Here is a 57,137-nt window from a genome sequence, read left to right as displayed (position 1 = left end):
ATTGAATATGAGGGGGCCGAGATGGCGGATGCTGTAAAACTGGCCTGCATGACCTGCGGGCAAATGAACCGGGTGCCTGCCGCGAAACTGGCGGCGGGGCCGAAATGTGGGTCTTGTGGTGATGCTTTGGTGACGGGCAAGGTGGCCGAGCTGGACATGGCCGCCCATGACCGCGCCACCCGCGGCGATGAATTGCCCCTGCTGGTGGATTACTGGGCGCCGTGGTGTGGCCCCTGCCGCATGATGGCCCCCGAATTTGCCAAGGCCGCCAAAGCGCTGGAGGGCCGCGCGCGTCTGGCCAAGATCAACACCCAAGACCACCCCAAAATCTCGGAACGCTTGCGGATTCAAGGGATTCCTTTGCTGATCCTGTATCACAAGGGGCGCGAGATCGCGCGCCTGCCCGGTGCGCGCCCGGCGGCGGATATCGTGGCGTTTGTGGCCGAAAAAGCCCCGGCAGCGGCAGTCTGACCTGCTGCCCCCGCCACTTGCGCGGGGGCGGCCAGTTTCGCCCTGAGGCGCGGAAAAACTTGTTGCCATCCGCGCCAGCCACGCGCTACCGTTCCCCCAGAGGCTATGGTTTCGCGGCGGCAACGCCCGTTTCAATTTTTTAGAATTGCATTGATGGCAGCGGCGTTTGGGCGGCTTTTGTCCCGCTTTACTGCATGCAGGTCTGCCGCGGTCCGGGGGATTTGAGAATGGCGAAGAAAACAGCAAGTGAATTGAAAGCCGAAGGCGCGGATCTGGGCGCGCTGATCGCAACGGCCCGCAAGCGGCCTTTGAACTTTGCGCTGTTGATCGGCAAGGAAGGCATCGTGCTGGAAGCCCACCCGACCAAGGGCGCGGATGTGATGCGGCGGCTGGCCAAGGCCAATGGCGGCGGCACACGCGGCACCCAAGGGGTGATGAATGTCTCGGGCAAGGTGATAGAGCTGACGGCGGAGGAGGATGATTTCCCCACCACTTTGGCCAAGATGGCCAAGCGGCATCTCAAGGAACGCGGGCTTGCCTTCAAGGTGGTCATCGTCCTGCCCTCGGGCGAGCGGTTGGGCGAGGATGATGACGAGGAGGACGGCGAGGAAGAGGTCGGAGAGACCGATGACAGCGCCGAAGCCGCCCCGCCCGCCACGGCGCCAGAGGCCCCCCCGGCAGGTGATGCGCCCCCCGCCCCGGAGGCCGCCCCAGCGACCGAGGACCGCAAAGCCGAGCTGACAGCGCGGATCAAGGCCTTGGTGCCAGAGGTCAAGAAACTGGCCGAGCAAAAGGCCCCCGGTGTTGACCGTTTGGGCAAGGGCTTGCAGGCCGCCGGTGCGGAACTGGCGAAACAGGCCTATGACCGGGTGGCGCAACTGCTCGCCGCGATTGAAAAGGGAATCGCCGAGGCCAAGGCCGCCGTAACGCCAGAGGTGGATAGCGAGGCGCTGCGCAAGCAGCTAAAATCCGAATATGCCGAAATGGCCGATGGCTTGGAGGATCTGAAGCATCGCGCCGCCAAAGGTGTGGCGGGCAAGGCCGACCAGCTTTCCAAGATGTTCGCAGGGCTTGTCGATGGCGATGATCTGAAAAAGGCCGGGGCCGTGCTGTCACTGGTGCGGACCTTTGTGAATTCCGAACTGGCCAAACTGTCGGAAAACACCGGCGGCTTGATGGACCGACTGGGGGCGGCAGTGTCGGAGGCCAAGGACGGCTTGTCCGATCTGGTCGACAAGGGGCTGGAAGCGGCGGATGATTTCAAGGACAGCCTGACCGAGGACGGTCGCAAACGTCTGGAATTGCAGGCACTTGGCTATTCCGACGACGAACAGGATGCGATTGTGGCATCGCTTGCCACCAACCCTGATGCGGTGCTGGAGGCCAAGCAAAAGCGGGTGGATGAGGCAAAGCTTGACCCGAAGCAAGCCGAGGCGCTGAAGAAAATGGCCGCCAGCGACCCCAAGGCTTTCGCGGCGGCGATGGCCTCGCTGAAGGCCATGGATGCGGGCGGGGTGCTCGATACCTCTCCGGCGGCGATGCAACAGTCATTGGAAGCGTTTGAAGCTGCGCGCAAGAAGATGACGGATGCGCTGGCGGCGAAAAAGGCAGCGGATACCAAGATTGCCACGGCCACGGTGGATATCGGCCTGAAAGGCATCGCGCTGGGTGTGCAGCGCGGGCTTGCGGCGGCAGCGGCCAAGGCGGTGGCCGATTTTCAGGCGGGTTTGCCCGACCCTGCAACCATGTCCGAGGCCGACCGCGCGGCGGCGGTGGCCGAAAGCACCCGGCTGATCAACGCCAATGAAGAGGCCAAGAAGGCGCTTGCCGCTGCCGAAAAGGCGCAGGCCGATGCCATCGCCGCGCGGGATGCCGGGATCGCGGCCAAGGCCAAGGCCGAAACGGATGCCGCCGCCGCCAAAGGCCCGATGGAGGCCGCCGAAGCCAGCAATGACGCGCTGGAATCAAAACAGGCGATGCTGGAGGCGGTGACGGTGGGGCGGCTGTCGCCCGGTGCCAAACCTGCCTTCAAGGATGAGGATAAAGCCGCCTTCCTTGCCGCCTTTGCCAAGGATGGCAAGCTGGCCGGTTCGGCGATGGATATTGCCGCGCGGTCCGAAAACCCTTCGGCGGTGGCGCAGAATGTCGGCATGGTGGCGGGCAAGCTGAACGATGGCTTTGCCGATGCCTCTGGCAACAAGCTGGACCTGCCAAAAGAGCAGTTGCGCGCGATGTCGCAAAACGCGCTGCAAATTGGGGCCTTGCAAGGCGAGGAGTATTTCAAGGGCTTTGACGCCTATCTGAAAACCGGCGCGCAGTTGAAGCCGGACCCCTATGGCGGCTTGGAGCCACCGATTGAAGGCGACCCGAAGGCCGAGAATCAGCGCCAGAACAAGATCGCGCTGGCCCGGTCGGGCGCGATGGGGGCCGCCGCCGTGCAGCCCGATGGCAAGGTGGATTTCGGCTCGGATGCGGCACGCGCGGCGATGGATCACATGATGTTCCACCCCGGTTCGCTGACCAACTTCACCCCGCAAATGACGCAGAAGATGGCCGAGACGAAGGCGCTGTTTGCCGATGGCACCAAAGGGCCAAAGGCCGAGGCGGTGATTGCGGGCACCAAATTGCCAGCACCGGGCGCGGCAGGGGCGCTGAATTCCAAAAAGATCATCGCAGGCACCATGGGCAAGAAGCCCGCCGAGGTGACGGATAATGATGCCAAGGGGGCTGTGCTTTCGGCGATGATGACCCCGCTGAGCCAAGGGCCGGTGGGCTCGTGTTTCTCCACCGCGCCGGTGCGGGCGATCCGCGAAACCGACCCGCTGCGCGCGATGGGCGAATATTCCAAGATCGCGACCTCGGGGATGTTCAAGGCCAAGAACGGTGCCACCTATCCGGCCAACCTGACGCCACCTTTGGGCGAAAACCCCCTGATGCGCAGTTGGGAATATTCGGTCGCCACGGCGGCGGCCGAGGAACAGACCAGCATTGAACGCGGCAAGCTGCGCAATGGCCTGACGCATGCGTCCAACAAGGCGTTCAACCTTGGTGCGATTGAAGGGATTGTCGGGGCAGGGGCCTGGGCCAACACCAACGATCCGGTCACGGGCGATATCATTCCGGGCGTGCAGGAAAAGATAAACACGGCCATCGCCACGCAGTTGAAGTTTGAATATAACGCGGGGCCCGGCATTGGGGCACCAACGGCAGGTGGCGGCGATGGCAGTTCCACCGATGGCGGTTACAAGATCCTTTACGGTGGCAAGGCCTTGGAAAGCGAGGCCGCGTTTCTGGCCGCGGTTGAAACGATTGCACTGGGCGCCGCCGGTGTTGCTGCGGGCAGCGTTCAGGAAGGTCAGATCAAAACGCTGATTCAGGGCGCGAATTTCAAAGCGGCGGTTCTGGCCGCCTATACCACCCCGACATCGCCATGGGCCTTGCCCACAGGTGGTTTTGAAATGCAGACCGCCAAGGTTCTGGACGGCGGCAATCCGGCCCGCTCACCCCTGATCGGGAAAAAGCCGCCCCCCGCGCCGCCTGCGCCCGCCCAGACCGATACGCAGCGCAATGTCGATGTGCTGGGGGCCATTCTGACATCGCACAAGACGATGACGGGCGATATGGGGCCGATGGGCACCTCGGGGGCGAATGCGGCGCATGCGTTCAACACGCTGCCCAACCATCCGTCGCTGGACAAGATCAAAGACCCCAACTCAGCGGCCAAGATCCAGACCGAACTGGTTGCCCCGGCGCAGGCGATGGCGGCCAAGGTCATGAGCGTTGAAGAAACCCAGATGCTGTATGACAAGCAGTTGAACGCTATTCTGGCCAAGGCTCCGAATTCCGATCGCGCCGGGTTGGTCAAGGTTTTGGCCAACAAACCCACCACAGCGATGAAGCCTGCCGCGCTGGCCGCCAAGGTGCAAAGCGAGGTTGCGGCCTATCTGGCCGCAGATGCACAGCGCCGCGCCGATGATTATGTCAAAGAGCGGGAGCCTACCGCCGACGCCCCCCGCAAGGCCGTCATTCTGGCCTATTTCCAGAACGCGGTGAAGGATGAGTTGAAAGGCGATGTTGCAGCCACGGTTGCCAGCGCCTTTGCCATGCCAGAGGTGGTTGTGGCCGATACCAACTGGGGCACCTCGCAGGATCAGACCTATTTCGTGGTGGCGGGCGACCCGATCACCGGAGAGCTGATTTTCTGGAAGAAAGAAGTGATCAGTGGCAAGATGACCCCGCTGGGCAAGAACTGGACCGAAGGTCCATGGATGACCGTGAAATGACCAGAAACGATGGGCCAAACCTGCGCGGTGCAGCAGCGGCAGAACTGAAGGAGACAGATCATGGCTGATGGATTGCCCCCGATCTCAATGCAATATGATCAGGCGGGCACGCCGATTGTCATTGTTGAACAGGCCAAGGCGCAGGACCTGTCCGAGGTGATCAGGCTTGCCCCAGCGCTGAGCGATCCGCATTGGGTGCGGGCCTATGCGCGGGTGGCAAACCATCTGGCGCAGGGCGACAAGTTCAGCCTGATCGTGGACCCGGCGGCGTTTGAGGCCGAGTATCGCGCCGCCTTTGAGGCCGAAGACCCTGATGAGGTGCCGCAGGCCGGTGTGATGCGCCTGCGCAATTTCGGGATGCCGGATTTTGCTGCGATCAAGCCGCCGGAAATGCAGGGCGGCACGCTGGTCTATTTCGCGCGCAACACCTTCATGGGCATTCCCTACCGGGCGGTGATGCCCGAGGGGGGGCAGCCGGAATATGAGCCGGTGGCGATGGTGGAATAAGCCGCTGGTCCTTGGGCGCGGGGCTGCTATTCTTGGCCCCGATCCACGGGGGCCAGAATGCTGTTTGACTTTGATAAAATCGCGCCGGAGCTTGGCTATAAGCTGCTAACCTCTACCATCACGCCGCGGCCGATTGCGTGGATTTCCACGCTGGGGCGCAACGGGGTGGTGAATGCCGCACCCTATAGTTTTTTCAACGCGATGGGGCATACCCCGCCCACGGTGGCCGTGGGTTTGCTGCGCGATGCGGCGCGGGGCTGGAAAGACACCGCGCGCAATATTCTGGAGACAGCCGAGTTTGTGGTGAACCTTGTGCCCGAACGCTTGGCCGAGGCGATGAACGCCACCTGTGAAGGCGTGGGCCCGGAGGTAAGCGAGATGGAATTGGCCGGGCTGGCGGCGGCGGCATCGGAATACATCAAACCACCCCGGATCGCGGCCAGCCCGGTGGCCTTTGAATGCAAGATGCTTTCTTCGGTGGTAACGGGGCCGATGCAAACCATCGTGATTGGCCGGGTGGTCGCGGCGCATATTGACGATGCGATGGTTCTGGATGCCGACAAAGCCTATATCGACACGCCCGCGCTGGGGCTGATTGGCCGTATGCATGGCGCGGGCTGGTATGCGCGCAGCAGCGATCTGTTTCAGCTTGGGCGGCCCAAGGGCGGGGCAGGGGTGTAGAACCGGGCCTGCCTTTTGCCGTTTTACCCAGCCTTGTGCCGTTTTACCCGGTGAACCTGTCGGAAAAGATGGATATTTGGACCGGAAAGAAAGCAGGACGCAAAGCGCGCGGGCGGCAAGTGGTTACAGGCGCATTTCCGCCAGCAGCGTCGCCCATTGCGCGCCATGCATATCACGATCCGAGCGGTGGCCTTGGATCACCGGGCGTGGGAAGGAAAACTTGATCACGTTCAGGTCCGCGATATCAAAGCGTTTCAGCAGTTGTGTCGGCTGATGATAAAGGGCGGCGACGGTTTCGGTTTTCAGCCCTTCGCGCAGCCGGGCAAACGCCTCGGGCGTGCCGCAGAATATATCCACCGTCACCCAGAACGGCCCTGCATTCTTGGAGCGGACTTTGTAAGCGATCTCGCTGACTTGGGTCATGGCGATACCTCTGTCACGGTCAGGCGGAAGGCGGACATCGGGTCATCCAGTTCCAGCACATGATTGAGCGCGAATTCATAAAGCGCGCCACGATCCGATTGGGCGGGGGAATAGGGGAAGGCGAAGGTTGGCAGTTCTTCGTTTTCCGTCAGCGGGTAATGCAGCAGATGCGGGTTGGCGAGTTTGCCAATCTCGGCGGCAAGCGCTTGGGTTTGGGCGGTGATGATCAGCAGCACGCCCACTTCCACCGGGGCTGCGCTGCGGTTTTCCATCGCGCCCAAGGCCGCGTTGACGCCGATCAGGCGGAAATCGAGGTCATAGCTGGCGGGGTCCAGCCCCATGCGTTTGGCGATCAGCGCATCCAGAAACCCGTGCAGCTTATCGGCCCAAGCCTGCGCATTGGCGACGTAATGCGCATCGCGCAGCACGGCGATCAGCGTGGTTTGAAACCCGGCCGCCCGCGCGCCTTCCAGTTTCACCGTATAGCGCCCCGGCACCCATCTGGAGCCTGTGGCCCGGGTGCGCCGCGCGTCCAGGGCGAGGTAGCGGGTTTCGGTGACATCCAGATGCCCGCCGGGTTCATAAAGGATGAAGGGATCGGAGTTTTCGTAAAGCATATGGGCCGAAACGGAATGCGGCGTGCAACTGGCCCCAGTGGCCAGCGGTTCGACCGTGAACCCCGTTTCGTCAAAATCCACCAAAATCACGCCCGAGGTGGGGTTGGTGGAACATAGCGCGCCACATTCCGCCACTTTGGCCCCGTGCCATGCAGCCCCCGCGTGGTCGCCGCGCATCAGGGGAAGTGCTGCGATGATCGCGGTATCGGTGGTGCGCCCTGCGATGATGATGTCTGCCCCGGTGTTCAGCGCCGCCTGTATCTGCTCCGCCCCCGCCAGCGCCACGATATTGGTCATCTGGTCCAGCCTGTCGCTGCTGATTTCGGGCGCGGGCGTCAGCGGTTTGACGCGGCCAGCGGCCAGCGCCTGGGTGATGCGGGCGGCGGGTTGGCCGGAATAAAGCCGCGCGACCTTGACCGATTGGCCCAGTTCGGTCGCCAGTTCTTGCGTGATGTCGAACATCCAGTCAACGCAAGCATCCGCGCCGCAGGTGCCCGCGGTGCCGATGACCAGCGGCACGCCTGCCTCAGCCCGCGCCAGCATCAATTCGCGCCATTCGGATTTGGTGACAGAGCGGGCGTATTTCGACTGCCCCGCCCCCAGCGACCACGGCCCGCTATCGGTGGAGCCGCCGTCGATTGCGATCAAGTCTGGTTTCATGGCCACCCCGCGCGCCAAGGCCTCTCGGTCAAAGCCAAGGCAGAGAACGCCGGAAGGGATCAGCACGCGGGTTGGCATTTTTAGTCCTCGTCCGTGGTGGGCAGAGGCGGCTTTTTCAGGAAGCGGCGCAGGAAGATCGGGGCGATGAAGCCCAGAACCGCCGCGATCCAGAAGCTGATAGCGATGGGCGAGGAAAACAGATAGGTCCAATCGCCATCCGACAGGATCATCGCGCGGCGCATGTTATCTTCCATCGCGTTGCCCAAAAGGATGCCAAGGATGATCGGCACGGTGGGGATATCCAGCTTGCGGCAGACATAGCCCAGCACACCAAAGGCCACCATCAGCATCATGTCAAAGCTGGACCCGGTCAGCGAGTAGATACCCACAAAGGCGATCATCGTGACACCCGGCAGCAGGATGTAGGACGGCACCGACAGGATGCGCACAAAGACCTTGACCATGGGCACGTTCATGATCAGCAGCATGACGTTGGCGATCAGCAATGCCGCGATCAGCGACCAGACCACATCCGGGCGTTCGGTGAACAAAAGCGGCCCCGGCGTGATGTTGAGCGTCAGCAGCAGCGCCAGCAAAACGGCGGTGGTGCCGGACCCCGGAACCCCCAGTGTCAGCATCGGGATCAGCGCACCCCCGGCGGCGGCGTTATTGCCGGCCTCGGGTGCGGCCACGCCATTCGGGTTGCCTTTGCCAAAGCTGTCCTTGTCGCGCGAAATGGATTTTTCACCCATATAGGCCAGAAATGACCCCAAGGACGCCCCCGCGCCGGGCAGGATGCCTGCCAGAAACCCGATGCCCGATCCGCGCAGCATGGCGCCTTTGGTATCGTTCAGCATCTTCCACGGGATCAGCACCTTGCCCAGCTTCACCCCGATGGCCGAATTTTTGCCATGGGTTTCGATGAAGTGGAACACCTCGGACACGGCAAAGAGCCCGACGATGGCGACCAGAAAGTCGATGCCATCAAACAGGTGCATGTTGCCAAAGGTAAAGCGTTGCATATTGGTGGTTTTATCAAGGCCGATCATCGCGATGCCAAGGCCAAGGCAGGCCGCCATCGCCGATTTGGCCTGGTTGTTCGACCCCACGCCGCCCAAGGTGCAAAAGGCCAGCATGTAAAGCGCGAAATATTCCGCCGGGCCGAATTTGAATGCCACGCGCGCTAGCCATGGGGCCATCAGCATCAGGCCCACGGTGGCAAGAAAGGCCCCGACGAAAGAGGCCACGCCCGAGACGACAAGCGCCTCCCCCGCCTTGCCCTGTCTGGCCATCGGATAGCCATCCAGCGTAGTCATCATCGCAGGCTCATCCCCCGGAATGTTCAGAAGGATTGACGAAATCCGCCCCCCATACATCGCCCCGTAGTAAACCGAGGTCAGCAGGACCAGCGCGGAAATCGCGTCAAACCCCATGGAAAACGAAATCGGAATCAGCAGCGCCACGCCGTTGGACGGGCCAAGCCCCGGCAGCGCGCCGATGATGGTGCCGACAAAACAGCCAATGACGGCCAGCACCAAGGTGTAGGGAGACAGCGCTATGGAAAACCCAAGCGCAAGATTGTTCAGCAGATCCATGGCAAAATCCTTAGCCCATCAGGGCAGGCGGCAGGCCCTTGAGCCCGAGACCGAGAATGAATTTGAACAGCACGAACAGCCCAAGCCCAAGGCCCAGCCCCGTCAGGGCGGCCAGTTTCGGCTGTGGGTTGATCTGATAGCTGAGAATGCCCGAGACGATGATCGTCGGCAGAATGAACCCAAGCGGTTTGACCAGCACTGCATAGCCAAACAGGATGGCCAGCGCCACGCCAAGGTTCAGCAGCGTCTTGCCAATCGGCCATTCGACATCCGGGTCCGGTTTCAACACCATCACCAAGGCGCAGAGGATGGTCACCACCCCCACCAGATAGGGGAAGATGCGCGGGCCCACCGGGTCTGACATGAAGCTGGACCGGATGGTCGTGGCACTGAGGATATACCCCAGCGCCACAACGATCATGACCAGACCAAAAATCCGGTCACCACGCATTATTGAATGACCCCGATTTCCTTGGACAGGACAACCGTGTCAGCGATCACGCCATCAACCCAGGATTGGAAATCGCCGCCAACCTTGGTGAAGGGGGCCAGACCGTTTTCGGCCATCGCGGCTTTCCACTGGTCGGATTCAGCAACGGCTTTCAGACGCTCGGCCCAAGCGTTGAACTGATCGTCGGAAATGCCCTTGGGCACATAGACGCCGCGCCAGTTCACGGCGACCACGTCAAAGCCTTGCTCACGCGCGGTGGGGATATCGTCAAAGCCGGGAACCCGCTCTTCGGTCAGCACGGCAAGGGCGCGCACGTCACCCGACTTGATGAATCCGACGATTTCCGACATGTCGCCCGTCATCGCTTGGGTAAAGCCGCCCACGGTTTGCGTGATCGCATCCGCGCCGCCATCAACGCCGATATATTTGATCTTGGTGATGTCATCAAAGCCAGCGGCCTTCATGATTTGCAGCGGTTTCATATGGTCGAACCCGCCCACAGCCGAACCGCCCGCAAAGGCAACCGAACCGGGATCGGCCTTGATCGCCTCGACCATATCCGACAGGGATTGGAACGGGCTGTCCTTGGCCACGACGATCACGCCGGGATCGGCACCGATGGCACCGACAAAGCGCACCTGATCGGCGGTCATGCCAGCAAAAGCGTTTTGTGCCAGACGGGTCGTGGTGGCAGAGGATGCCGCGACGATCACGTCAGGGTCTTCGTTATGGTCGGCCACAACGGCGGAAAAGGCCACGCCGCCACCGCCGCCTGCCATGTTGGTCACTTGCATCGGCGCGTCGATTGCCTTGATCTCATACATGATGTTGGCGATTTGACGGCAGGTGAAATCCCAGCCGCCGCCGGGGTTGGCGGGGGCGATACATTCGGTTGCAAAAGCCGAACCTGCGGTAAGCGCGGAAAGCAGAGCGCTGGTGCCCAGCACTTTGAACATGGTCGTTTTCATTATTGTCCTCCCAGACGATATATTGCGTTGGGGTGATGCAGACGCAGCCCCCTTGCACGCCAGACGATTCCCGTCAAAGCTGACACTAACCTGTCATATGGCGTGGGAGTCAAAATAAAGGTGCGCTTCTTATTGGTCGAAGATAGCCCGGAACTGGCGCAATCGGTGCGGGACCTTTTGGCGCTGGATGGGCATGGGGTGGACCATGCGGCCAGTCTGGCCGAGGCGCAGGATTGTCTGAGTGCGGCCTCTTACGATTTGATATTGCTGGATATCATGCTGCCCGATGGCGATGGCCGCGCATTTTTGCACGCGCAACGCCGGGCCGGGCGGGATACGCCGGTGATCGTGATGACCGCGCGCGCGGCGGTGTCGGACCGGGTGGATGTGCTGGACAGCGGGGCGGATGATTACCTGACCAAACCGTTCGATTTTGCCGAGCTGGAGGCGCGGGTGCGGGCCGTTCTGCGCCGCCGGGGGGGGGCTGCACAGACGGTGCGCCGCTATGCCGACCTGTCGTTCAACCCGCTGACAGCCACCGTCACCATCGCCGGAGAGGCCCGCGATCTGCGCAACCGCGAGCTGCGGTTGTTCGAAATTCTGCTGGCCGCACCCGACCGGATTTTCAGCAAGGACCAGCTGTGTGACCGGCTGTTTTCCTATGCGGAATCGGTCAGCGACAACGCGATAGAGGTTTATGTCGGCCGATTGCGCAAGAAACTGGCGGGATCGGCGGCGCGGATCGAAACCGTGCGCGGCCTGGGCTACAAGTTGACCGGCGCATGAGGGTGATTGGCCTCAATGGCAGCCTGCGGGCGCGGCTGGTCTTGCAGCTTTTGGCTGTGGCGGCGGTGTTGGCGGTGGCGCTGTATTTCACCGTCCGGTCCACCGCGGATCGTGCCGCCGAGGCGACGCAGGACGCGATTTTGGGCGCGGCGACCACCTCCATAGCTGAACAATTGCGCGCCACCGAAGACGGGATAGAGGTGGATCTGGCCTATGCCACCTTTTCGATGCTGGGCGCGGTGGCGCAGGACCGTTTGTTCTATCGCATTGATATCGGGGGCGAAACGGTGACGGGCTATGAGGATTTGCCAATGCCCGAGACGCCCCCCGCCGCGCTGGCGGCGTCCTTTTACAACCAGCCCTATCTGGACACCGATCTGCGCATCGCGGCAGTGGCGCGCAGCATGGTGGTGGGCAGCCGCCCGGTGCCTGTGCTGGTGCTGGTGGGGCAAACCCGGCAGGGCCAAGCGGCGATTGCCGACAGTCTGGCCAATCGCGCGGCCTTGATCGGGGTGGGGTTTTTCGTGCTGGCGGTGCCGTTAAGCCTGCTGTCGGCGGGGTCGGTGTTCAACCCGATCAACCGTCTGGCCGAGGCGGTGGGGCGGCGCGGCCCGCGCGATCTGCGCCCGGTGCGCCACCCGACCCCGCGCGAACTGGCCCCATTGGTGGGGGCGTTGAACGGCTTTGTGGCGCGTCTGCGCGGGGCCTTGTCGCAAACCGAAACCTTTATCGCCGAGGCCGCGCATCACATCCGCACCCCCTTGTCCACCGTGCGGACCGAGGCCGAAATTGCGCTGCGCCAATCAGATGATGAGGCGACGCGGGTGCGCCTGCGGTCAATGATCCGGGGGGTGGAAACCAGTGCGCGGTCGGCCAGCCAATTGCTGGATCATGCGATGGTTCTGTATCGCTCCGACCAGTTGGAGAGGGTGGAGGTTGATCTGTCGGTCGTGCTGCGCAATGTGGCCCGCGCCTTTGAACCGACCGCAGAGTTGAAAGAGCTGTCCTTGCGGGTGATCGGGGATGCGGCGCCGATGCGGACCAAGGGCGACCCCTTGCTGATCGAAGCTGCGCTGCGCAATCTGGTGGATAATGCGATCAAATACTCCCCCGCGGAAACCGAGGTGCAGATGGTTCTGAGCGCAGCAGACGGCATGCTGCATGTGCAGGTGCGGGACGAAGGGCGTGGCTTGTCCGGGGCAACGATGGCCGAGTTGAGCCGCCGTTTCACGCGCGGTGGCAATGTTGGCGATGTTGTCGGTTCTGGCCTTGGGCTGACGATTGTGGCCGAGGTGGCCGGGGCCTTGGGGGGGCGTTTTACCTTGGAACAACGCGAAACGGGGGGCACATGCGCCAGCTTTTCCTTGCCGCAGCTATAAGTCTGTTTGCCTGCGTGGCACAGGCGTTTGAAGTGGAGGACGAGCGCATGTTCGGCGCGGCAGAGGGGCCTGTGCTGTCAGTTCTGTCCACCACCGATACCGAGATTTTCGCGCCGCTGATCGAGGCGTTTCTGGCCCAGCGGCCGGGCTTGCGTTTGCGCTATGTCGTGGCGTCCAGCCAGGAAGTGTATCGCGCCATCCATGATGAGGGGGCGCAGTTTGATCTGGTGATTTCCTCGGCGATGGATTTGCAGATGAAGCTGGCCAATGACGGGTTTGCTGCCGGGTATAACTCGGTGGCTGTGGCGGGTTTGCCGGGATGGGCGCGTTGGCGTGACCGCTTGTTTGGTTTTGCGCTGGAACCTGTGGTGCTGCTGGCCTCGCGCCGCGCGCTGGCGGGCTTGGCGATGCCGCGCACGAGGCGGGATCTGATTGATCTGTTGCGCGCCAATCCGGCGCGGTTCAATGGGCGGATTGCGACCTATGATCCGCATGTGTCGGGTGCGGGCTATTTGTTTGCGACCCAGGACGCGCGGCAGACGGATGCGTTCTGGCGCTTGGCCGAGGTGATGGGGCGGTTGAATGCGCGGCTTTATTGCTGTTCGGGGGCGATGATTGATGATTTGGAAAGCGGCGATCTGGCCTTGGCCTATAATGTGGTGGGCAGCTACGCGGTGACGCGTCTGCCGGATGCCCCCGATATCGAAGTGATCGAGCCGGAAGATTTCACCGTGGCCTTGCTGCGCACTGCGTTTATTCCGGCAGGGGCGGCGCAGGCGGGCTTGGGCGGCGCTTTGCTGGATTTCATGCTGGGGGCGCAGGGGCGGGCTTTGATTGACGGTGTCGCGGATTTGCCGCCGCTGGATCAAAGTGCGCTGCCGCCGCATTTGCGCCCGATCCGGCTGGACCCCGGTTTGCTGGTCTATCTGGACCGGATCAAGCGGCAGAATTTTCTGGGCGAATGGGATGCGGCGATGACGCAGCCGTAATCGCAGGGGACGCGGGCAGAGCGGGGGGGCGCTGCCCCCCCGCACCCCCCCGGGATATTTGGACCGAAAAGAAAGCGGGACGCGGCTGGTTCAGGGCCGTTTGCGTCTGCTGCCTGCCATCAGGGCGGCACCGATGATCAGGGCGGCACCGATATAAAGGCCCGTGCTGGGCAGCTCGTCGAAGATGACATAGCCGACCGAGACGGAGAGGATCAGGGACAAATAGCCCAAGGGGGCAATGACACCGGCCTCGGCCCAGTAATGGGCGCGCATGAAGCAGAATTGCGCGGTTTGTGAGAACAGGCCGACCGAGAGCAGGATGGGCCATTGCGCCCCCGGTGCTTGCCAGTAGAGCGCGGCGGGAATGGCGGCGATTGTGGCAAGCCCTGCGGTTTGCCAGATCATCTGGGTCAGCGGGTCCTCATTGCGCATGCGGCGCAGGATGATCACGGCGCAGGTGCCTGCCACGACCGAGGCGAACAGCGCGGCAAGCCCGGCGGCAGAACCTGCGCCAAGGCTGGACGGGTCCACCGCGATGGCGACGCCGATCAGCCCGACGCCGCCTGCCAGCCATTGTTTCGGGCGGATGCGTTCGCCCAAGAGCAAGGCGGCGAGGGTCATCATCAGCAGGGGGCGGGTGAAGTTGACGGTGGTGAACAAGGCGAAGGGCAGTTTTGCCACGCCAAAGAAGCTGCCTGTCATCGCGATGGTGCTGAGCCCGATGCGCAGCACTTGCAGGCCGGGATTGGTGAGCCGCTGCATCCCGCCTTTATAGATCACGAAGGGCAGCAGCACCGCGAGGCCGACCAGCGCCCGGATCAGCACGATCTGGATTGAGGGCAGCGAGACGCCCAGCGATTTCACGATGGTCAGCGCCCAGATGTTGAAGCTCATATCCGTCAGCAACCAGACCGCGCCGCGCATATTGTTGCGGGCGGGGCCGGGGTCGGGTGTGGTATGCGGCGCGGTGAGCCGGGGGAGGGTGGCCATGTCAAGGCAGCGTCGCTGGCGGGGCGGTCAGATTGGCCATCAGGCGGAAGGCACCCGGCACCAGCGCCTCCATCTGCACATGCAGGATCAGGGCGCAGTGGTGGTGCTGGCCCTTGCCAAAGCGCCCCGAGAGCAGCGCGCCGCGATGCGGGGCTTCGTCTGGGTCGGCCATTTCCAGCAAGGGCTGATAGGCGAGCGACCAGCTTTTGGCGAAATAGAGGCCGCGTTCCTTGACCCAATCTTGCCAATCCTCGGGCGTGATGCGGTTGGGGGTATTGAGCAGCGCATGGTCAGGCAGCAGATGGGTGACAGGCGCCGCCTCATCCGTGACGCGGTAGCGCAGAGAGGGTTTGCCGATTTCCAGCGGGGCGGGGGCGGTTTTGGTGGCATCCCAATTGTCCCACGGCCGGTGATAGAGCGTCAGCAGCGTGCCGCCTGCCTGCACCCAGTGGTGAATGGCGGGCATCAGGGCGGCGAGGGCCGGGCGGAAGCGCAAGGCGAAAATGCCGATCACAAGGCTGTCGTATTCGGCAAGTGCAGGCGCGGTCAGCGCGGCATCGTCCAGCGTGGTGACATCGGCCCCCATGGCGCGCAACCAATGGTCGGCGCGGTCATTGCCGCCACCGATATAGGCGATGCGGGCGGGGGGCAGCGCCACCTCGGCCACGCGCAGGCGCAGGGTGGCGGGGCTGGGGTGGATCAGCGGGCCGGTATGGGGGTGGTTGAAGCGGGTGACGCTTTGCGCAGGTTGGCCGCCCTTGGTGATGGGCAGGGTCAGCAGGCCGGGTTCCGGCGCGTTGGGGTGCAGGGTTGCGCCTTGGGCCGTTGGGGTCAGCGACCAACCGGTGGGGGCATTCAGGCTCGCCCCTTGGCTGAGGCGCAGCGCGATGGGTTTGGGCGCGGCGGTGTTGAGGAAGGCGGCATCCGGTGTCACGCTTGCTTCAAGGCGGGGCAGGATCAAAAGCTGCGTCTCAACAGGCAGCAGATGCGTGGCGCAAAGGCCTTCATAGCTGAGCGTGACGCGCACCGCGACCGGGCCTTGGGGTGCATGGGCGTGGTGGACCATCGGGAATGGGTTGAAGGCGGCGGCATCGGCAGGCAGCGTGATGCTGTCCGCGCTGCTGTGCCAGCCATCGGGCAGGTGCCAGGACGCTTGCAGGTGGCACAACGGGTCCGGCGCAACCAGTCGCAGCGTGGCGCCAATGGTGTCACCCGGTTTGGCGTGATCTGTGGCAAGCTGTGCCGTCAGCCTTGCACCGGTGGCAAGGAAGGCCACGCGCGACAGTTGCGCCGCGGTGCGGTCCAGCCTGTGCAGGGCGTAATCTTGGCCCCGGTTTTGGCAGGCAAGGCGGGTGGTTTCCACATGATGCAAGGCCCAGATCGCGTGATGCAGCACGGCGGCGCGGTTGGGAAAGGCCGCAACGCAGGCGGCAAGTTCGGTATCAAGATGGTCTGCCTCGGGATGCCCGGGCAGCAGGTCGCGGTAGGAATTGGGCAGGTTATCGGTGATCGCGCCGTGTTTTCCCGCCCGGTCGGGGCCGACCACGCTATGCGCCAGATGCAGCGGCCAGCCCTGCGGCTCCTCGCCGCCTGTCCAGCGGCCCATGCCTTGGGTGGCGTGAAACACGCGGGATTGTTGGCCAATCTCGGCCCATGTCCAGCCTGACAGCGGCTCATGCCCCGCGCCGGGAATGTGGACAGTGGCGGGAGGTGGCGGCAGATCATCGTCATAGGCATCGCCCGCGCCGGACCACGCGGGCAAGTAGAGTTTGGAGACTTGCCACGCCTCGCCCGCCGCTTCAAACGCGGGGTCGGCGGCGGCGGCGATTGCCTCATGCGCGGCTTGGGTCATGGCGCGGTGGTGGCCGTGCTGGCCGGGGATATCGAGGAACGTGGGGCAAAGGATATCCGGGCGGTCGGCGCGGATCGCCTGCACCAACATGCGCAGGGTATGGGCGTGGCCCCATTTCGCCAAGGTTTCCACCCCGGATTTGGAAAAGCCGAAATCGGTGATCGGGTCGGCAGGTGTATCCGACATCCAATACATCGACAGGCCCAGAACATCGGCGGCGCGGTGCATCTCGGCGGTGCGCAGGGTGCCAAGGGCGGCCCCCGCCTCGCGCCCGATATCATTTTGGCCCCCTTCGCCACGGGTCGAACAGACATAAGACACCGATAGCCCGTCGCGATAGGTCAGCGCGGCCAGCATGGCGCTGTGTTCATCATCGGGATGCGCGCCGGAATTCATGAACCGCACCAACCCGCGCAGGGGTTGCAGCGCCCGCCACAGCATCAGGGCGGCGGGTTGGCTGGTTTGGGCGGTGATACGGGCGGCATCGGTCAGGGGCATCCGTTATTCCAGTTCATGGGCATCAAGCCGAGGGGTGACAGTGTCATGGATCACAAGTGCTGCTGCCCCCAAAGCGGCGGTCAGACGGCCCGAGGTGCCGCGCGCCACGCGGGGGTGGCTGCGGTCAGTGCGCCGCGCAACCGAGCCGGGCGGCAGCGACAGCCGCGCGATCAGGCGGTCCAGCAGGCCATCGGGCAAGGCCCCGCCCAGCAGGATCGACTGCGGGTCAAACAGGTTTTCCAACATGCCGATCGCCCGCGACAGGGCCTCGGCGGCGCTGTTGGTCCAAGCGTCCAAGGCGGGGTGCGCCTCGGCCAGCAGGCGGGCGATGGTGGCATCGGTGCCCATGGCGCCCGCAGGCAACAGGCCCGCGTCGATCAGGTGGCGCTGCACCGACAGGCGGCTGACATATTGTTCCAGACAGCCAAGATTGCCGCAATCGCAGGGCAAGCCGCCGGGATGCAGCACCACATGGCCCAATTCCCCCGCATTGCCAAACGCGCCGCGCAGCGGGTGCCCTTGGGTGATGACACCCAGCCCAAGGCCCGACCCGAAATAGAGAAAGGCAAAAGAGGAAAGTCCCTGCGCCGCGCCAAACATGCCTTCGGCAAGGGCGGCGGCGGTGGCGTCCTTGTCCAGATAGACAGGCAGGCCAAGCGCGGTTTCCGCCAATCCGGGGATGGTGGCTGCATCCCAATCGGGCAGGGTGGTGGCCCCTGCCGCGCTTAACCCTTCGACCCCGAACGGACCGGGAATCACCAGCCCGGCGCCCAGAATACGCGGGCAATCGGGCAGGGCGCGCGCCTCTGCCGCCATTTGCGCCATCTGGGCCAGAACCTGCGCGGGGGCGGTGTCTGACAGCCGGTCCTGATGGGTCATCAGCGCGGTGCCGCCCAGATCGGTCAACACCATGGACAAGGTATCGGGCCGCACCTCAAACCCCAGCACCGCCGCCCCGCGCGCATGAAAGCGGTAGACCAGCGGCGGCTGGCCCCGTGCGGCGGCACGGCGGCCCAAAGCCTCTACCAGCCCTTCGGCCTCCAGCTCGGCCACCAGATTCGACACGGTTTGCGTTGACAGGCCCGAGGCCTTGGCAATCTCGGCCCGGCCCGCATCGCGGCCCTGAAGATAGCCCAGAACCACGCGGCGGTTATGCGCCTTGGTCTTTTCGGCGTTTTTGCCGGCAATCTGGCGGGGAGGAATGGGCACGCGCGAACCTTAACTCAAAACATTTGAATAAAGTATTGATCTTTGCAAGGAAGCCGTCAACACTTGTGTCAACCGGACGCAACCCACCCATCGGGCCACACCAGCGGGGTTCAGAAGGCTGCGCCGCGTCAACCGGGCCTGACATGGGGTGCAGGCCGCTTTAGGAGAGGATGACCATGACAGCCTTCAAGAGTTTTGCCTTTGCCGCCGCGACCAGCCTCGCGGCACTTGTCGCCGCAAGTCCCGCCTCGGCGGTAGAGATTGAATATTGGCAGTATATCTTTGACGCCCGGATCAAGGCGATGGATGTGCTGATCGAGAATTTCCAAAAGGCCAACCCGGATATCACCGTCAAGCAAAGCACCTTTCCCTATGCCGATTACCGCACCAAGGTTGCCGCCGCCATTCCGGCAGGCGAAGGGCCGGATGTGGTGCAATTGTTCTATGGCTGGTTGAATGATTATGTCGAGGCCGACCTGATCCAACCGCTTCCGGCAGCGAATTTCCCGGCAGACAAGATCGAGGCGGAATTCTTCCCCATGGTCCGCGCCATGAAGATCGACGGCAATTACATGGCGCTGCCCACGGCAGTCCGCTCGCTCGCGCTGTTTTACAACAAGCGCATGTTTGCCGAAGCGGGGATCGAGGCACCGCCTGCCAATCTGGATGAATTGGTGGACATGGCCGCCAAGATGACCACCAAGGATGGCGCGGGTAACATCACCGCCGAGGGGCTGACCTCTGGCATGACCGCGCAGGATCACCATTGGTGGCGCGAGGTGCTGCTGCGTCAGTTCGGCGGCACGCCCTATTCCGAAGACAGCAAGACCGTGACCTATAACACCGAAGCCGGTGTGAAGGCGCTGCAATTCTATGCCGATCTGGAAGCCAAGCATGGCGTCACCAAATCCACCTTCATGGATGAACCGCAAGCCGCCTTCAAAGCGGGCCGCGCGGGCATGCATATCGACGGGTCGTTCCGCATCGGCGCGCTGAAGGATACGCGCGGGCTGGATTGGGGCGTGGCCGAATTGCCCGCCGGGCCGGATGGCACCAAATCCAACTATGCCAGCTATTGGGTGAACGCGATCACCTCCAAGGCCGAGGGCGAGAAATACGAGGCCTCGGTCAAGTTCATGGAATATATCACCAGCGATGAGGCGATGCAGATCTGGTTGGATACGGTTGGCGAATTGCCCGCGAAACCATCGGCGGCGATGACCGAGGCGAACCTTGCTGATCCGGTGTTCGGGCCGTTTGTGGCGGGGCTTGGCTATGCCCAGACCACTGTTTTCGCAGACGAATCCGGTCAGCGGCAAGTGCTGGTGGATGCGGTCAGCCGGATGTTCCTTGAAGGGCAATCGGCCGCCGATGCCTTGGCCGCTGCCGCCACCGCAGAACAGGCCATTCTGGATGGCTATTACAAGAAATAACCTTCCTGAACCTGCGGCCCGGCATGTCCGGGCCGCTTTTTTCAGGTTGGCCGCCGCCCGATGACAGGGAACGCCCGATGAAGCGCTATCGCAACCTTTCCATCCGCCAGAAACAGGTGGTTTGGGCTTGGGGCTTTTTGGCCCTGCCGATCCTGTTTTATGTGGTGATCCGGTTTTATCCCACCTTCAACGCGATTGTTCTAAGCTTTCAAAGCTGGAACCTGCTGGGCCCGCGCGAATGGGTGGGTTTGGAAAACTATGTCAAGCTGTGGCATGACCCGGTGTTCTGGAAAGTGTTCCGGAATACCTTTGTCTATCTGATCCTTGGCACGCCGATTTCCTTGGTGCTGAGCTTTGTCATTGCCTATCAACTGGATAAGACCCGGCTGCTGCATGGCACGTTGCGCGCGCTGTATTTCCTGCCCTTCCTCACCTCGACCGTGGCTATGGCTTGGGTCTGGCGCTGGTTTTACCAACCGGTGCCAATCGGGTTGTTCAATAACTTCCTGGCCTCGCTTGGCTTTGCGCAGGTCAATTTCCTGAACTCCACCAGCAATGCGCTGCCCTCTATCCTGATCCCGGCGATCTGGGCGGGCTTGGGCTTTCAGATCATCATCTTCATGGCGGGGCTGCGGGCCATCCCCACCAGCTATTATGAGGCAGCGAGGATTGACGGCGTTTCCGGCTGGACCATTTTGTGGGAGATCACGCTGCCCTTGCTGAAACCGACGATCGTGTTTCTGGTGGTGTTCTCCTCCATCGGGTTTTTGCGGATATTCGATCAGGTGTTCAACATGACCACCAACAACCCCGGCGGCCCGTTGGACAGCACCAAACCCTTGGTGCTGATGATCTATCAAACCGCGTTTTCCAGCTTTGATATGGGCTATGCCGCCGCGCAAACCGTCGTGCTGTTTGCGATTTTGCTGACCGTCAGTCTGGTGCAACTGCGGATTCTGAGGGAAAAACCATGACCGAAATCCGCGCCAGCTCTGCCGCGCTGATGCAGACGCGTGCCGCCAAAGGCCCGCGCGACCCTTGGTCTGTGCTGCGCTGGACCTTGCTTGCCATGGGCGCGATCGTGATGGTGATGCCGATTGTCTACATGCTGTCGGCCAGCATCAAATACCCGTTCGAGATGTATGATCTGAACATCATCCCCAAAGAGCCGACCTTTGAAAACTACACCTATGTGCTGTCGGATGGCCGCTTTCTGCGCTGGTTCGGCAATTCCTTCCTGATCGCCACGCTGACCACCCTTTCGGCGGTGTTCTTTGATGCGCTGGTGGGCTATGCGCTGTGCAAGTTCACCTTTCGCGGGCGGACTTTCGTGTTCATCGCCATCCTGTCTACCTTGATGATCCCCACCGAAATGCTGGTGATCCCGTGGTATCTGATGTCCAAAAGCTTTGGCTGGCTGGATACCTATTGGGGCATCATGTTCCCCGGTATCATGACGGCCTTCGGCACCTTCCTGATGAAGCAGTTCTTTGAAACCGTGCCCGATGATTTTCTGGAAGCTGCCCGGATCGACGGGTTGAACGAGTTTCAGATCTGGTGGTCGGTCGCCTTGCCGCTGGTGACCCCCGCGCTGAGCGCCTTGGCGATCTTCATCTTCCTTGGCAACTGGACGGCGTTTCTCTGGCCGCTGATCGTGACCAATTCGGCAGAGCTTTACACCCTGCCCGTGGGGCTGACGACCTTCAGCGTGGAACAGGCGGTGGAATGGGAATTGATCATGACCGGGGCGGCGCTGGCCACCATCCCCACGCTGATCGTCTTTCTGGTGTTTCAGCGCTATATCATACGCGGCGTGGCAATGGCGGGGCTGAAAGGATGACCGACAAAAGCAGATTTCCCAATCCGGCCTATCGTGACACGGTGCTGGCCCCCTTGTTTGAGGCCGCAAAGACCCATTACGCAGGCCCGGTGCGCGATATCAACCGCGCCCATCTGGTGATGCTGACCGAAGAGGGCATCTTGCCGCGCAGCACCGCCGGGCAGATCGCGCAGGCCTTGGTGGCGATTGACGCCGAGGTGGACCTGTCCGCCCTGACCTATACCGGTGAATATGAGGATTATTTCTTTCTGGTGGAGGCAGAGCTGAAACGCCGCCTTGGCCCGGATGTCGCCGGCGCGCTGCACACCGCCCGGTCGCGCAACGATATGGACCATACCGTGTTCAAGATGGTTCTGCGCCACAAGACCGACCAGCTTTTGGACTTGGTGATGACGGTGGCGTTGGGCCTGATCGCCAAGGCCAAGGCCGAACGCGATACACCTATCGTCGCCTATACCCATGGCCAACCCGCCCAGCCCACGACCTTTGGCCATTACCTTGCCGCAGCCACAGAGGTTCTTATCCGCGATGGCGTGCGCCTGTGCGAGGCGCGGGATGCGCTGGATCATTGCCCGATGGGGGCGGCGGCCATCACCACCTCGGGCTTTCCGATCAACCGGCACCGGATGGCGGAACTGCTGGGGTTCAGCGGGCCTATGCGCAACTCTTACGGCTGTATCGCCTCGGTTGATTATGTCACCGGGTTGTATTCCGCGCTGAAGCTGATGTTCCTGCATCTGGGCCGCGTGATCCAGGATCTGCAATTCTGGAGCGCGTTTGAGGTGGGCCAGCTTTACGTGCCCAATTCCATGGTGCAGATTTCATCCATCATGCCGCAAAAGCGCAACCCGGTGCCGATTGAACATATGCGGCATCTGGCCTCGATGACGGTGGGGCGCTGTGATGCGGTGGTCAATACCATGCACAACACCCCCTTCACCGATATGAATGACAGCGAAGGCGAGGTTCAGGTTGCGGGCTATGCCGCCTTTGACAGCGCCGCGCGGGTGCTGACCCTGTTTGGCGCGCTGGTCCCGGCGTGCAGCATCCGGGCCGACCGCGTGGCCGCGAATATGGATGCCGCCTGCGTGACCGTGACGGAACTGGCCGATACATTGGTGCGCACCGAAGGCCTTAGCTTTCGCCAGGCGCATGAGGTGGCGGCAAAAACCGCGCGCGATGTGATCGGGCGCGGCGTGCCTTTGGCGCAGGGCTTTACCGCCTTTTCGCTGGCCTTCATCGCGGAAACCGGGCGCAAACCGGCGCTGGATGCGCCCGGTTTTGCCCATGCCGTCAGCGCCCGGAATTTCATCGCGCAGCGCAACCGCTTTGGCGGCCCCGCACCCGAGGCGATGGACGACGCCTTTGCGCAATATGAATACGAGTTGGGCGAATGCGCCGAAATGATCCGCCTGCGGTTTGAACGGATAACGACAGCGGCAACCGAACTGGATGCCTCCTTTGCAGACCTTTTGTCGGAGTAGACTATGGCCACGCTCAGCTTGCACAATCTCGTCAAGGCTTACGGCAAAACCGAGGTGCTGCATGGCATCAATCTGGATGTGGCCGATGGCGAGTTTGTGGTTTTCGTCGGGCCGTCGGGCTGCGGTAAATCCACCACTCTGCGGATGATCGCCGGGCTGGAGGATGTCTCGGGCGGCGAGGTGCGGATTGGCGGCGCGGTGGTCAACCATCTGGAACCCAAGGATCGCAATATCGCGATGGTGTTCCAGAATTACGCGATTTACCCGCATATGTCGGTGCGCAAGAATATCGGCTTTGGCCTGCGCACGGCCAAGATGCCGAAAGCCGACAAGGAAAAGCGGATCGAGGAGGTAGCGGCAATCCTGTCGATGACCGAGTATCTGGACCGCAAACCCGCGCAGCTTTCGGGTGGTCAGCGCCAGCGCGTGGCGATTGGGCGGGCCATGGTGCGCGACCCGGCGGTGTTCCTGTTTGATGAGCCGCTGTCGAATCTCGATGCCCAATTGCGCACCCAGATGCGGCTGGAGATCAAGAAACTGCATCAACGTGTCGGCACCACCATCATCTTCGTGACCCATGATCAGGTGGAGGCGATGACCATGGCCGACCGGATCGTGATTATGAAAGACGGTCATATTCAACAGGTTGGCACCCCGGCCGAGGTGTTCCACCAACCCGCCAATGCCTTTGTCGCGCAGTTCATCGGCGCGCCGTCGATGAACATGCTGCAAGGCCGCATCACCGCAGACGGGATCGAGGTTGCGGGCCGCGTGATCGCGCGCAAAACGCCGGGGGCCGTGGGCAGCGCCGTGACGGTTGGCATCCGCCCCGATGATCTGCGCGTAACCCCGGATGCGGGCAGTTTTGCGGGCCGCGTTTCGGTGCTGGAACCTTTGGGCGCGGAAACGCTGGCCTATGTCGATATTGGCGGGCAAGAGGTGGTGGCCCGCGCCGATGGCCGCACGCCGCCGCCCTTGCGCGCGCAGGTGCATCTGACGGTGGACCCGGCCAACCTGCATTTGTTCGATGCCGAAGGGGTGGCGATCCGATGACGGGCGGGACAAGTCAGGCAGGGGCGGCACTGGGGCGCGCAAGATCGGGGGGGGGCGACCACCGGCCCAAACGCGTGCTGTCCACCGGGCGGCTCTATTGCGATCTGGTGATGGCCGGGCTTTCGGCCCCGCCCGCCGCCGGGCAAGAGGTTTATGCCGAACATCTGGTTATCGCCGCAGGTGGTGGGGCCTATATCACTGCGGCCTATCTGGCGGCGCTGGGGCGGGGGGCGGCGCTGGCCTCTGTCATCCCGGCAGAACCCTTTGCCGGGCCCATCGCGGCAGAGCTTGCGCAATCCGGCGTCGATCTTTCGCCCTGTGGCTTTGCCGCCGTCGGGGCAGAGCCGCAGATCACAGTGGCGATGATTACGGGGGGTGACAGGGCCTTTGTCACCCGGCGCAGCGGCCCTGCGATGCCGGATGGCTTGGCCGCGCTGATCGCGGCGCGCGGGTTTGACCATTTACATATCGGCGAACTTGCCAGCCTTGTGGAACAGCCGGAAGTGGTCGCGCAGGCCAAGGCGGCAGGCATGACGGTTTCGGTCGATTGCGCATGGGATGCCGAAGTGCTGGCCCGCGATGATCTGCGCCCCTTGCTGCGCGATGTCGATGTCTTTTTGCCCAATGCAAGCGAAGCCGAAGCCTTGGCCCGCCACGCGCCGCTGCAAGATTACGCGCCCTTGGTCGTGGTGAAACAGGGCGGGCAGGGGGCCAGCGCGCTGCAAGGCACGGCACGGCTGCACCGCCCCGCCGTGGCGCTGGAGGTGGTGGATACGGTTGGTGCGGGCGATGCCTTCAACGCAGGCTTTCTGGATCGCTGGCTGGATGGCGCGGCGCTTGCCGCTTGCCTTGATGCAGGCGCGCATACAGCGGCGATTGCGCTGGCGCGGCAAGGGGGGGCGCGGGGCTTGGGGCGTTTGGCGCGGTTTCGCACAGCGGCGGAATAATCGCGCGGCAGATGACGGAAATTGTCACTACCTACAAAACGCGAACTCCTGCTATAGAAGGCTTATATCCATGGGCAACCCCGCCCCATCGGTGGCATTCTTCAGGAAGGAACCAGAATTATGACCTTTAAGAGCTTTTCAACCATCCTTGCGACGACAGCACTGGTTGCCTTTGCCGCGCCCGGTTTCGCGCAAGATAAAACCGGTTTGAACATGGACGAGGCCGCAACCGGCCAACCCGGCGGCGTGGCGCAATTTGACATGGCGCAGGGGCTTTATGCCCTCAGCCTGACCAACAAGGACGCGCTGCTGGCACTGACAGCGGCAAAGCTGGCCGCAGGCGTGCAGATGACGGATGTAGAGCGGGAAGGCGAGCAGAAGCCCGCTGACGGTGTCACCGAAGAGGCCGATGTGGCCGATGCCCCGGCAGATGCGGCCATGATGCTGGCCTCGGCGCGTGAATTTGCGGCGGGCGATGAAACCCTTCTGGGCCTGATTGAAGATATCGAGGCCGAAGGCGCGCGGGGCCGTATCGGTGGTGCCTCGCGACAGCTCAGCCGCTTGCCTGCGGGTGCGATTGATGTCTGGAAAATCCCGTTCTACGGCAATTCCTATGCCGAGATCGGTATCTCGGGCGATGGCGATGCGCCCTTGTCGGTGATTGTAACGGATGAAAACGGCAATCGGGTGTCTTGCCCCGCGCGGGTCTATGACAAGTTCTATTGCGATTTCGTGCCGCGCTGGAACGGGTATTTCAACGTTTCGGTCATGAATCAGGGCAGCAAGCGCAACAGCTATTACCTGCTGACCAACTGATTGACTTGATACCAAAAAAGGGCCCGGTCATTGCGACCGGGCCCTTTTTTCATTTGCCGAACTTGCCACGCAGCGCATCGGCAAAGGGGTTCGCCGCGCCCGTGGATTTCGGGGCGCTTTGCATCTGTGCGGGCTTGGGCGGCGCATTGCCTTTGCCTGCCGCAGGGCGCTGGCCGCCCCCTCCCGCGCGCCGCTCGGCGGCTTGGTCGCGCGCCTCGCCGCTGTCTTTTTTCATGGTCAGGCCAATGCGCTTGCGCGGCACATCCACCTCGACCACCCGCACCTTGACCACATCACCGGCTTTCACCACCTCATGCGGGTCAGACACGAATTTATCGGCAAGCTGGCTGACATGGACCAACCCGTCCTGATGCACGCCGATATCGACAAAGGCCCCAAAGGCGGCCACGTTGGTCACCGTGCCTTCCAGCATCATGCCGGGTTTCAGGTCTTTGATATCATCCACACCTTCGGCAAAGGTTGCGGTTTTGAATTCCGGGCGCGGGTCGCGGCCCGGTTTTTCCAGTTCCGACAGAATGTCCTTGATCGTGGGCAGGCCGAACCGTTCATCGACAAAGGCCATCGGGTCAAGCTGCGCCAGTTTTGGTGAGCCCATCACTTCTCGCAGGTCGCGGCCACAAGCAGCGACGATCTTGCGCGCCACATCATAGGCTTCGGGATGCACGGAGGAGGCATCGAGCGGTTCCGCCCCGCCGGAAATCCGCAGGAACCCTGCCGCCTGTTCAAACACTTTCGGCCCCAGCCGCGCCACTTTCAGCAGGTCGCGCCGTTTGGCAAAGGGGCCGTTGGCATCGCGATGGGCCACGATCGCCTCGGCCAAGCCCGGCCCGACACCGGACACACGGGCCAGCAAGGGGGCAGACGCGGTGTTCAGGTCCACGCCCACCGCGTTCACCGCATCTTCGACCACCGCTTCAAGGCTGCGGCCAAGGCGGTGCTGGTCCACGTCATGCTGATACTGGCCCACGCCGATGGCTTTGGGTTCGATCTTTACCAATTCGGCCAGCGGGTCCTGCAAACGCCGCGCGATGGAGACCGCGCCACGGATCGACACGTCGAGATCGGGGAATTCCTTGGCCGCCAGTTCCGAGGCCGAATAGACCGAGGCGCCTGCTTCGGACACCACAACCTTGGTTGGCTTTTTCGCGGTGGCGGGCAGCACGGCCAACAGGTCCGCCACCATCTTTTCGGTTTCACGGGATGCTGTGCCATTGCCGATGGCGATCAGGCCGACGCCGTGTTTGCCGATCATCTGCGCAATTGCCACCTGTGCGCCGCGCAGATCGTTCTTGGGCTGGAACGGATAGACGGTATCGGTGGCCAACAGCTTGCCCGTGGCGTCGATCACGCACACTTTGACGCCCGTTCGGATACCGGGGTCCAGCCCCATCGTGGCCTTTCCCCCCGCCGGGGCGGCCAGCAGCAAATCCTTGAGGTTGCGGGCAAACACCCGGATCGCCTCGGCCTCGGCGCGGTCGCGCAGATCGCCCATCAGGTCCAGCGTCAGGCTGGTTTTCAGCTTGATGCGCCATGTCCATGCCGCCACCTCGCGCAGCCATTGGTCGGCTTTGCCCGTGCCACCTGCTTGCAAAGCCGCGCCGCACATCTGTTCCGCAGGGGATTGGCCGCGCGGGGCGTCCGGGTCCACCTCTAGGTCCAGCGTCAGGAAACCTTCGTTGCGTCCGCGCAGCATCGCCAGAACCCGGTGCGAGGGTGCAGAGTGCCACGGCTCGGAATGGGCGAAATAGTCGGAAAACTTGGCGCCTTCGGCCTCTTTGCCCGCGACAACCGTGGCGGCCAGACGGCCCACTGATTTCATATGGTTGCGCAGTTTGCCCAGCAGTGTGGCATCTTCGGCCAGTCCTTCGGCAACGATATCGCGCGCGCCTTCAAGGGCGGTTTTCACATCCGGCACTTCGGCATTGATATAGCCCGAGGCCAGCACCTGCGGATCGGCGTTGCGGTCGGCCAGCAGCGCCTCGGCCAAGGGGCCAAGCCCGTTTTCGCGCGCAATCATCGCGCGGGTGCGGCGCTTGGGCTTATAGGGCAGGTAAATATCTTCCAGCTCGGCCTTGGTCATGGCCTTTGTCAGGCTGGCGGTCAGATCATCGGTCAGCTTGCCCTGTTCCGAAATCGAGGACAGAATCGCCGCGCGCCGGGCTTCCAATTCGCGCAGATAGGTCAGACGCTCATCAAGGTTGCGCAGCTGCGTGTCATCAAGGCCGCCTGTCACCTCTTTGCGGTAGCGGGCGACGAAAGGCACCGTGGCCCCGCCATCCAAAAGCTCTACGGCGGCGCTGACTTGGGCAGGGTTCGCCCCGATTTCCGAGGCGATAAGGCGGGCGATACGAGCGGCGAGATCTGGGGTCATGCTGTTCCGGTCTTTTGGGTTGGACCCGGACCATAGCCAGACCGCGCGCCGGGGCCAAGACCCTGTGATGCGTTAGATCAGGGGAATCAGCGGCACCCCGCCCCCACAGGCAGACAACAGGGTCAAAAGGCCAAGCGCGATGAACATTTTCATGGGGCGACTCCTGTGTCTGGTGCCCCAAAGGCTATGCCTTTGCTGTGCTTTTGCAAGCGAATTCCGATGCGTAGGGGGGGATGGTACCACGTCCCCGGCTCGAACGGGGGACCTCTTGATCCACAATCAAGCGCTCTAACCAACTGAGCTAACGCGGCACTTGGGGCGATTTAGACCGGGTTTCGGGTGATTGCAAGACCCTTTGCAGCGCTTGTCAGTCGCTTGGGTTCAGTTTATGCGGGAAAAAACCAGTTTGGTCAGGGGATAGGCATGGGTATCGACAAGCAAAGTGACATTGCGGCGAATTTGCAGATTGGGCCGACAAGTCTTGGCATGGTGCGCCTTTATGTCGAAGGCGACGGCGTGGAATTGCCGCTGGATTTTGACCCGGATGAAGCCGAAGAAATCGCCGAGGAATTGCGCGCCGCAGCCGCAGCCGCGCGGGCCATGGGCGATGGCGGCGGCAAGAAAAAGCGCTGACATTCTTTTGGGGCGCGCGGCTGCGGCTTAGCCCAACGGTCCGCGCAGCGCGCGGCCGGGGGCCGGATCGCGCAGCCCTTGCAGGCGCTGTGCCGCCGTGCGGGCAAAGATCTGCGTCACCAGCTTGCGGCGCGGCGCGGCCAGTTTCGTCTCTGGTGCCATGCGGATCAGTTCGGCGTCATAGTCATCCGCGAAAATCAGCCCGGTCTCTTCGGGCAACATCTCTACCGGGAAATCGGCATCCACCGACCAGAAAAACCGGTCGCACCACGCCAGATAGCCCCGCCATTTGCGATCGGTCTGAAAATCCGCGCGTGAGGATTTGCACTCCACCACCCAAATCTCCCCCTTCGGTCCCAGTGCCATGACATCGACGCGCAGGCCCGAGGTTGGCACCAATTCCTCGACACAGGCAAAGCCAAGGGCTGCCAGATGGCGGCATGTGCCACGCGCCAGCCTTTGGCCGGGGCTGAGCGGGGCGGCAGGGGGCAAAAGGGCAGGCTGCATCTGGGGCATGGGAACCAGCGTTTAGGGTTGTTTAACCATGAACGAAGCGGGAACGTAAAGCAAGCCGCCTGTGGGTGGGTTATTCGGCAGACCAGACCACGCAAAACGCGGCCTCCGTTTCATCCGAGCAGACAAGCTGCGCGGGGGGAAAGGCAGCGATATCGGCGCGGGTCAGGTTGAAGGCCGCGTTCAGCCAGGTTTCCGTCAGGTCGCGACCGGCGCGCAAATAGGCATCGCGCGCGGTTTCCGACTGGGTCAGCGCGGCGGTGGTTTTGTCGCGCTGGTCAATCGCCTGCTGCGCCAGCACCAGCACCTGATCGGGGGCCAGATAGGTTTTGCCCAAAGTCACCAGCAAATCGGTGAACAAGGTGACATGCAGCGCCGACCCAACAGCCCCGGCCTGCGCTTGCAGCGCCGCCAGATCAACCGATTGGCCCGCCTTCAGATCGCGAAACGCGCTGAGAAGGCGGTATTCAAAGGCGTTGGTTTCAAGGTCCAGCGGATCGGCCTGCGGGTTGGCCTGCAACAGCGCCAGCCGCGCGCGGTTCAGATCAATCATCGCGTCCAGATCCTGCGCATTGCCCGCCATGATGGTTTGCAGGTTCAACACATAGACCTTGCGCTGCGGTGTGGTGGCCAGTGGCGTCATCGCCGCCATCAGGGCCTTGGCGCGGGGGGGGCCGTTTTGGTCCAGCGCGCGGCTTGCGGCGGCAAAAAGCACCGTGACCGCCATATCGGTGAACTCCGGCTCTGGCGGCAGGGCGCGCAGGGTCAACGGGCCGCTGCCGTGCCATTCCGGTTCGCTCAGCAGCGCCACGGCGTTGCGGGCAAATTGATCGGCCATCGCCTCTGCCCCGCGATCTGCCGCGATCAGCGACAACAGCGATTGCGCCATCGCGGTGATCAGAAAGGGCAGGGGTTCATCGCCCAGCGTTTCGCGCGGCAGTAACAGCCCCAGCGCCAAGGGTTCGGCCTGTCCGGGGTTGCCGGATTCATAGGCGGCCACGGCGGCGTTCAACTGGGCAAAGGCCCGCTCTGGTTCGGCATGCAGCATGATCGCGCGCCAGATCGGAATCGCCTGCAACAGCGCCGCACGATCGCCTTCGCCAAACAGCGCGGCAACGCTGGGCAGCAGCGGCTCCAACCTGTCTGCCGCATCGCCGTAATGGCCCAGATCGGCAAGGCGCAGACCCTGCAAGATCAGGATCCAGTCCAGAAACATCGGGTCAGCCTCGGGGACGGTGTAAAAATATCCCTCGGCCCGGATCAGGGCGTCATAGGCGGCTTGCCACTGCTCTGCCTCGGCCAGCAGTTCGGCATGCAGGATCAGCGGGGCGAACCAACCGTCGGCGGCGGGTGGGTCGGCGATCTGGGGGCCAAGCTCTGCCGCCAGCGCGCCGGGGGCTTCGCCGGCATCGCGGCGGTCGCGGAAGCTTTCGGTCAGCGCGGTGGGGTCGGTGGTTTGGGCCGCAACCGGCTGCGGCGCAAAGGGCAACGCCAGCGCGGCCAGAAAAAGCAGGACGCGGATCAATAGCCCCCCTCCCCAACCATGGCAAAGGGGGCCCAAGCAAACGGATGCGCCAAGCTGTCATCGCTGCTGTCGGCCATCAGGGCCAGCATGGCGCGGCGCAAAGCCTCGGCCCGGCGCAACGGCTGGCCTTCGGGCGCGGCCCCCATTTCGGCCAGCGCCGTGGTGGTCAATCGGGCGGCGGCATCATCGCGCACCGGCCAATGCGACACCAAAAGCCCCCGCGCCCCTGCCAAAAGAAAGGCCCGTGTCAGCCCGGAAAACCCATCGGCATCGGCGCGACCATCACTGGCCGCTGTGTTGCATGCCGACAAGATCACCCAACTGGCCGACAGCGACAGCCCCGCAATTTCCGACGCCGAAAGCAAACCATCATCGGCGCTGGTCGCGATCTCGGGCGGGGTCAGCACCAAGGCGGGCTCCGTCAGGCCCAACTCTCCCGACACCAGCCCATGCGTGGCAAAGACCACCACATCGGCCTGCGACAGGGCGGCTTGCGCCTCGGGCGTGTTCAGCGCGGTTTCGGTCGCCTCTGCTGCCAGTTTCAGGGTCGTCGCCTCGGGGGCAAACTGGGCCGCGATGCTGCGCAATTCGCGCGCTGTGCCGGGCAATGGGGCAAGCGCCGCAATCGCCGCAGGGTCGCCCAGACCGCCCCGCGTCAGTGCGGTTTTCTGCGCCAGCGCGCGGCCCAGCACCGGGTCGCCCATAGCAAACAAGCGCGGGTTTTCCTGCCGTGGCGCAGGTGGATTGGCACGCAAGGCCGCAAGGCTTTCGACCGAGGGCAGCGTGGTGATCGCCATGTCGCGGATCAGCCAAGCGGTTTGGCGCAGCGCCTCCGGGTCGCTGGTTGCGCTGCTGTCCTCAGCCTCGGTCGTCAGCAGGTGCAGAGGCAGGGCGGCCAAGGGGCCATCTGTCACCGCGATCAGATGGGTCACGCCTGCCAAGCCATCGCCCACCGGTTGCAGCAACAAACGATACAGCGCCTGCGTCAGGTCGCGCCGAAACACGGGCAAGCCGGGGCCTGCGCTGTCGTCCAGCGGGGCTGCGGCGCGGGTGGGGGTGGTTGTGACGCCAAGGCCCGCGCGAATCTCTTGCACCACCTGCGCCAGATCGGCCTGACCATGCGGAAAGCGGTGCCAAACGGTGAAACCCTGCCGCAGAAACCACACGAAAGTCGTGTCCTTGGCGACAAAGGTGAACAGCAGCGCCTCATCCGGGGCCAGCAAGGCCCGCGCCTGATCGAGGGTCAGCGGGTTGGGCGCGGCAAGGCTGGCAAAGCCGTCAAAGCGGCGGGCGATATCTGCCTCCAGCGCGGCGATCTGGTTGCGCAGGGCGGCAGCCTCGGCGCTGAGCCGCGCCACGGCGCGGGGGTCATTGGCGGCCAGCGCATCGGCCAGCGCGCGTTCGGCACGGGCCAGCGCCTCGGTCTGGTCTTGGCGCGCGCGCAAGCTTGGGGCAAGGGCGGGATCGGTGGCGGCGGCGCGCAGGGCAATCTGGCGCAAGGCATTGCCCGCCGAGGAGGCATAGCCGCGCTGCGCCATGGCAAAGCTTTCCGCCATCGGGTCGGCAAGCAAGGGGCTGGCGAAGGCGGTTGCCGGGGCTGTCAGGGACAAAAGCCAAAGGAAAAACGCGCGTAACATGCGGCAACTGTGCTTGGCCCGCGGGGGCAGGGTCAAGTGACAATTCGGCAGAGAATTCCGGGCGGTCGCGCCCGCGCGCACTGGACGAAGCCCCGCGCTGTGCCTAGCTTGCGGGGAAAGGAGACATTCATGACCAACCCGCTTTTGTCCGACTGGACTGCCGAATTCGCGCTGCCGCCCTTTGCCGCCCTGACGGACGCCGATTTCGCCCCCGCCTTTGACGCCGCCTTGGCCGAGGCCCGCGCCAATATCAAAGCCATTGCCGAAAACCCCGCCACCCCCGATTTCGCCAATGTGATCGAGGCGATGGAACAGGCCGAGGCCACATTGGACCGGGTGGCAGGTGTGTTTTACAACCTCGCCGGCGCCGACAGCACCCCCGCGCGCGAGGCCTTGCAACGCGATCTGGCCCCGAAGATGAGCGCGTTTTCATCCGAAGTCACCAATAACGAAGCGCTTTTTGCCCGGATCGAAGCGGTCTGGCGGGCGCGCGAAGGCTTGGGGGCGGAGCAATTGCGGGTGCTGGATTTGTATCGGCGGATGTTCATCCGCTCTGGCGCGCAATTGCGCGGCGATGCGGCAGAGCGGCTGACAGCGGTAAAAGCGCGGCTTGCGGTGCTGGGCACACAATTCAGCCAGAACCTGCTGGCCGATGAACGCGATTGGTTCATGGAAGTGGCCGAGGCCGATCTGCAAGGCCTGCCCGATTTCGTGATCGCCAGTGCCCGGGCCGCAGGTTCGGAAAAGGGTGTTTCTGGCCCGGTTATTACGCTCAACCGCTCACTTATTGTTCCATTTTTGCAATTTTCGCCCCGGCGGGAGTTGCGGCAAAAAGCCTATGAGGCGTGGGTCGCGCGGGGTGAGAATGGCAATGCCAATGACAATCGCGCGATTGCGGCGGAAACCTTGGCCCTGCGCGAAGAGCGGGCAAAGCTGCTGGGCTACGCCAGCTTTGCCGATTTCAAGCTGGAACCGGAAATGGCCAAAACCCCGGCAGCCGTGCGCGATTTGCTGATGCGGGTGTGGAAACCTGCCAAGGCCAAGGCCGAAGCCGATGCCGCCGTGCTGGAGGCGATGATGCAGGCCGAAGGCATCAATGGCCCGTTGGAGCCATGGGACTGGCGCTATTATTCCGAGAAACGCCGCAAGGCGGAACATGATCTGGATGAGGCGGTGCTGAAGCCATATCTGTCGCTGGAGGCGATGCTGGCGGCACAGTTTGATTGCGCCAACCGCTTGTTCGGGTTGGAGTTTCGGGAACTGGACGCACCGCTTTATCACGCGGATGCGCGGGCATGGGAGGTGACGCGCGAGGGCCGCCATATTGCGGTGTTCATCGGGGATTACTTCGCGCGCGGCTCCAAACGCTCGGGCGCGTGGTGCTCGGCCATGCGGTCGCAGAAAAAGCTGGGCGGCGATGTGCGCCCCATCGTGGTGAATGTGTGCAATTTCGCCAAGGGGGAGCCTGCGCTGCTATCCTATGACGATGCGCGCACCCTGTTCCACGAATTCGGCCATGCGCTGCATCAGATGTTGTCGGATGTGACTTATGGCTTTATTTCCGGCACCTCCGTGGCGCGGGATTTCGTGGAACTGCCGAGCCAGTTGTATGAGCATTGGCTGGAAGTGCCAGAAGTGCTGGAAAAACACGCCCGCCATGTGAAAACCGGGGAGGCGATGCCCGCCGATATGCTGGAACGCCTGCTGGCGGCGGGAACCTATGACCAAGGGTTTGCCACGGTGGAGTTCTTGGCCAGTGCCTTGGTTGATCTGGCCTTCCACGAAGGCGCGGCCCCTGCCGATCCGATGGCAAAACAGGCCGAAGTGCTGGCCCAGATCGGCCTGCCGTATGCGATCCGGATGCGCCATGCCACGCCGCATTTCGCGCATGTGTTTTCTGGCGACGGCTATTCCTCGGGCTATTATTCCTACATGTGGTCCGAGGTGATGGACGCCGATGCCTTTGCCGCTTTTGAGGAGGCCGGTGATGCGTTCGACCCCGACGTGGCGGCGCGGTTGGAAAAGTTCATCCTGTCGGCCGGGGGATCGCAGGATGCCGAGGCGCTGTATACGCAATTCCGCGGCCGGATGCCGGGGGTAGAGCCTTTGCTGAAAGGGCGCGGGCTGCTGGACGTGGCGTGAGGCGGCAAAGGGCGGGGGTTTCACACCCCCGCACCCCCGTGGGATATTTTTGAATAGATGAATTCAGCGCGGTTTTCGCAGGCTGGAGGGGGGCTGCCCGAAGGCGCGGGTGAAGGCGCGGCTGAGGGTGGATGGGCTGGAAAACCCGGTGCGCAGGGCGACCTCGGCCAGTGAGTGATGTGTGTCGGTGATCATGCGGCGGGCGGCGGCGAGGCGCAGGCCGAGTGCATAGGCGGCGGGGCTTTGGTTCAGCGTGGCACGGAACAGGGTTTCCAGCCGCCGGGTTGACAGGCCGAGGTTGCGAGCCAGATCGGCCACCGGTTCGGGGGTGTCGAGATGCGCCTCCATCCGGGCGATAGCATGGGCGAGGCGCGGATCGAGCCGGGGATTTTGCGCCTGCATCTGTGGGTCAGTGCCATCGCGCGGGGTCGTGATGAAGCTGGCGGCGACCTGACGGGCGAGGGCAGGGCCGTGGCGTGCGGCGATCAGATGCAGCATCAGATCGGCGGCAGGGGAAGCGCCGCCTGCGGTAAAGCGATTGCGATCAATGATATAGCGGTTTTGCACCACGTCGATTTCGGGGTGGGCGGCGGCGAGGTCTTCGAAGTCTTCCCAATGCACGGTGGCGCGGTAGCCATCCAGCAGCCCCGCCCGTGCCAGCACCCAAGGCCCGGCATCAATCGCCCCGATCGCGGCAAAGCGCGGGGCGGCGCGGCGCAGGGCGGCGATCAGCGGGCGGGTGGCCACCTCGGCCTGTTTGAAGCCTGCAATCACCACCAGCGCATCGGCCCCTGCGGCCTGTTCCAGCGTGCCGCTGGCGGGCAGATCAATGCCGCAGGTCAGCGGCACCGGCCCGCCATCGCGCGACAGGATGCGCCAGCGATAAGCCTCATGCCCGAGATGGCGGTTGGCAGAGCGCATCGGGTCCAGGGTGCTTGCCACCTCTAGGATCGAGGCCTGCGGCAGGACCAGCACCGCCAGCGACAATGGGGTCGTGGAGGGGGCGAAAATTGTTGCGGGTTTTGTCATGGATACTTCGTAAAACGCAAAACCTGCTTTGCCAAGCCTCTTAAGCTGTGCCGCAAAGAGGAGGAGCCGCCGATGCCGCTGCAAATGAACCGCGATGTTTTCATCACCTGTGCTGTGACCGGGTCGGGGGGCACGCAAGACCGCAGCCCGCATGTGCCGCGCTCACCCCAGCAGATTGCCGAAAGTGCCATTGCGGCGGCCAAGGCGGGGGCGGCGGTGGTGCATTGCCATGTGCGCGACCCCGAAACCGGCAAGCCCGCGCGCGACCCCAAGCTTTACCGCGAAGTGACGGAGCGTATTCGCGACAGTGATACGGATGTCGTGTTGAACCTGACCGCCGGGATGGGGGGCGATCTGCTGTTTGATGGCACCGAAAACATGGGTCAGATGGCCGCCCATTCCGACATGGCAGGCGCAGAGGAGCGTGTGGCCCATGTGGTCGAATGCCGGCCCGAGATCTGCACGCTGGATTGCGGCACGATGAACTTCAACGAGGCCGATTATGTGATGGTCAACACCCCCGGCATGCTGCGCGACATGGCACGCCGCATGGTGGCAAGCGGCGTGCGGATTGAAATTGAGGCCTTTGACACCGGGCATCTGTGGCTGGCCAAGGAATTGGCGAAGGAAGGCATTATTCCTGATCCGGTGTTGGTGCAGCTGTGCATGGGCGTGCCATGGGGGGCGCCGGATGATCTGAACACCTTTCTCGCGATGGTCAACAATGTGCCCAGCAATTGGAACTGGTCGGCGTTTTCCATCGGGCGCAACCAGATGGCCTATGTGGCCGCCAGCGTTTTGGCGGGGGGCAATGTGCGCGTTGGGTTGGAAGATAACCTGTGGCTGGACAAGGGCGTTTTGGCGACCAATGCGCAATTGGTGGAACGCGCCGTGGGGATCATCACCGCTTTGGGGGCGCGGGTCATCACGCCTGCCGAGGTGCGGACAAAGCTGAAACTGGAAAAGCGGGCGCCGCTTCCGAAGTGAGCGAGGGGGCAGCGGCAGCGCTGCCCGCCTGTGCAAAGACAGAGAGTGAAAAGCAAATGGGCTGGGGCGGCGCGCCGTTCCATGCCTTTAGAAAAAGGTGTGACATGGCACGCAAGGCGGCAATCATTGGTGGTGGGGTTATTGGCGGCGGTTGGGCCGCGCGGTTCTTGCTGAACGGCTGGAACGTCTCGGTGTTTGACCCGGACCCAGAGGCCGCGCGCAAGATCGGGGAGGTGCTGGCCAATGCGCGGGCGGCGCTGCCAGCCCTGTCAGATATTCCGCAGGGGCCGGAAGGCGTGTTGACCATGGCGGAAACCATCACCGAAGCGGTGGACGGGGCCGAGTATATTCAGGAATCCGTGTCAGAGCGGTTGGAGCTGAAGCACCGTGTTTTTGCACAAATCCAACAATCCTGCCCGGATACTTTGATCGGTTCTTCGACCTCTGGCTTCAAACCTTCAGAATTGCAACAAAACGCCGCCAATCCGGCGATGATCTTTGTGGCCCACCCGTTCAACCCGGTTTACCTGCTGCCCTTGGCAGAGGTGGTGCCGTCAGCGGCAAGCGACCTCGACGCGATCGAGCGGGCCAAGGAGATTTTGCGCGATATCGGCATGTTCCCCTTGCATATCCGCAAGGAAATCGACGCCCATATCGCGGACCGCTTCCTTGAAGCCGTCTGGCGTGAGGCGCTGTGGCTGGTCAAGGATGGCATCGCCACCACCGAGGAGATTGACGAGGCGATCCGCATGGGCTTTGGCCTGCGCTGGGGCCAGATGGGGCTGTTTGAAACCTACCGCGTGGCGGGGGGTGAGGCCGGGATGAAGCATTTCATGGCGCAGTTCGGCCCTTGCCTGCAATGGCCCTGGACCAAGCTGACCGATGTGCCGGAGTTTACTGACGAACTGGTAGACCTGATCGCGGGCCAGTCGGATGCGCAATCGGGTGCCTATACCATCCGCGAGTTGGAACGTATCCGCGATGGCAACCTTGTCGGCTTCCTGCGCAGCTTGAAAGAGCGCAATTGGGGCGCGGGCAAAGTGCTGCGCGACCATGATGCCCGCCGCCGCGTGGCGCTGGCCGATACGCCCCCCACAGGCGCGCCGCTGGTCATGGCCCATATGCAGGTATTGCCCGGCTGGATTGATTACAACGGCCATATGACCGAAAGCCGCTATCTGTTCGCGGCCTCGGAAACCTCGGACGCGTTCTTGCGCTTTATCGGGGCGGATATGGATTATGTCGGCTCTGGGTTCAGCTATTACACCGCCGAAAGCCATATCATGCACAAGGGAGAGGCGAAGCTGGGCGACCGTTTGACCGGAACCCTGCAAGTGCTGGCAGCGGATGAAAAGCGGATGCATATTTTCATTGCCATTCAAAAGGATGGCGTGGATGTGGCAACGATTGAACAGATGCTTTTGCATGTGGATATGAAGGCTGGGCGGGCCTGTGCCGCGCCTGCGGTGATCCTTGATCGTTTGCTGCCGATTGCCGCCGCCCATGCCGATTTGCCACGCCCTGCGGCAGCGGGCCGCTTTACCGGGCAGCGCAAATGAAAAGCGTGTTGATCACCGCCGGGGCGAATGGCATCGGGCTGGTGATGGCGCAAAGCTTTGCCGCCGCGGGCGCGCAGGTTTGGGTGACGGATGTGGATGCCACCGCCATTGCCGACTTGCCCGCGGCGATCAAGGGCAGTTGCGTCAGCGTCGCGGATGAGGGGGGCATGGCCGCGCTGATGGCCGATGTGCAGGCGGCTTGGGGCGGGTTGGATGTGGTTTGCGTGAATGCAGGCATCAAGGGGCCGACCTCGGCGATTGTCGACACCGATCTGGGGGCTTGGCGTGACTGTCTGGCCGTTTGCCTTGATGGTGCGTTCCTGACGGTGAAACACGCCGCCCCCTTGATGGGTCAAGGCGGGGCGATGGTGTTTACCGCCTCTACCGCCGGGCTGTATGGCTTTCCATATCGCAGCCCCTATGCGGCGGCGAAATGGGCCATCATCGGGCTGATGAAAACCGCCGCGATGGAACTGGGTCCGAAGGGGATACGCTGCAATGCCATCGCGCCCGGCTCTGTAGAGGGGCCGCGCATCGACCGCGTCTTTGCCGCCGAGGCCGAGGCCAAAGGCATGACGCCCGAGGCCGTTGCCGCAGGGTATGCCGCGGGCACCGCGCTTGGCTGTTTGGTCACCGCGCAAGACGTGGCTGATATGGCCCTGTTTCTGGCCTCTGCTCCGCGCATCTCCGGTCAGGTGATCGCGGTGGACGGCTTTACCATCAACCCAGACCCAAAGGTATAGATGATGCATTTTGGCATGACCGACGAACAGCGCATGATCGTTGACACCACGCGCGCCTTTGTCGAGGCAGAGCTGTATCCGCATGAGGCGCTGGTGGAACGCACGGGCCATCTGCCGATGGAGATCATCCGCGAGGTGCAGGCCAAGGCGATTGCAGCGGGGCTTTATGCCGCGAATATGCCCGAGGATGTGGGCGGCGCAGGCCTCGATACGCTGTCATGGCTGCTTTATGAACGCGAGTTGGGGCGTGCCAATTACGCGCTGCATTGGACCTGCGTCGCGCGGCCATCGAATATCTTGCTGGCCGGCACCCCAGAGCAGCGCGAGAAATACCTCTACCCCTGTATTCGCGGCGAGAAATGGGATTGTCTGGCGATGACAGAGCCGGGCGCCGGGTCTGACCTGCGCGGTATGAAAGCAAGCGCGCGGCGCGAAGGCGATGATTGGGTGCTGAACGGCACCAAGCATTTCATCAGCCATGCCGATATCGCCGATTTCGCGATCGTTTTCATGGCCAGCGGCGAGGAGGTCACCCCCCGCGGCCCCAAACGCCTGATCACCGCGTTTTTCGTGGATAAGGGGACGCCGGGGTTCACCGTCCGTGACGGCTATCGCAACGTCTCGCATCGCGGCTATACCAATGCGATACTGGAGTTTGACAATTGCCGCCTGCCAGCATCGCACATTCTGGGCGAGGTGCATAAGGGCTTTGAGGTCGCCAATACATGGCTGGGGGCCACCCGCCTGCAAGTCGCCGCGACCTCACTGGGGCGGGCAGACCGCGCGCTGGGCCATTCCGTGCAATATGCCGCCGAACGCGAACAGTTCGGGCAAAAGATCGGCAAGTTCCAAGGTATCAGTTTTAAACTCGCCGATATGGCGATGGAGTTGAAAGCCGCAGAACTGCTGACATGGGACGCCGCCTGGCGCTTTGACGACGGCAGCGTGACCGAGGCCGATATGTCGATGGCCAAGCTGAAAGCCACAGAGGTGCTGGCAATGATCGCGGATGAGGCGATCCAGATTCACGGCGGAATGGGCCTGATGGATGACCTGCCCTTGGAACGTATCTGGCGCGATGCCCGCGTGGAACGGATCTGGGAAGGCACCTCCGAAATCCAGCGCCACATCATCAGCCGCCAACTTCTGCGGGCGCATGGGGCATGAGACCGGGCAGGGGGCGCTCGCGCCCCCTCTTGGCCTCAAGGCCAATTCACCCCCTGAGGATATTTGGAAATAGATGAGTAACGGATCGTTAACCATGCGTGGCTATTCTGACAACACGGTACAGGCGGGGACGCCGATGACCGTAATAGGTGAAGTTTCCCTGTCTCCTTGGCTGGAGGCAGGGCGACTTCTGACCCATTTCATCTATTCAAAAATATCCCGGGGGACCATGATTGGCTTGCCAATCGTGGTGGGGCAGAGCCCCATTTTGCATTGGTTGGTCAGTGGAGCGTGCCGATGAAGGATATCTCACGCCTGCTTCGCCCGCGATCCATCGCCGTCTTGGGCTCAGTCTGGGCCGAGAATGTCATCGCGCAATGTCACAAGATGGGGTTTGAGGGGCCGGTTTGGCCGATTCATCCCACCAAGGCGCAGATTGGCGGATTGCCGGCTTTCGCGCGGCTTGCAAATTTGCCTGCGCCGCCGGATGCTACTTTCATCGGCGTCAACCGGCATGCGACTGTTGATGTCGTGGCCTCGCTTTCTGCGATGGGCGCGGGTGGGGCTATCTGTTTTGCCTCCGGCTGGACCGAGGCTGGTGAGGCCGGGCTTCAGGCCGATTTGGTGCAGGCGGCGGGGCAGATGCCCATACTGGGGCCCAATTGCTATGGGGTGATCAATTACCTGGATGGTGCCCTGCTGTGGCCGGACCAGCATGGGGGGCGGCGGGTGGAGCGGGGGGTGGCTTTGCTGTCGCAATCCTCCAATATCGTGATCAACCTGACCATGCAGGCGCGTGGCTTGCCGGTGGCCTATGTCGCCTGTCTGGGCAATGCCGCGCAGGTGGGCCTGGCGGAACTGGCCGCCGCTTTGCTGGCCGATGACCGTGTCACCGCGCTTGGGCTATATATCGAGGGGATCGACGATGCCCCCGGTTTTGCTGCTTTGGCAGAGGCGGCGCGACTGGCGGGCAAAGGCATTGTCTGCATCAAATCCGGCAAGACCGAGGCTTCGCGCGCGGCGGCGGCTTCGCATACGGCGGCTTTGGCGGGTGGGGGCGCGGCCTCGTCAGCCTTTCTGCGGCAGGTCGGCGTGGCAGAGGTGACGACGCTGCCGGAACTGTTGGAGACGTTGAAGATTTTTCACCGCTACGGGCCACAGATCGGGACGCGTTTATGCTCGCTTTCCTGTTCGGGCGGAGAGGCAGGCCTGGTCGCGGATCTGGCGGCCCCTTTCGGTATTTCCTTTCCTGCCCCCACGCAGGCGCAGCGGCAGGCTTTGGGCGATATTCTGGGGCCGATTGTGGCCATCGCCAACCCGTTGGATTATCACACGTTTATCTGGGGTGACGGGCCACGCACGACCGATGTTTTTGCAACCATGTTGGCGGGCTATGACGCGGGCATTTTCATTATCGATCCGCCGCGCCCCGATCGCTGCGATCCAAGCTCGTTCACGCCGGCCCTCCAGGCGATTGAAGCGGCGGCAGAGCGGACGGGCAAGTCTGCTTTCCCCGTTGCCTCTTTGCCCGAAAACTTTGACGAGGAACTTGCCCTTGCCATGATGGCGCGCGGTGTGGTGCCGCTGATGGGGCTGGAAACCGCATTGGGGGCGTTGCGCGCGGCGCAGACGCCGCCGGGTCTGGCGGGGTGGCGGCCCTTGCCGTCGCGCAAGCCGACCCGCCTTGCGCTGATGGATGAGGCGCAGGCCAAGGCGCTGTTGGCGCGGGCAGGGGTGGCTGTGCCTCTCGGCGTTTCCGCGCCGGATCTGAACGGGTTGCGCGCCGCCGCCAGCAATTTGGTGCCGCCACTCGCCCTCAAAGGGCTTGGCTTTGCGCATAAGTCAGATCATGGCGCGGTGCGGCTTGGGCTTGCCAGCCTTGCGGGGCAGGCCGACATGCCGGGGGCTACCGGCTATCTGGCCGAAGAAATGGTGACGGGGGTGATTGCCGAACTTCTGCTCGGTCTGCGGCGCGATCCGGTCTACGGTGTCAGCCTGACCCTTGGGTTTGGCGGCGTGACGGCAGAGCTTTTGGCCGATACCGTGACCTTGATTTGCCCCGTCACCCCCGAAGAGGTTGTCGCGGCCTTGCAGCGCCTGCGGCTTTGGCCCTTGCTTGACGGCTATCGCGGGCGGGTGAAGGCGGATGTTGATGCGGTGGTCGCGGCGGTGATGCGACTACAGGCGCTGATGCAGGACGACCGGTTTGAGGAAATAGAAATCAACCCGCTGATGCTGCGCGCGCAAGGCGCCGTTGCGGCAGATGCGGTGATCTGGAAGGATGAGAGATGATGCAGATGCGAAGCGAAGGCCCGATCCTGACCCGGCGCGAGGGGGCCATTCTGGAAGTCACCCTGTCGCGCGGCAAGGCCAATGCGATTGATCTGGCGACCAGCCGGATCATGGGAACGGTGTTCCGCGATTTTCGCGATGACGACAGTTTGCGCGTCTGCATCCTGCGCGCGGCGGGCGAGAAATTTTTTTGCCCGGGCTGGGATCTGAAAGCCGCCGCCGATGGCGATGCGGTGGATGGCGATTATGGCGTGGGTGGCTTTGGCGGGTTGCAGGAATTGCCCAACCTCAACAAACCCGTGATCGCCGCGGTCAACGGCATTTGCTGCGGCGGCGGGTTGGAGCTGGCCTTGTCCTGCGATCTGATCTTGTGTTCTGACACAGCTACTTTCGCCTTGCCTGAAATCCGTTCGGGCACCGTGGCCGATGCGGCCTCGATCAAACTGCCCAAGCGCATTCCCTATCACGTCGCGATGGACCTGTTGCTGACGGGCCGTTGGTTTGACGCCGAGGAGGCGCAGCGCTGGGGCCTGATCAAAGAGATCACCACGCCCGAAACCCTGCTGGACAAGGCGTGGGATTTGGCGCGGCTGCTGGAAAGCGGGCCGCCGCTGGTCTATGCCGCGATCAAGGAAGTGGTGCGCGAGGCCGAGGCGATGCGTTTTCAGGATGCGCTGAACCGGATCACCAAGCGGCAGTTCGTGACGGTCGACAAGCTCTATTCCTCGGACGATCAATTGGAAGGCGCGCGGGCCTTTGCCGAAAAACGCGACCCGGTGTGGAAGGGGCGCTGAGCCTTCACCCTTGCGCCTGTGGCTGCGGGCAGAATAGGTATTTGGGCCAAGATGAAGGGGCAAGCGCATGCATGAGTATACCAGCCGCGTGGTCTGGACCGGCAATACGGGCGCGGGCACGGCGCATTACAAGGCCTATGCCCGCACCTGGGATATTGCCGTGCCGGGCAAGCCGGTGGTGCAGTGTTCCAACGATCCCTTGCTGGGCGGTGATCCCGGCAAGATGAACCCCGAGGATTTGCTGCTCTCGGCGCTCTCGGCCTGTCATATGCTGTGGTATCTGCACTACGCGTCCGAAGCGGGGATTGTGGTGACGCGGTATGAGGATACGCCGGTCGGGCAAGGCGAGGTCGGGCCGGGTGGCGCGGGGCGGTTTGTCTCGGCCGAGTTACGGCCAGTGATCCGGGTTAAGGCAGGGGCCGATCTGGTTGCGGCAGAGGCCATTCATCACCGCATCCATGCGGTTTGTTTCATCGCACGCTCAGTCAATTTCCCCGTGACCTATGCGCCTCATTTCGAGGTTGAGGGGTAACGCGGTTCGGGATGGTCTGGGTATCCGGAACTGGATGCGCGACTGTGAACCGGCACCCGCCAGCGCCTGTCGTGGGTGGGGTCTGGCCCGGCTCTGACGGGCAGGCAAAACGGGGGGCGCGTCGTCCCGCCGCCCCGCATATCTGACCAAACTCGACATTTTTTGTCGCTTCGCGCTATGGCATCCCGGCGCGGGGGCGTTAGGGTGGCGGCAACAAACGGGGGTGCCGCGTGGCTGAAGTTGATTTTCTGATTGTGGGCGCAGGCTCTGCTGGATCGGTGCTGGCCGAACGGTTGAGCGCATCGGGCAAGCACCGCGTCTTGGTGCTGGAGGCAGGCGGCTCCGACGCGCGGTTTTTTGTGCATATGCCCTTGGGCTATGGCAAATTGTTCTACAACAAGGCGGTGAACTGGGCCTATGAGACGGACCCCGATCCGGGGCTTGGCGGCAACCGCGATTACTGGCCGCGAGGCAAGGTCTTGGGCGGGTCATCCTCGATCAATGCGATGGTCTGGATCCGCGGGCAGCGCGAGGATTATGACGAATGGGGCGCGGTGGGTGGCGCCGATTGGGGCTGGGACAGCGTGCTGGCCGCTTACCGCGCGATTGAGGATAACGAGGCCGGCGCGGATGCCTGGCGCGGGCAGGGCGGGCCGCTGTTCATCTCGGCTAACAAGGATGGCTTGCACCCTTTGGTGCGCAATTATCTGGACGCCTGCGCGGCCGCGGGCCTGCCCGAGACGCCGGATTTCAACGGGGCCGGTCAGGAGGGCGCTGGGGTTTACCAGATGACCATCAAGGGGGGGCGGCGCAATTCAACGGCGCGGGCGTTTTTGCGCCCCGCGATGAAGCGGCCCAATCTTCAGGTGCGCACCCGCGCCCATGTTACCCGCGTGGTGTTCGAAGGGCGCCGCGCCGTGGGTGTCGAGGTGATGCGCGGCGCTACGCGCGAGGTGATCCGCGCGCGTGAGGTGATTTTGGCAGGCGGGGCCATCAACTCGCCCCAGCTATTGCAACTCTCCGGCATCGGGCCTGCTGCGCATCTGGCGGGTTTGGGGCTGGCGGTGGTGGCCGATAACCCGCATGTCGGCGGCCATCTGAACGACCATCAGGGCTTGAACTACACCTACCGCATGAAGGTGCCCACCTATAATGACATTTTGCGCCCGTGGTGGGGCAAGGCCTTGGTGGGGATGCAATATCTGCTGCAAGGCCGGGGCGTGCTGTCGAAAAGCATCAACCATGCAGGCGGGTTCTTCCGCACCTCGCCCGCGCTGACGCGGCCCAATATGCAGCTTTACATGCAGGCGTTTTCCACCCTTGTGCCGAAAGTGGGCGAACGCCCCTTGCTGACGCCGGACCCGTTTTCCGGCCTGTCGATCGGCTTGTCGAACTGCCGCCCCACCTCGCGCGGGTGGTTGAAAATCCGATCTGCCGATCCGTTCGCGCCGCCACAGATCGTGGGCAACGCCTATTCGACCGATCAGGACGTGGCCGAGATGTTGGCGGCAGTGAAATTCATCCGCAAGATCGCCGCCCAAGGCCCGATGGCCGATGTGATCGCCGAAGAACTGCGACCGGGGCCGGAGGTGACATCGGACGCCGACTTGATCGCGGATTTCCGGGCGCGGTCGGGGACGGTGTATCACCCGTCCTGCACCTGTCGGATGGGGGATGTGGTGGACAATCGGCTGCGGGTGAAAGGGGTAGAGGGGCTGCGGGTCTGTGATGCAAGCGCCTTTCCGAACCTGATCGCGGGCAATACCAACGCGCCCGCAATCCTGATGGGCTGGAAAGGGGCCGAGGTTATTCTGGCCGATCAGGGGCGCTGAGCCAAAAGCAGCGCCTAGCGGAAATGCGCGACCAGAAAGACAAAGCAGGCAATCAGAAAAAAGATGCTGCCAAACATCGCCCAGAAATCACCAATGCTGGCGATGATGAAGCCGATGGCCGAGACGACAAAGAGCAGCCAGCCGATCAGGATGATGGTTTGGGTTTTCAACGCGGCCTCACTCCGGGTTGGGGAAGGTTTGGGCAAAGCCTGCCTCGCCCTTCGCGGTAAAGGCGATGATACGGCTATCGGCAAGGCGGGTCGCCCAGCCAAGCGCTTCGAACCGGGCCAACAAAGCGCGGCCAAGGCTTCCGGCCAGATGCGATCGACGCTCTGACCAGTCAAGGCAATCGCGGCACAGCGGGGTTTTGCGGGCCTCCAGCGCCGCAAGGTCGATGCCGAAAGCAGTGACGAAGTCGCGGCCAGCGGGTGTCAGCGCTGGTCCTTTGGCTGCCACGGTCAGCACGCCCTGTGCCAGCAATGCGCGATACAATTGCACCCCCTTGGCCCCGGCGAGGTGGTTGTAGCAGATTCGTGCCGCGCGCAAACGGGCATCCTTTGGCCCCGGTTTGCTGCGCAACTGGCCGGTTTTGGCGGCCAGCCCCATCAGCGATTCCAACACGCGCGCAACGTCTTCCGATGCAAGGCTGGCGTATTTATGCCGCCCCTGTTTGCGGGTCTGCAACAGCCCGCCTTGTTCCAGCTTGGCCAGATGCGCGCTGGCGGTTTGTGCCGTCACCCCGGCCTCTGCCGCCAGTTCGGTGGCGGTCAGCGCGTGGCCCGCCATCAAGGCCGTCAGGATATTGGCGCGGGCGAGATCGCCGATCAAGGCTGCAATCTGGGCGATATCGGGGCCATGTTTCATAGTTCGATCATTGACGAAGCATCCGCCGCGGTCAAGCCGCTAGGATGACCGTGCAAGATCAAAGGAAATCCCATGCTGACCTGTATCATCCGCTATCACATCGACCCGACCAAACACGCAGAATTCGCGCAATATGCCCGCAATTGGGGGCAGGCCATTCCGCGCTGCGGGGCAGAGTTGCTGGGCTATTATGGCCCGCATGAAGGCTCTGCGACGCTGGCCTATGGCATCTATAACATCCCCAGTCTGGCCGCCTATGAAGCCTATCGCGCGCGATTGGCGGCAGACCCGTTGGGCCGCGAAAACTATGCCTTCGCGCAGAAAGAACGGTTCTTGCTGCGCGAGGATCGGGTGTTTCTGAAACGCGTATCGGACCCGCTGCGGGGTGCGGCATGATCGCAGTGATCTTTGAGGTGGTCTTGGCCGCTGGCCGCAAGCCTGATTATCTGGAAATTGCCGCCCGCCTGCGCCCGGAGCTGGAGCAGGTGGAAGGCTTCGTGTCGGGAGAGCGGTTTCAAAGCCTGGGCGACCCGGACAAGCTGTTGTCGCTGTCTTGCTTTGCAGATGAGGCGGCTGTGCGGCGCTGGCGCGCGCTGGACGATCACCGCAGTGCGCAAACGCAAGGGCGTGGCGGCATCTTTGCCGATTACCGCCTGCGCGTGGCCCATGTGCTGCGCGATTACGGTATGGTGGACCGCGCAGAGGCGCCGCAGGACAGCCGCGCGCGCCATGGTTGATCGCGGTATTGATCGGGGCTTGATCTGGGGCAAAGCGGGTCTTTGCAAGCTGTGCTATGCTTTTCTTTCACACAGGAGGGCGAAGCATGGCGACAAGTTACCGGACGATCCCCGAAACCAAGACCTTTGAATTCACCGTTTCCGGCAAGGTGACATCAGAGGATTTTGATGCATTGGCCGGGCCGATGGCGGATTTTGTCGAAAAGCATGGCAAGATCAGGCTGCTGGAGATTATCGAGGATTTCCAAGGCTTTGATCCGATGATGCTGTGGAAGGGGATGAAGTTTGACATCAAGATCATCCCGCATATCACCCATTGCGCCGTGGTGTCGGATATGGGCTGGATCAGCCCGCTGACCAAGGCGGCAGGGGCCTTTATGGCGACCAAACTGCGCACCTTTGATCTGGAGGAGCTGGACGCCGCGCGGGCGTGGCTGGCCGAGGCATAAGCCATGCCTGCCGCCACGGATAAAGCGGCACTTCTGGCGGTGACGGCCAAGGAATACGCTGATCTGACAGCGCTGCTGGACAAGGTTCCGGCAGCGCTGGCGCTGGTCAAAGATGAGGATGGCACCTCGATCAAGGATGTGGTGGCCCATCGGGCGCATTGGATCGGGTTGTTTCTGGGCTGGCAGGCGCAGGGCATGGCGGGGCAGGCGGTGGCGATCCCCGCGCCGGGATATATGTGGAACGATCTGAAACGCTATAACGCCGATCTGCGGGCGGCGCAGGCGGGGGTGGATTGGGCGGCGGCCCGGACCTTGCTGGAGGCTGCGGCCTCGCGGCTGAGAGCCTTCTTGGACAGCCAGACTGATGCCACCCTTTACGCAGGGCCGATGCCCGGCGGTGGCAGCGCATGGACCACCGGGCGCTGGGCCGAAGCGGCAGGCCCAAGCCATTACCGATCTGCCGCGAAATATATCCGCGCAAGGCTGAGGTCGGGCTAGTCAGTTTGCGGCGGGCGGTGGGTTACACCCACCCTACGGCCAGATATGTAGGGTGGGTGCAACCCACCGCCCCTTGTTATTCCCCGCGCGGAAAGCGTTTGCTTTCTTCCAGCACGTTCAGGTCCATATGGTTGCGCATATAGCGTTCCGAGGCTTTTTGCAGGGGCTGGAAATCCCACGGGTAATAGCCGCCTTGCCGCAGCGCCTCATAGACCACCCAGCGGCGGGCCTGACTTTCACGCACCGCCGCATCATAGGCGCGCAGGTCCCAGCGGCCTTCGGATTTGGCGCGCAGGCTTTGCAAAGTGCCGGCATGGGCGGGATCGGCGGCAAGGTTGTTGCGCTCCATCGGGTCGGCCTCGATATCGAACAGCATGTCCGGGTCGGCAAGGCAGCGGGTATACTTCCACTTGCCATAGCGCAGCATGACGAGGGGGGTGATGGAGCCTTCGGCCGCATATTCAATGGCCACCGGGTCCGCCCGCTCCGCCCCTTTTGCCAGCGGCAGCAGCGAAGTGCCATCGGTCCAGGGCATCACCTCGGACATATCAATCCCCGCCAGATCGCAGAGCGTGGGGGTGACGTCGATGGTGGAAACCGGCGTGGTTTCCAGATGCGGTTCCAGCCCCGGCGCGCATAGCATCAAGGGCACGCGGGCAGAGCCTTCAAAGAAGTTCATCTTGAACCACAGCCCCCGGTCGCCCAGCATATCGCCATGGTCGGAAACAAAGAGGATGATCGCCTCTTGCCGGCTGTCCTCCAGCACTTGCAAAATCTCGCCGATCTTGTCGTCGATATAGCTGATATTGGCGAAATAGCCTTGGCGGGCGCGGCGGATATGGTCGGGCGTGATGTCGAACCTGTGGCTGTCGCAGGCGTCGATCAGGCGCTTGGAATGGGGGTCCTGGTCAGCGTAAGCAATCGCATCGGGGGCATCCAAATGCGCGCAATCGTTGTAGAAATCCCAGTATTTGCGGCGCGCGACGTAAGGGTCATGCGGATGGGTGAAGCTGACGGTCAGGCACCATGGGCGGGCATCCGCCCCGCGCGACAGGTCATAGAGTTTCTGCACCGCCTGATGTGCGACATCATCGTCATATTCCAACTGGTTGGTGATCTCGGCCACGCCCGCCCCGGTGACAGAGCCGAGGTTGTGATACCACCAGTCAATCCGTTCGCCCGGTTTGCGGTAATCCGGGGTCCAGCCGAAATCGGCGGGGTAGATATCGGTGGTCAGCCGGTGTTCGAACCCGTGCATCTGGTCGGGGCCGACGAAATGCATTTTGCCCGACAGCGTGCATTCATAGCCCGCGCGGCGCAAATGATGGGTGAAGCAGGGAATATCGGATTGGAATTCGGCGGCATTGTCATAGACGCGGGTGCGCGAAGGAAGCTGGCCCGACATGAAGCTGGCCCGCCCCGGCGCGCAAAGCGGCGAGCCGGTGTAGCTATTGGCAAAGCGCACCGAGCGGGCCGCCAGCTTTTTCAGGTTGGGGGCGTGGAGCCAGGAGGCAGGCCCATCGGGAAACAGCGTGCCGTTGAGTTGGTCGACCATCAGGATCAGGATATTCGGTTTGGTCATGTCATGCCCCCTTTTCAGTGCTTGCCTTTGCGGCGGTCTGCGCCTTTGATGGCGATGAAGGCAAGGGCGGTCTGTTCCTTTTGCGACCTGTTTTAGGGGGCTGGCGCAGATAGGTATTTTTGCCAAGATGAAATTGGGGGCAGCGATGCAGGTGGTAAGCGATTTTCCCTTTCCGGTGATCGAAGAGGAGGACGTGGGCATCGTGATGCCTGATGGTTGCCGCTTGTCGGCGCGGATCTGGCGGGCGCAGGGGGCGGGGCCCGAGCCTATGCGGGTGCCAGCCATTCTGGAATATATCCCCTATCGCAAGCGCGATGGCACGGCGGCGCGAGATGCGCGGATGCACCCTTATTTCGCGGGGCATGGCTATGCGGCGGTGCGGGTGGATATCCGCGGCAATGGCGATAGCGAAGGGGTGATGACGGATGAATACACGCCGCAGGAATTGCAGGATGCCTGCGATGTGATCGCCTGGTTGGCCGCGCAGGATTGGTGCAACGGATCCGTAGGGATGATGGGCAAAAGCTGGGGCGGGTTCAACTGTTTGCAGACCGCCTTTTTGCAGCCCCCTGCGTTGAAGGCCGTGGTGACTGTCTGTTCCACAACCGACCGCTTTGCCGATGACATCCATTTCAAGGGCGGCTGTTTGCTGGGTGAGAATCTGGGCTGGGGCGCGGTGATGCTGTCTTATTCCTCGCGTCCGGCGGACCCGGTTTTGCGCCCCGATTGGCGCCGCGACTGGTTGGCGCGGCTGGAGGCAGAGCCGTTCCTCGCCCCGCGCTGGGCCAGCCATCAGGCGCGGGACAGCTATTGGAAACACGGCTCCATCTGCGAAGATTTCAGCCGTATTCAGGTGCCGGTGCTGAGTTTTTCCGGTTGGGCGGATAATTACATGAACACATCGGCGCATCTGGTGCGCAATGTGGCGGGGGCCAAGGCGATTGTGGGGCCTTGGGTGCATCAATACCCGCATGATGCGGTGCCCGGCCCGGCGATTGGCTTTCTGGACGCGGCGCTGCGCTGGTGGGATCGCTGGCTGAAAGGGGTGGAAAACGGCGCCGAGGATGACCCGGCCTATCGCGTCTGGATGCTGGACTCGGCGGCCCCCGATGCCAGTGCCCGTAACCGCGCGGGGCGGTGGGTGGCCGAGGCGCGTTTGCCGTCAGACCGGGTGGCGATGCAGCAACTCGCCTTGTCGGCGGATGGCCTGTTGGGTGGGGCAGGGGGGGCGCTGGCGGTGCCGGTTTGCACCCGCCCCGATCTGGGCCTGACAGCGGGTGAGTTTTTCCCGATGGGGCTGAACGCCGAAATGCCCGGCGACCAAGCGCGCGATGATGCGCTGTCGGTTTGTTTTGACGCGGCCCCTTTGCAGGCCCCGCTGGCGCTGCTGGGGGGGGCGCGGCTGCGCTTGCGGCTGCACAGCGACAAGCCGCGCGCCTTTATCGTCGCGCGTCTGTGTGATGTGGGGCCAGACGGGCAATCGGTGCGGATCGCGCATGGCATGTTGAACCTGTGCCACCGCGACGGGATGGAAAACCCCAGCCACCTGCCCCCCGGCAAGGCCGTGGATGTGGAACTGGTGCTGGATGATATGGCCTATCAGCTTGCCCCCGGTCATCACTTGCGCTTGGCGTTGTCGACGACCTATTGGCCCTTTCTCTGGCCCAGCCCGGAGCCTGCGACGCTGACGCTGCTGGAAGGGGCGTTGCACTTGCCCGTGCATCCCGGTGTGGCGGCGGATGAATGGCTGCCGCCGCCGCCCCGTTCGGCCAAACCCTTGGCGCTGCATGCGCATAGCCCCGGCCATGCCGCGCGGCGGGTGGAAACTGACTTGATCTCCGGGCGCGTGGCCTTGGTGGTCGAAGATCACTCGGGCCGGGTTGAAAACCCCGCGCATGGCCTGATCGTCGAGGAAAACATGACCGAGCGGTTCGAGGTGGACCCCGCCGATCCCGCGCATGCGGTGGCGCAATGTGACTGGACGCAGCACCAATCGCGCGGCGGTTGGGCGATCCGGACAGAGGCAAAGGCGCGCCTGCACAGCACCCCCGACCATCTGATCTTTCACGCCCATCTGCGTGCGTGGGAAGGCGAAGATCTTGTTTTTGAACGCGAGTTTCACGACGAAGTGCCGCGCGACTTTGTCTGACGGGCAGGGGGGTTGGTTGTGATCACAGGCGCAATGACCTAAGAAGGGCAAAGATGTGGCCATGAAAGGCGCAGCACGGCGCGCCACCCCACGATTTAGGCTAGTCCAGACCAAAGTAAATGTTGCCTGAACGCCTAGAAGCGGGTTTATTGACCCAAGAGACAACAAAAACAGCACATGCTGATCAGGGAGAAACGAATGAAAGACGATCTTGCAAAACTCATCGACCGGATTGATGCCGCCCGCCTGAGCCGCCGCGGCTTTATGGGCACGGCAGCGGCCTTTGGTGCGGTGGCGATGTCGGGCACGCCTGCGCTGGCCCAAGAAGTCAAAAAGGGCGGTATTCTGAAGATGGGTCTGGGCGGCGGTGAAAGCACCAACAGCCTTGATCCGGGTCTGGCCGCCAGCCAGGTGCCGTTCCACCTGTGCCGGATCATGGGCGAGCCGCTGGTTGATGTGGCCGCCGACGGCACGCTGGAAATGCGGATCGCCGAAGCTGTCGAAAGCTCTGCCGATGCGGTGGTCTGGCGCTTTACCATCCGCCAGGGTGTGAAATTCCACAATGGGGCCGATCTGACGCCCGCAGACGTGCTGGCCACGCTGGAACGCCATTCCAACAAAGACAGTTCCTCGGGTGCGTTCGGCATCATGGAAGGCATCGAGTCGATGAAAGTCGATGGCAATGTGGTTGAAGTGACGCTGAAAGCGGGCAACGCCGACCTTCCCTATCTGATGGCCGATTATCACCTGCAAATCCAACCGGCCAGCAGCGTGGCAACCCCGGATGACGGCATCGGCTGCGGCGCTTACAAGATCGTCGTGAACGAGCCGGGTGTGCGCCACACCTTTGAGAAATTCGCGGATTACTGGGATGATACCCGTGGCCATTACGATGGCGTGGAAATCACCGTCATCAACGATGCCACCGCGCGTATGGCCGCGATCCAGTCCGGTCAGGTGCATATCGCCAACCGCGTTGATCCGAAGATCGCCAAACTGCTCAGCCGCGCACCGGGGCTGACGGTGCAGAACGTCTCGGGCCGTGGGCATTATGTGTTCATCATGCATTGCGACACCGCACCGTTTGACAATGCCGATCTGCGCAACGCGCTGAAACTGGCGATCAACCGCGAAGAAATGGTCGACAAGATCCTTGATGGCTATGGCTCGGTGGGCAATGACACGCCGATCAACGCGGCCTATCCACTATTCACCGCGTTGGAGCAGCGCAAATATGACCCGGCAGCCGCTGCCGAGGCCTATAAGAAATCCGGCCATGATGGCAGCCCGATCATTCTGCGCGTGGCCGAAGGGGCCTTCCCCGGTGCCGTGGATGCGGGCGCCTTGTTCCAGCAATCCGCCGCTGCGGCCGGTATCCCGCTGGAAATCAAGCGTGAGCCGAATGATGGTTACTGGTCGGAAGTCTGGAACAAGCAACCCTTCTGCGCCTCCTATTGGGGTGGCCGTCCGGTGCAGGATCAGATGTTCTCCACCGCCTATCTGTCTACCGCCGATTGGAACGACACCCGTTTCAAAGTGCCGGCCTTTGATGATCTGCTGTTGAAAGCCCGCGCCGAACTGGACCCGGCCAAGCGCACCGAAATGTATGCCGAGTTGAGCAAGATGGTGCATGACGATGGCGGCTTGATCTGCCCGATGTTCAACGACTTCATCGAAGCCGTTGGCGATGGCGTGCAGGGTTGGGAAAAGAACGGCGTGCAGGAATGCATGAACGGGCTTGCCCCGCACAAGACCTGGCTGGCGTAAGGGCCTGCTTGTGCATCCTGTCATAAAACTGTTGGCCCAGCGAATTGCGCTGGGCCTGCTCCTGCTGTTTGCCGCGTCGGTGCTGATCTTTATCGGCACGCAGATACTGCCGGGCGATGTGGCGCAAAGCATTTTGGGGCAGGGGGCCACACCCGAGACGCTGGCCAATTTGCGCGCTGAACTTGGGCTGAATGATCCGCCCTTGACCCGCTATCTGAACTGGCTGTTCGCCGCCATGCAAGGCGATCTGGGCACCGCGCTGACCAATGGTCAGGACATCGCGACCTCGATGGGCAAGCGGCTTGGCAATACGCTGTTCCTTGCCTTCTGGGCCGCCGTTGTGGCCGTGCCCACCGCCATCATCCTTGGCCTGATCGCCGTGCGCTATCAGGGCCGCTGGCCGGACCGGGTGATCTCGTCGATCACTTTGGCCACGGTGTCGGTGCCGGAATTCCTGCTGGGCTATATCGCGATTTTCTTCCTGTCGGTGCAGTTCCGCGTGCTGCCCTCGCTTGCCACCGTCTATGACGGGATGCCCTTCTGGGACAAGCTTTATACCATCGCGCTGCCGGTGATCGTGCTGGTGCTGGTGGTCTTGGGTCATATGATGCGGATGACGCGCGCCGCCATCCTGAACGTCATGCAATCGCCCTATGTGGAAACGGCCGAGTTGAAAGGCCTGCGCAAATTCACCATCATCGCCCGCCATGCCCTGCCCAATGCCATTGCCCCTGTGGTCAATGTGGTCATGCTGAACCTTGCCTATCTGGTGGTCGGCGTGGTCGTGGTCGAGGTGGTCTTTGTCTATCCCGGCATGGGGCAATATCTGGTGGATCATGTGGCCAAACGCGATGTGCCGGTGGTGCAGGCCTGCGGGCTGGTGTTTGCCGCCGTCTATATCGGGCTGAACCTTGTCGCCGATGTGGTTTCCATTCTGGCAAACCCGCGCCTGCGGCATCCGAAATAAGGGGGCGGTTATGCGCATTCCATTCGCAGCCCTGATCGGCTTGTTCTTTACAGGGCTTTACTTTTTCATGGCGATTTTCGCCGATTTCATCGCCCCCTACGGCATGGCCGAAGTGGTCGGCAACAGTTGGGAGCCTGCATCCTGGGCGCATTGGCTGGGCACCGACACCATCGGGCGCGATTTGCTGTCGCGCATGATCTATGGCGGGCAAACCACCATTTTCATCGCCACCGCCGCCACTTTGCTGTCTTTCTCGCTGGGCTCGGTTCTGGGCTTCTTTGCTGCGGTAAAAGGCGGCTTGGTGGATCAGGTCCTCAGCCGGGGTGTCGATCTGATGATGTCGATCCCCTCGCTGATTTCCGCGCTGGTGGTGCTGTCGGTGATGCCGGTGACGCTGCCTGTGCTGATCCTTGTGATGGGAATTTTGGACAGCACGCGGGTGTTCCGCCTGAGCCGAGCGGTGGCCGTGGATATCAACGTGATGGATTATGTCGAGGCCGCGCGCCTGCGGGGCGAAAAGCAGATGTGGATCATCTTCCGCGAGATTTTGCCCAACGCGCTCTCGCCGCTGGTCGCTGAAATGGGGCTGCGCTTTATCTTTGCGGTGCTGTTCATTTCCACCCTGTCTTTCCTTGGCCTTGGTGTGCAACCGCCCATGGCCGATTGGGGCGGGATTGTTAAGGAAAACAAGGACGGCATCGCTTACGGCGTCATGGCCGGCCTGATCCCGGCCTTCGCCATCGCCTCGCTGGCGATTTCGGTCAATCTGGTTGCCGACTGGGTGCTGACGCGCACCACCAGCCTGAAAGGGGGCCGCGGATGAGCGACGCTTTGCTAGAGGTCAAAGGCCTGAAGATCGAGGCGACCGCCTATCCCCCTGGTGAACCCCCGCGCGATATCACCATCGTCGAAGGCGTGTCCTTTGCGGTGGAAAAGGGCAAGGTGCTGGGGCTGATCGGCGAATCCGGGGCGGGCAAATCCACCATCGGCCTGTCCGCCATGGCTTATGGGCGCGGGGGTGTGCGCATCACCGGGGGCGAGGTGTTCGTCAACGGCCGCGATATCCTGAAGGCCGGGCCTGCGGGCCTGCGCGCCCTGCGCGGGCGGGAGGTGACATATGTCGCCCAATCCGCCGCCGCCGCCTTCAACCCGGCCAAAAAGCTGATGGAACAGGTGATCGAAACCACCCTGCACCACGGGCTGATGACCCGGGCCGAGGCAGAGGAGCGCGCCGTCTCGTTGTTCACCCAGCTTGGCCTGCCCAACCCCGAAACCATCGGCAACCGCTATCCGCATCAGGTCTCCGGCGGGCAGTTGCAACGGGTGATGACAGCCATGGCACTGTGCCCGAAACCCGATCTTGTGATCTTTGACGAACCCACCACCGCATTGGACGTGACCACCCAGATCGAGGTGCTGGCCGCGATCAAACGCGCGATTGTCGAAACCGGGGTGGCCGCGCTTTATATCACGCATGATCTGGCCGTGGTGGCCCAGATCGCCGATCATATCCTTGTGCTGCGCGGCGGTCATATGGTCGAATATGGCACCACCGACCATATCATCAACGCCCCGTCCGAGGCTTATACGCAGGCGCTCGTCTCGGTCCGCTCGATCACCCACAAGGAAAAAACCGGGGGCACGCCGGTTCTGTCGGTCAAAGGCATCACCGCGCGCTATCGCGGCACAAAATTCGATGTGCTGAAAGATGTGACGGTGGACCTGCCCGAGGCGCAAACCCTCGCCATCGTGGGCGAATCCGGCTCTGGCAAGTCAACGCTGGCGCGCGTGATCACCGGGCTTTTGCCCCCCAGCAAGGGCGAAATTACCTTTGCGGGCCGCAGCCTTCCTGCCGATTTCGAACAGCGCAGCCGCGATGACCTGCGCGAGGTTCAGATGATCTATCAGATGGCCGATGTCGCGATGAACCCGCGCCAGACGGTCGGCACCATCATCGGCCGCCCGTTGGAATTTTACTTCGGCCTGCGCGGCGAGGCGAAACGCAAGCGCATTCAGGAATTGCTGGATGAGATCGAGATGGGCGAAGGCTTCATAGATCGCTACCCCGCTGAACTTTCGGGCGGGCAGAAACAGCGTGTCTGCATCGCCCGCGCCTTGGCCGCCAAACCCCGGATGATCATCTGCGATGAGGTGACATCGGCACTCGATCCGCTGGTGGCCGATGGCATCCTCAAGCTGTTGCTCAACCTGCAAAAGATCGAAAACGTGGCCTATCTGTTCATCACCCATGATCTTGCCACCGTCCGTGCCATCGCCGACAGTATCGCGGTGATGTATCAAGGCCGCGTGGTGCGATATGGCTCCAAAACCGATGTGCTGTCGCCCCCATTCGATGACTACACCGATCTGCTGCTCTCCTCGGTGCCGGAAATGGAACTGGGCTGGCTGGAACGC

Annotated in this window: 49 protein-coding genes and 1 tRNA gene (1 of these 50 cut by a window edge); 33 read left to right on the top strand and 17 right to left on the bottom strand. The window is 62.8% G+C overall.

What is annotated here, in order from left to right:
• Positions 1-21 precede the first annotated feature (21 nt).
• The 4 genes from EGN72_RS15940 to EGN72_RS15925 all read left to right on the top strand — a co-directional run bounded on the left by EGN72_RS15940 (position 22) and on the right by EGN72_RS15925 (position 5,942).
• Positions 22-471, top strand: coding sequence for a co-chaperone YbbN (locus EGN72_RS15940; protein ID WP_127049315.1), 450 nt, complete (start codon positions 22-24; stop codon positions 469-471).
• Positions 472-698: 227 nt separating this feature from the next.
• Positions 699-4,754, top strand: a complete 4,056-nt coding sequence (locus EGN72_RS15935) for a hypothetical protein (RefSeq protein ID WP_127049313.1) — start codon at positions 699-701, stop codon at positions 4,752-4,754.
• A 60-nt stretch (positions 4,755-4,814) separates the two neighbouring features.
• Positions 4,815-5,261, top strand: coding sequence for a hypothetical protein (locus EGN72_RS15930; protein ID WP_127049311.1), 447 nt, complete (start codon positions 4,815-4,817; stop codon positions 5,259-5,261).
• Positions 5,262-5,318: 57 nt separating this feature from the next.
• Positions 5,319-5,942 (top strand): flavin reductase family protein, encoded by a 624-nt coding sequence (locus EGN72_RS15925; protein WP_127049309.1) that lies wholly within the window; start codon positions 5,319-5,321, stop codon positions 5,940-5,942.
• Positions 5,943-6,065: 123 nt separating this feature from the next.
• On the opposite strand, the gene EGN72_RS15920 is transcribed toward EGN72_RS15925, so the two are convergent.
• Genes EGN72_RS15920 through EGN72_RS15900 form a run of 5 tightly spaced genes read right to left on the bottom strand, consistent with a single transcriptional unit; the run spans position 6,066 to position 10,656 of the window.
• Complete coding sequence (locus EGN72_RS15920; protein WP_127049307.1) at positions 6,066-6,365, bottom strand: DUF4387 family protein; 300 nt, start codon at positions 6,363-6,365, stop codon at positions 6,066-6,068.
• Entirely contained in the window at positions 6,362-7,720 is a 1,359-nt protein-coding gene (locus EGN72_RS15915) for an acyclic terpene utilization AtuA family protein (RefSeq protein ID WP_127049305.1), read from the bottom strand. Before EGN72_RS15915 ends, EGN72_RS15920 begins: the two co-directional genes overlap by 4 nt.
• Positions 7,721-7,722: 2 nt before the next feature.
• The gene (locus tag EGN72_RS15910) at positions 7,723-9,237 is read right to left on the bottom strand and encodes a tripartite tricarboxylate transporter permease (protein WP_127049303.1); all 1,515 of its coding nucleotides are present in this window, start codon (positions 9,235-9,237) and stop codon (positions 7,723-7,725) included.
• Positions 9,238-9,247: 10 nt separating this feature from the next.
• Entirely contained in the window at positions 9,248-9,688 is a 441-nt protein-coding gene (locus EGN72_RS15905) for a tripartite tricarboxylate transporter TctB family protein (RefSeq protein ID WP_127049301.1), read from the bottom strand.
• Positions 9,688-10,656, bottom strand: coding sequence for a tripartite tricarboxylate transporter substrate binding protein (locus tag EGN72_RS15900; protein WP_199743762.1), 969 nt, complete (start codon positions 10,654-10,656; stop codon positions 9,688-9,690). Before EGN72_RS15900 ends, EGN72_RS15905 begins: the two co-directional genes overlap by 1 nt.
• A 120-nt stretch (positions 10,657-10,776) precedes the next feature.
• Between EGN72_RS15900 and EGN72_RS15895 the strand changes: the two genes are divergently transcribed.
• From EGN72_RS15895 to EGN72_RS15885, 3 genes are read left to right on the top strand one after another with little or no spacing between them, the layout of a single operon-like run.
• Positions 10,777-11,442, top strand: coding sequence for a response regulator transcription factor (locus tag EGN72_RS15895; RefSeq protein ID WP_127049299.1), 666 nt, complete (start codon positions 10,777-10,779; stop codon positions 11,440-11,442).
• Positions 11,439-12,821 (top strand): sensor histidine kinase, encoded by a 1,383-nt coding sequence (locus tag EGN72_RS15890; protein ID WP_127049297.1) that lies wholly within the window; start codon positions 11,439-11,441, stop codon positions 12,819-12,821. Before EGN72_RS15895 ends, EGN72_RS15890 begins: the two co-directional genes overlap by 4 nt.
• Complete coding sequence (locus tag EGN72_RS15885; RefSeq protein WP_127049295.1) at positions 12,791-13,810, top strand: ABC transporter substrate-binding protein; 1,020 nt, start codon at positions 12,791-12,793, stop codon at positions 13,808-13,810. Before EGN72_RS15890 ends, EGN72_RS15885 begins: the two co-directional genes overlap by 31 nt.
• 90 nt (positions 13,811-13,900) lie before the next feature.
• Here EGN72_RS15885 and EGN72_RS15880 read toward each other — a convergent pair whose 3' ends face one another.
• From EGN72_RS15880 to EGN72_RS15870, 3 genes are read right to left on the bottom strand one after another with little or no spacing between them, the layout of a single operon-like run.
• Positions 13,901-14,800, bottom strand: coding sequence for a DMT family transporter (locus tag EGN72_RS15880; RefSeq protein ID WP_233587160.1), 900 nt, complete (start codon positions 14,798-14,800; stop codon positions 13,901-13,903).
• Position 14,801: 1 nt separating this feature from the next.
• A complete protein-coding gene (locus tag EGN72_RS15875; RefSeq protein WP_127049293.1) occupies positions 14,802-17,150 on the bottom strand; it encodes a PIG-L family deacetylase in 2,349 nt (782 codons plus the stop codon).
• A 3-nt stretch (positions 17,151-17,153) separates the two neighbouring features.
• Complete coding sequence (locus tag EGN72_RS15870; RefSeq protein WP_127049291.1) at positions 17,154-18,359, bottom strand: ROK family transcriptional regulator; 1,206 nt, start codon at positions 18,357-18,359, stop codon at positions 17,154-17,156.
• A 176-nt stretch (positions 18,360-18,535) separates the two neighbouring features.
• Here EGN72_RS15870 and EGN72_RS15865 point away from each other — a divergent pair, with 176 nt between their 5' ends.
• The 7 genes from EGN72_RS15865 to EGN72_RS15835 all read left to right on the top strand — a co-directional run bounded on the left by EGN72_RS15865 (position 18,536) and on the right by EGN72_RS15835 (position 25,932).
• Complete coding sequence (locus tag EGN72_RS15865; RefSeq protein WP_199743761.1) at positions 18,536-19,792, top strand: extracellular solute-binding protein; 1,257 nt, start codon at positions 18,536-18,538, stop codon at positions 19,790-19,792.
• A 77-nt stretch (positions 19,793-19,869) separates the two neighbouring features.
• On the top strand, positions 19,870-20,766 hold the full coding sequence (locus EGN72_RS15860) for a carbohydrate ABC transporter permease (protein ID WP_127049287.1): 897 nt from the start codon (positions 19,870-19,872) through the stop codon (positions 20,764-20,766).
• Positions 20,763-21,632, top strand: coding sequence for a carbohydrate ABC transporter permease (locus EGN72_RS15855; protein ID WP_127049285.1), 870 nt, complete (start codon positions 20,763-20,765; stop codon positions 21,630-21,632). The genes EGN72_RS15860 and EGN72_RS15855 overlap by 4 nt, the downstream gene beginning before the upstream one ends.
• Complete coding sequence (locus EGN72_RS15850; protein ID WP_127049283.1) at positions 21,629-23,116, top strand: argininosuccinate lyase; 1,488 nt, start codon at positions 21,629-21,631, stop codon at positions 23,114-23,116. Before EGN72_RS15855 ends, EGN72_RS15850 begins: the two co-directional genes overlap by 4 nt.
• 3 nt (positions 23,117-23,119) lie before the next feature.
• Positions 23,120-24,169 carry an ABC transporter ATP-binding protein gene (locus EGN72_RS15845; protein WP_127049281.1) on the top strand — a complete coding sequence of 350 codons (1,050 nt, stop codon included), beginning with the start codon at positions 23,120-23,122 and terminating at the stop codon, positions 24,167-24,169.
• On the top strand, positions 24,166-25,116 hold the full coding sequence (locus EGN72_RS15840; RefSeq protein WP_127049279.1) for a carbohydrate kinase family protein: 951 nt from the start codon (positions 24,166-24,168) through the stop codon (positions 25,114-25,116). The genes EGN72_RS15845 and EGN72_RS15840 overlap by 4 nt, the downstream gene beginning before the upstream one ends.
• 120 nt (positions 25,117-25,236) lie before the next feature.
• Positions 25,237-25,932 carry a hypothetical protein gene (locus tag EGN72_RS15835; protein ID WP_127049277.1) on the top strand — a complete coding sequence of 232 codons (696 nt, stop codon included), beginning with the start codon at positions 25,237-25,239 and terminating at the stop codon, positions 25,930-25,932.
• A gap of 49 nt (positions 25,933-25,981) precedes the next feature.
• Here EGN72_RS15835 and EGN72_RS15830 read toward each other — a convergent pair whose 3' ends face one another.
• Positions 25,982-28,324, bottom strand: coding sequence for a Tex family protein (locus tag EGN72_RS15830; protein WP_127049275.1), 2,343 nt, complete (start codon positions 28,322-28,324; stop codon positions 25,982-25,984).
• A 234-nt stretch (positions 28,325-28,558) separates the two neighbouring features.
• A tRNA-His gene (locus EGN72_RS15825) sits at positions 28,559-28,635 on the bottom strand.
• A 112-nt stretch (positions 28,636-28,747) separates the two neighbouring features.
• Here EGN72_RS15825 and EGN72_RS15820 point away from each other — a divergent pair.
• Positions 28,748-28,957 (top strand): DUF6324 family protein, encoded by a 210-nt coding sequence (locus tag EGN72_RS15820; protein ID WP_127049273.1) that lies wholly within the window; start codon positions 28,748-28,750, stop codon positions 28,955-28,957.
• Between the two features lie 27 nt (positions 28,958-28,984).
• Here the strand turns inward: EGN72_RS15820 and EGN72_RS15815 are convergent, their stop codons facing one another.
• From EGN72_RS15815 to EGN72_RS15805, 3 genes are all read right to left on the bottom strand, one after another.
• Positions 28,985-29,464, bottom strand: coding sequence for an MmcB family DNA repair protein (locus tag EGN72_RS15815; protein ID WP_370323321.1), 480 nt, complete (start codon positions 29,462-29,464; stop codon positions 28,985-28,987).
• Between the two features lie 79 nt (positions 29,465-29,543).
• Positions 29,544-30,995, bottom strand: a complete 1,452-nt coding sequence (locus tag EGN72_RS15810) for a hypothetical protein (protein WP_127049269.1) — start codon at positions 30,993-30,995, stop codon at positions 29,544-29,546.
• A complete protein-coding gene (locus EGN72_RS15805) occupies positions 30,992-32,632 on the bottom strand; it encodes a CHAT domain-containing protein (protein WP_127049267.1) in 1,641 nt (546 codons plus the stop codon). Before EGN72_RS15805 ends, EGN72_RS15810 begins: the two co-directional genes overlap by 4 nt.
• A gap of 129 nt (positions 32,633-32,761) precedes the next feature.
• Here EGN72_RS15805 and EGN72_RS15800 point away from each other — a divergent pair, with 129 nt between their 5' ends.
• A complete protein-coding gene (locus tag EGN72_RS15800) occupies positions 32,762-34,774 on the top strand; it encodes a M3 family metallopeptidase (protein ID WP_127049265.1) in 2,013 nt (670 codons plus the stop codon).
• Positions 34,775-34,837: 63 nt separating this feature from the next.
• On the opposite strand, the gene EGN72_RS15795 is transcribed toward EGN72_RS15800, so the two are convergent.
• A complete protein-coding gene (locus tag EGN72_RS15795) occupies positions 34,838-35,803 on the bottom strand; it encodes a GlxA family transcriptional regulator (RefSeq protein WP_127049263.1) in 966 nt (321 codons plus the stop codon).
• A gap of 72 nt (positions 35,804-35,875) precedes the next feature.
• On the opposite strand from EGN72_RS15795, the gene EGN72_RS15790 reads away from it, so the two are divergent.
• The 8 genes from EGN72_RS15790 (at position 35,876) to EGN72_RS15755 (ending at position 45,709) form a co-directional block, all read left to right on the top strand.
• Positions 35,876-36,790, top strand: coding sequence for a 3-keto-5-aminohexanoate cleavage protein (locus tag EGN72_RS15790; RefSeq protein ID WP_127049261.1), 915 nt, complete (start codon positions 35,876-35,878; stop codon positions 36,788-36,790).
• A gap of 104 nt (positions 36,791-36,894) precedes the next feature.
• A complete protein-coding gene (locus tag EGN72_RS15785) occupies positions 36,895-38,349 on the top strand; it encodes a carnitine 3-dehydrogenase (RefSeq protein ID WP_127049259.1) in 1,455 nt (484 codons plus the stop codon).
• On the top strand, positions 38,346-39,092 hold the full coding sequence (locus EGN72_RS15780; protein ID WP_127049257.1) for an SDR family oxidoreductase: 747 nt from the start codon (positions 38,346-38,348) through the stop codon (positions 39,090-39,092). The genes EGN72_RS15785 and EGN72_RS15780 overlap by 4 nt, the downstream gene beginning before the upstream one ends.
• Positions 39,093-39,095: 3 nt before the next feature.
• Positions 39,096-40,259: an acyl-CoA dehydrogenase family protein gene (locus tag EGN72_RS15775; RefSeq protein WP_127049255.1), complete on the top strand. Its 1,164-nt coding sequence runs from the start codon at positions 39,096-39,098 to the stop codon at positions 40,257-40,259.
• Positions 40,260-40,556: 297 nt separating this feature from the next.
• Positions 40,557-42,551: an acetate--CoA ligase family protein gene (locus EGN72_RS15770; RefSeq protein WP_127049253.1), complete on the top strand. Its 1,995-nt coding sequence runs from the start codon at positions 40,557-40,559 to the stop codon at positions 42,549-42,551.
• On the top strand, positions 42,548-43,345 hold the full coding sequence (locus EGN72_RS15765) for a carnitinyl-CoA dehydratase (protein WP_127049251.1): 798 nt from the start codon (positions 42,548-42,550) through the stop codon (positions 43,343-43,345). The genes EGN72_RS15770 and EGN72_RS15765 overlap by 4 nt, the downstream gene beginning before the upstream one ends.
• Positions 43,346-43,412: 67 nt before the next feature.
• The gene (locus tag EGN72_RS15760) at positions 43,413-43,877 is read left to right on the top strand and encodes an OsmC family protein (protein WP_127049249.1); all 465 of its coding nucleotides are present in this window, start codon (positions 43,413-43,415) and stop codon (positions 43,875-43,877) included.
• Positions 43,878-44,107: 230 nt separating this feature from the next.
• On the top strand, positions 44,108-45,709 hold the full coding sequence (locus EGN72_RS15755) for a GMC family oxidoreductase (RefSeq protein WP_127049247.1): 1,602 nt from the start codon (positions 44,108-44,110) through the stop codon (positions 45,707-45,709).
• 14 nt (positions 45,710-45,723) lie between these two features.
• On the opposite strand, the gene EGN72_RS15750 is transcribed toward EGN72_RS15755, so the two are convergent.
• Together EGN72_RS15750 and EGN72_RS15745 are read right to left on the bottom strand one after the other, a co-directional pair.
• The gene (locus EGN72_RS15750) at positions 45,724-45,879 is read right to left on the bottom strand and encodes a cytochrome oxidase subunit III (protein WP_127049245.1); all 156 of its coding nucleotides are present in this window, start codon (positions 45,877-45,879) and stop codon (positions 45,724-45,726) included.
• Positions 45,880-45,886: 7 nt separating this feature from the next.
• Positions 45,887-46,573 (bottom strand): helix-turn-helix transcriptional regulator, encoded by a 687-nt coding sequence (locus EGN72_RS15745; RefSeq protein WP_127049243.1) that lies wholly within the window; start codon positions 46,571-46,573, stop codon positions 45,887-45,889.
• A gap of 72 nt (positions 46,574-46,645) precedes the next feature.
• On the opposite strand from EGN72_RS15745, the gene EGN72_RS15740 reads away from it, so the two are divergent.
• The 4 genes from EGN72_RS15740 (at position 46,646) to EGN72_RS15725 (ending at position 48,257) form a co-directional block, all read left to right on the top strand.
• Positions 46,646-46,969: an NIPSNAP family protein gene (locus EGN72_RS15740; RefSeq protein WP_127049241.1), complete on the top strand. Its 324-nt coding sequence runs from the start codon at positions 46,646-46,648 to the stop codon at positions 46,967-46,969.
• Entirely contained in the window at positions 46,966-47,310 is a 345-nt protein-coding gene (locus tag EGN72_RS15735; protein WP_127049239.1) for an antibiotic biosynthesis monooxygenase, read from the top strand. The genes EGN72_RS15740 and EGN72_RS15735 overlap by 4 nt, the downstream gene beginning before the upstream one ends.
• 86 nt (positions 47,311-47,396) lie before the next feature.
• Positions 47,397-47,759 (top strand): STAS/SEC14 domain-containing protein, encoded by a 363-nt coding sequence (locus EGN72_RS15730; RefSeq protein WP_158623210.1) that lies wholly within the window; start codon positions 47,397-47,399, stop codon positions 47,757-47,759.
• 3 nt (positions 47,760-47,762) lie between these two features.
• Positions 47,763-48,257: a ClbS/DfsB family four-helix bundle protein gene (locus EGN72_RS15725; protein WP_127049235.1), complete on the top strand. Its 495-nt coding sequence runs from the start codon at positions 47,763-47,765 to the stop codon at positions 48,255-48,257.
• 76 nt (positions 48,258-48,333) lie between these two features.
• Here the strand turns inward: EGN72_RS15725 and betC are convergent, their stop codons facing one another.
• Positions 48,334-49,839 carry a choline-sulfatase gene (betC, locus tag EGN72_RS15720; RefSeq protein ID WP_127049233.1) on the bottom strand — a complete coding sequence of 502 codons (1,506 nt, stop codon included), beginning with the start codon at positions 49,837-49,839 and terminating at the stop codon, positions 48,334-48,336.
• 145 nt (positions 49,840-49,984) lie between these two features.
• On the opposite strand from betC, the gene EGN72_RS15715 reads away from it, so the two are divergent.
• The 5 genes from EGN72_RS15715 to EGN72_RS15695 all read left to right on the top strand — a co-directional run.
• Positions 49,985-51,988, top strand: a complete 2,004-nt coding sequence (locus EGN72_RS15715; protein WP_127049231.1) for a CocE/NonD family hydrolase — start codon at positions 49,985-49,987, stop codon at positions 51,986-51,988.
• A 198-nt stretch (positions 51,989-52,186) separates the two neighbouring features.
• The gene (locus EGN72_RS15710) at positions 52,187-53,755 is read left to right on the top strand and encodes an ABC transporter substrate-binding protein (RefSeq protein WP_127049229.1); all 1,569 of its coding nucleotides are present in this window, start codon (positions 52,187-52,189) and stop codon (positions 53,753-53,755) included.
• A 10-nt stretch (positions 53,756-53,765) separates the two neighbouring features.
• Positions 53,766-54,722, top strand: coding sequence for an ABC transporter permease (locus EGN72_RS15705; RefSeq protein WP_127049227.1), 957 nt, complete (start codon positions 53,766-53,768; stop codon positions 54,720-54,722).
• Positions 54,723-54,732: 10 nt separating this feature from the next.
• Positions 54,733-55,545 carry an ABC transporter permease gene (locus EGN72_RS15700; protein WP_127049225.1) on the top strand — a complete coding sequence of 271 codons (813 nt, stop codon included), beginning with the start codon at positions 54,733-54,735 and terminating at the stop codon, positions 55,543-55,545.
• A protein-coding gene (locus EGN72_RS15695) for an ABC transporter ATP-binding protein (protein ID WP_127049223.1) crosses the window boundary here: on the top strand, positions 55,542-57,137 show its 5' portion. Its footprint extends 39 nt past the window's final position; 1,596 of the gene's 1,635 nt are visible here — the first part of the coding sequence; the start codon lies at positions 55,542-55,544; the stop codon falls past the right edge of the window. Before EGN72_RS15700 ends, EGN72_RS15695 begins: the two co-directional genes overlap by 4 nt.

It is taken from the genome of Pseudorhodobacter sp. E13 (assembly GCF_003991405.1).
GTDB lineage: Bacteria > Pseudomonadota > Alphaproteobacteria > Rhodobacterales > Rhodobacteraceae > Pseudorhodobacter.
The sequence above is the reverse complement of the archived record's forward strand: the minus strand, read 5'-3'. Positions and strand labels throughout refer to the sequence as shown.

What these genes read in the sequence shown, in the direction of transcription:
- EGN72_RS15925 (WP_127049309.1), top strand. Translation starts at nt 5,319, where the DNA reads ATGCTGTTTGACTTTGATAAAATCGCGCCGGAGCTTGGCTATAAGCTG.
- EGN72_RS15920 (WP_127049307.1), bottom strand. Translation starts at nt 6,365, where the DNA reads ATGACCCAAGTCAGCGAGATCGCTTACAAAGTCCGCTCCAAGAATGCA.
- EGN72_RS15805 (WP_127049267.1), bottom strand. Translation starts at nt 32,632, where the DNA reads ATGTTACGCGCGTTTTTCCTTTGGCTTTTGTCCCTGACAGCCCCGGCA.
- EGN72_RS15860 (WP_127049287.1), top strand. Translation starts at nt 19,870, where the DNA reads ATGAAGCGCTATCGCAACCTTTCCATCCGCCAGAAACAGGTGGTTTGG.
- EGN72_RS15815 (WP_370323321.1), bottom strand. Translation starts at nt 29,464, where the DNA reads ATGCAGCCTGCCCTTTTGCCCCCTGCCGCCCCGCTCAGCCCCGGCCAA.
- EGN72_RS15765 (WP_127049251.1), top strand. Translation starts at nt 42,548, where the DNA reads ATGATGCAGATGCGAAGCGAAGGCCCGATCCTGACCCGGCGCGAGGGG.
- EGN72_RS15845 (WP_127049281.1), top strand. Translation starts at nt 23,120, where the DNA reads ATGGCCACGCTCAGCTTGCACAATCTCGTCAAGGCTTACGGCAAAACC.
- EGN72_RS15935 (WP_127049313.1), top strand. Translation starts at nt 699, where the DNA reads ATGGCGAAGAAAACAGCAAGTGAATTGAAAGCCGAAGGCGCGGATCTG.
- betC (WP_127049233.1), bottom strand. Translation starts at nt 49,839, where the DNA reads ATGACCAAACCGAATATCCTGATCCTGATGGTCGACCAACTCAACGGC.
- EGN72_RS15865 (WP_199743761.1), top strand. Translation starts at nt 18,536, where the DNA reads ATGACAGCCTTCAAGAGTTTTGCCTTTGCCGCCGCGACCAGCCTCGCG.
- EGN72_RS15795 (WP_127049263.1), bottom strand. Translation starts at nt 35,803, where the DNA reads ATGACAAAACCCGCAACAATTTTCGCCCCCTCCACGACCCCATTGTCG.
- EGN72_RS15785 (WP_127049259.1), top strand. Translation starts at nt 36,895, where the DNA reads ATGGCACGCAAGGCGGCAATCATTGGTGGTGGGGTTATTGGCGGCGGT.
- EGN72_RS15820 (WP_127049273.1), top strand. Translation starts at nt 28,748, where the DNA reads ATGGGTATCGACAAGCAAAGTGACATTGCGGCGAATTTGCAGATTGGG.
- EGN72_RS15840 (WP_127049279.1), top strand. Translation starts at nt 24,166, where the DNA reads ATGACGGGCGGGACAAGTCAGGCAGGGGCGGCACTGGGGCGCGCAAGA.
- EGN72_RS15875 (WP_127049293.1), bottom strand. Translation starts at nt 17,150, where the DNA reads ATGCCCCTGACCGATGCCGCCCGTATCACCGCCCAAACCAGCCAACCC.
- EGN72_RS15725 (WP_127049235.1), top strand. Translation starts at nt 47,763, where the DNA reads ATGCCTGCCGCCACGGATAAAGCGGCACTTCTGGCGGTGACGGCCAAG.
- EGN72_RS15745 (WP_127049243.1), bottom strand. Translation starts at nt 46,573, where the DNA reads ATGAAACATGGCCCCGATATCGCCCAGATTGCAGCCTTGATCGGCGAT.
- EGN72_RS15880 (WP_233587160.1), bottom strand. Translation starts at nt 14,800, where the DNA reads ATGGCCACCCTCCCCCGGCTCACCGCGCCGCATACCACACCCGACCCC.
- EGN72_RS15760 (WP_127049249.1), top strand. Translation starts at nt 43,413, where the DNA reads ATGCATGAGTATACCAGCCGCGTGGTCTGGACCGGCAATACGGGCGCG.
- EGN72_RS15855 (WP_127049285.1), top strand. Translation starts at nt 20,763, where the DNA reads ATGACCGAAATCCGCGCCAGCTCTGCCGCGCTGATGCAGACGCGTGCC.
- EGN72_RS15775 (WP_127049255.1), top strand. Translation starts at nt 39,096, where the DNA reads ATGCATTTTGGCATGACCGACGAACAGCGCATGATCGTTGACACCACG.
- EGN72_RS15910 (WP_127049303.1), bottom strand. Translation starts at nt 9,237, where the DNA reads ATGGATCTGCTGAACAATCTTGCGCTTGGGTTTTCCATAGCGCTGTCT.
- EGN72_RS15735 (WP_127049239.1), top strand. Translation starts at nt 46,966, where the DNA reads ATGATCGCAGTGATCTTTGAGGTGGTCTTGGCCGCTGGCCGCAAGCCT.
- EGN72_RS15715 (WP_127049231.1), top strand. Translation starts at nt 49,985, where the DNA reads ATGCAGGTGGTAAGCGATTTTCCCTTTCCGGTGATCGAAGAGGAGGAC.
- EGN72_RS15770 (WP_127049253.1), top strand. Translation starts at nt 40,557, where the DNA reads ATGAAGGATATCTCACGCCTGCTTCGCCCGCGATCCATCGCCGTCTTG.
- EGN72_RS15885 (WP_127049295.1), top strand. Translation starts at nt 12,791, where the DNA reads ATGCGCCAGCTTTTCCTTGCCGCAGCTATAAGTCTGTTTGCCTGCGTG.
- EGN72_RS15740 (WP_127049241.1), top strand. Translation starts at nt 46,646, where the DNA reads ATGCTGACCTGTATCATCCGCTATCACATCGACCCGACCAAACACGCA.
- EGN72_RS15900 (WP_199743762.1), bottom strand. Translation starts at nt 10,656, where the DNA reads ATGAAAACGACCATGTTCAAAGTGCTGGGCACCAGCGCTCTGCTTTCC.
- EGN72_RS15780 (WP_127049257.1), top strand. Translation starts at nt 38,346, where the DNA reads ATGAAAAGCGTGTTGATCACCGCCGGGGCGAATGGCATCGGGCTGGTG.
- EGN72_RS15930 (WP_127049311.1), top strand. Translation starts at nt 4,815, where the DNA reads ATGGCTGATGGATTGCCCCCGATCTCAATGCAATATGATCAGGCGGGC.
- EGN72_RS15710 (WP_127049229.1), top strand. Translation starts at nt 52,187, where the DNA reads ATGAAAGACGATCTTGCAAAACTCATCGACCGGATTGATGCCGCCCGC.
- EGN72_RS15905 (WP_127049301.1), bottom strand. Translation starts at nt 9,688, where the DNA reads ATGCGTGGTGACCGGATTTTTGGTCTGGTCATGATCGTTGTGGCGCTG.
- EGN72_RS15700 (WP_127049225.1), top strand. Translation starts at nt 54,733, where the DNA reads ATGCGCATTCCATTCGCAGCCCTGATCGGCTTGTTCTTTACAGGGCTT.
- EGN72_RS15850 (WP_127049283.1), top strand. Translation starts at nt 21,629, where the DNA reads ATGACCGACAAAAGCAGATTTCCCAATCCGGCCTATCGTGACACGGTG.
- EGN72_RS15915 (WP_127049305.1), bottom strand. Translation starts at nt 7,720, where the DNA reads ATGCCAACCCGCGTGCTGATCCCTTCCGGCGTTCTCTGCCTTGGCTTT.
- EGN72_RS15790 (WP_127049261.1), top strand. Translation starts at nt 35,876, where the DNA reads ATGCCGCTGCAAATGAACCGCGATGTTTTCATCACCTGTGCTGTGACC.
- EGN72_RS15830 (WP_127049275.1), bottom strand. Translation starts at nt 28,324, where the DNA reads ATGACCCCAGATCTCGCCGCTCGTATCGCCCGCCTTATCGCCTCGGAA.
- EGN72_RS15835 (WP_127049277.1), top strand. Translation starts at nt 25,237, where the DNA reads ATGACCTTTAAGAGCTTTTCAACCATCCTTGCGACGACAGCACTGGTT.
- EGN72_RS15940 (WP_127049315.1), top strand. Translation starts at nt 22, where the DNA reads ATGGCGGATGCTGTAAAACTGGCCTGCATGACCTGCGGGCAAATGAAC.
- EGN72_RS15890 (WP_127049297.1), top strand. Translation starts at nt 11,439, where the DNA reads ATGAGGGTGATTGGCCTCAATGGCAGCCTGCGGGCGCGGCTGGTCTTG.
- EGN72_RS15800 (WP_127049265.1), top strand. Translation starts at nt 32,762, where the DNA reads ATGACCAACCCGCTTTTGTCCGACTGGACTGCCGAATTCGCGCTGCCG.
- EGN72_RS15730 (WP_158623210.1), top strand. Translation starts at nt 47,397, where the DNA reads ATGGCGACAAGTTACCGGACGATCCCCGAAACCAAGACCTTTGAATTC.